At 69.1% G+C, this 57,179-nt stretch carries 51 protein-coding genes and 2 tRNA genes (2 of these 53 only partly in view); 15 read left to right on the forward strand and 38 right to left on the reverse strand.

Features of this window, described 5'->3' with window-relative positions; genetic code table 11:
* The 3 genes in view from BHQ18_RS07565 to BHQ18_RS07575 are tightly spaced (at most 40 nt apart) and all read left to right on the forward strand, a layout consistent with a single transcriptional unit that may run on beyond the window.
* A protein-coding gene (locus BHQ18_RS07565; RefSeq protein WP_069412966.1) for a cysteine hydrolase family protein crosses the window boundary here: on the forward strand, nucleotides 1-228 show its 3' end. Its footprint begins 312 nt before the window's first position; 228 of the gene's 540 nt are visible here — the last part of the coding sequence; its start codon lies beyond the left edge, outside the window; the stop codon is at nucleotides 226-228.
* Between the two features lie 40 nt (nucleotides 229-268).
* Nucleotides 269-1,105, forward strand: a complete 837-nt coding sequence (locus BHQ18_RS07570) for an NAD-dependent protein deacetylase (protein WP_069412967.1) — start codon at nucleotides 269-271, stop codon at nucleotides 1,103-1,105.
* Between the two features lie 8 nt (nucleotides 1,106-1,113).
* On the forward strand, nucleotides 1,114-1,782 hold the full coding sequence (locus BHQ18_RS07575; RefSeq protein WP_234794106.1) for a hypothetical protein: 669 nt from the start codon (nucleotides 1,114-1,116) through the stop codon (nucleotides 1,780-1,782).
* A gap of 15 nt (nucleotides 1,783-1,797) precedes the next feature.
* Here the strand turns inward: BHQ18_RS07575 and proB are convergent, their stop codons facing one another.
* From proB to BHQ18_RS07635, 12 genes are all read right to left on the reverse strand, one after another.
* The gene (proB, locus tag BHQ18_RS07580) at nucleotides 1,798-2,898 is read right to left on the reverse strand and encodes a glutamate 5-kinase (protein WP_069412968.1); all 1,101 of its coding nucleotides are present in this window, start codon (nucleotides 2,896-2,898) and stop codon (nucleotides 1,798-1,800) included.
* Nucleotides 2,895-4,361: a GTPase ObgE gene (gene obgE / locus BHQ18_RS07585; protein ID WP_069412969.1), complete on the reverse strand. Its 1,467-nt coding sequence runs from the start codon at nucleotides 4,359-4,361 to the stop codon at nucleotides 2,895-2,897. The genes proB and obgE overlap by 4 nt, the downstream gene beginning before the upstream one ends.
* Nucleotides 4,362-4,445: 84 nt before the next feature.
* The gene (rpmA, locus tag BHQ18_RS07590; RefSeq protein ID WP_069412970.1) at nucleotides 4,446-4,712 is read right to left on the reverse strand and encodes a 50S ribosomal protein L27; all 267 of its coding nucleotides are present in this window, start codon (nucleotides 4,710-4,712) and stop codon (nucleotides 4,446-4,448) included.
* Between the two features lie 12 nt (nucleotides 4,713-4,724).
* Nucleotides 4,725-5,036, reverse strand: coding sequence for a 50S ribosomal protein L21 (gene rplU, locus BHQ18_RS07595; RefSeq protein WP_069412971.1), 312 nt, complete (start codon nucleotides 5,034-5,036; stop codon nucleotides 4,725-4,727).
* A gap of 175 nt (nucleotides 5,037-5,211) precedes the next feature.
* Entirely contained in the window at nucleotides 5,212-8,166 is a 2,955-nt protein-coding gene (gene rne / locus BHQ18_RS07600; RefSeq protein WP_069412972.1) for a ribonuclease E, read from the reverse strand.
* A 307-nt stretch (nucleotides 8,167-8,473) separates the two neighbouring features.
* Nucleotides 8,474-8,893 carry a nucleoside-diphosphate kinase gene (gene ndk, locus BHQ18_RS07605; protein WP_109789218.1) on the reverse strand — a complete coding sequence of 140 codons (420 nt, stop codon included), beginning with the start codon at nucleotides 8,891-8,893 and terminating at the stop codon, nucleotides 8,474-8,476.
* Between the two features lie 27 nt (nucleotides 8,894-8,920).
* The gene (locus BHQ18_RS07610) at nucleotides 8,921-9,259 is read right to left on the reverse strand and encodes a DUF4233 domain-containing protein (protein ID WP_084293945.1); all 339 of its coding nucleotides are present in this window, start codon (nucleotides 9,257-9,259) and stop codon (nucleotides 8,921-8,923) included.
* An 86-nt stretch (nucleotides 9,260-9,345) separates the two neighbouring features.
* On the reverse strand, nucleotides 9,346-10,779 hold the full coding sequence (gene folC / locus BHQ18_RS07615; RefSeq protein WP_069412975.1) for a bifunctional tetrahydrofolate synthase/dihydrofolate synthase: 1,434 nt from the start codon (nucleotides 10,777-10,779) through the stop codon (nucleotides 9,346-9,348).
* Nucleotides 10,776-13,427, reverse strand: coding sequence for a valine--tRNA ligase (locus BHQ18_RS07620; RefSeq protein WP_069412976.1), 2,652 nt, complete (start codon nucleotides 13,425-13,427; stop codon nucleotides 10,776-10,778). The genes folC and BHQ18_RS07620 overlap by 4 nt, the downstream gene beginning before the upstream one ends.
* 46 nt (nucleotides 13,428-13,473) lie before the next feature.
* Nucleotides 13,474-14,064, reverse strand: a complete 591-nt coding sequence (locus BHQ18_RS07625) for a DUF937 domain-containing protein (protein ID WP_069412977.1) — start codon at nucleotides 14,062-14,064, stop codon at nucleotides 13,474-13,476.
* Nucleotides 14,065-14,149: 85 nt separating this feature from the next.
* Nucleotides 14,150-15,406: a saccharopine dehydrogenase family protein gene (locus tag BHQ18_RS07630; protein WP_069412978.1), complete on the reverse strand. Its 1,257-nt coding sequence runs from the start codon at nucleotides 15,404-15,406 to the stop codon at nucleotides 14,150-14,152.
* 10 nt (nucleotides 15,407-15,416) lie between these two features.
* Entirely contained in the window at nucleotides 15,417-17,429 is a 2,013-nt protein-coding gene (locus BHQ18_RS07635; protein WP_069412979.1) for a S9 family peptidase, read from the reverse strand.
* A gap of 37 nt (nucleotides 17,430-17,466) precedes the next feature.
* On the opposite strand from BHQ18_RS07635, the gene BHQ18_RS07640 reads away from it, so the two are divergent.
* Together BHQ18_RS07640 and BHQ18_RS07645 are read left to right on the forward strand one after the other, a co-directional pair.
* Nucleotides 17,467-18,633 carry an FAD-dependent oxidoreductase gene (locus BHQ18_RS07640; RefSeq protein WP_069412980.1) on the forward strand — a complete coding sequence of 389 codons (1,167 nt, stop codon included), beginning with the start codon at nucleotides 17,467-17,469 and terminating at the stop codon, nucleotides 18,631-18,633.
* On the forward strand, nucleotides 18,630-19,190 hold the full coding sequence (locus tag BHQ18_RS07645) for a VOC family protein (protein WP_069412981.1): 561 nt from the start codon (nucleotides 18,630-18,632) through the stop codon (nucleotides 19,188-19,190). The genes BHQ18_RS07640 and BHQ18_RS07645 overlap by 4 nt, the downstream gene beginning before the upstream one ends.
* Here BHQ18_RS07645 and BHQ18_RS07650 read toward each other — a convergent pair.
* From BHQ18_RS07650 to BHQ18_RS30060, 6 genes are all read right to left on the reverse strand, one after another.
* Nucleotides 19,174-19,674, reverse strand: coding sequence for a transglycosylase family protein (locus BHQ18_RS07650; protein ID WP_069412982.1), 501 nt, complete (start codon nucleotides 19,672-19,674; stop codon nucleotides 19,174-19,176). The genes BHQ18_RS07645 and BHQ18_RS07650 overlap by 17 nt on opposite strands.
* Before the next feature lie 218 nt (nucleotides 19,675-19,892).
* Nucleotides 19,893-20,219, reverse strand: coding sequence for a transglycosylase family protein (locus BHQ18_RS07655; protein WP_069413047.1), 327 nt, complete (start codon nucleotides 20,217-20,219; stop codon nucleotides 19,893-19,895).
* A gap of 1,003 nt (nucleotides 20,220-21,222) precedes the next feature.
* Nucleotides 21,223-21,813 (reverse strand): molybdenum cofactor guanylyltransferase, encoded by a 591-nt coding sequence (gene mobA, locus BHQ18_RS07660; RefSeq protein ID WP_084293928.1) that lies wholly within the window; start codon nucleotides 21,811-21,813, stop codon nucleotides 21,223-21,225.
* Between the two features lie 10 nt (nucleotides 21,814-21,823).
* Nucleotides 21,824-22,894, reverse strand: a complete 1,071-nt coding sequence (locus tag BHQ18_RS07665) for a 2-oxoacid:ferredoxin oxidoreductase subunit beta (protein ID WP_069412983.1) — start codon at nucleotides 22,892-22,894, stop codon at nucleotides 21,824-21,826.
* On the reverse strand, nucleotides 22,891-24,837 hold the full coding sequence (locus tag BHQ18_RS07670; RefSeq protein WP_069412984.1) for a 2-oxoacid:acceptor oxidoreductase subunit alpha: 1,947 nt from the start codon (nucleotides 24,835-24,837) through the stop codon (nucleotides 22,891-22,893). Before BHQ18_RS07670 ends, BHQ18_RS07665 begins: the two co-directional genes overlap by 4 nt.
* A gap of 314 nt (nucleotides 24,838-25,151) precedes the next feature.
* A complete protein-coding gene (locus BHQ18_RS30060) occupies nucleotides 25,152-25,292 on the reverse strand; it encodes a hypothetical protein (RefSeq protein WP_165614542.1) in 141 nt (46 codons plus the stop codon).
* A 106-nt stretch (nucleotides 25,293-25,398) separates the two neighbouring features.
* Here BHQ18_RS30060 and fdhD point away from each other — a divergent pair, with 106 nt between their 5' ends.
* Together fdhD and BHQ18_RS07680 are read left to right on the forward strand one after the other, a co-directional pair.
* Nucleotides 25,399-26,223, forward strand: a complete 825-nt coding sequence (gene fdhD, locus BHQ18_RS07675) for a formate dehydrogenase accessory sulfurtransferase FdhD (protein WP_069412985.1) — start codon at nucleotides 25,399-25,401, stop codon at nucleotides 26,221-26,223.
* A complete protein-coding gene (locus BHQ18_RS07680) occupies nucleotides 26,223-27,206 on the forward strand; it encodes a GlxA family transcriptional regulator (RefSeq protein WP_069412986.1) in 984 nt (327 codons plus the stop codon). Before fdhD ends, BHQ18_RS07680 begins: the two co-directional genes overlap by 1 nt.
* Before the next feature lies 1 nt (nucleotide 27,207).
* Here BHQ18_RS07680 and BHQ18_RS07685 read toward each other — a convergent pair whose 3' ends face one another.
* Complete coding sequence (locus tag BHQ18_RS07685; RefSeq protein WP_069412987.1) at nucleotides 27,208-27,858, reverse strand: HD domain-containing protein; 651 nt, start codon at nucleotides 27,856-27,858, stop codon at nucleotides 27,208-27,210.
* A gap of 175 nt (nucleotides 27,859-28,033) precedes the next feature.
* Between BHQ18_RS07685 and BHQ18_RS07690 the strand changes: the two genes are divergently transcribed.
* Nucleotides 28,034-29,338 carry a nucleotide disphospho-sugar-binding domain-containing protein gene (locus BHQ18_RS07690; protein ID WP_069412988.1) on the forward strand — a complete coding sequence of 435 codons (1,305 nt, stop codon included), beginning with the start codon at nucleotides 28,034-28,036 and terminating at the stop codon, nucleotides 29,336-29,338.
* Nucleotides 29,339-29,467: 129 nt separating this feature from the next.
* Here the strand turns inward: BHQ18_RS07690 and clpX are convergent, their stop codons facing one another.
* From clpX to BHQ18_RS07715, 5 genes are all read right to left on the reverse strand, one after another.
* Nucleotides 29,468-30,748, reverse strand: coding sequence for an ATP-dependent Clp protease ATP-binding subunit ClpX (gene clpX, locus BHQ18_RS07695; RefSeq protein ID WP_069412989.1), 1,281 nt, complete (start codon nucleotides 30,746-30,748; stop codon nucleotides 29,468-29,470).
* Nucleotides 30,749-31,161: 413 nt separating this feature from the next.
* On the reverse strand, nucleotides 31,162-31,809 hold the full coding sequence (locus BHQ18_RS07700; protein WP_069412990.1) for an ATP-dependent Clp protease proteolytic subunit: 648 nt from the start codon (nucleotides 31,807-31,809) through the stop codon (nucleotides 31,162-31,164).
* Nucleotides 31,806-32,468, reverse strand: a complete 663-nt coding sequence (locus BHQ18_RS07705) for an ATP-dependent Clp protease proteolytic subunit (RefSeq protein ID WP_264010234.1) — start codon at nucleotides 32,466-32,468, stop codon at nucleotides 31,806-31,808. Before BHQ18_RS07705 ends, BHQ18_RS07700 begins: the two co-directional genes overlap by 4 nt.
* 58 nt (nucleotides 32,469-32,526) lie before the next feature.
* Nucleotides 32,527-33,966, reverse strand: a complete 1,440-nt coding sequence (tig, locus tag BHQ18_RS07710; RefSeq protein ID WP_069413049.1) for a trigger factor — start codon at nucleotides 33,964-33,966, stop codon at nucleotides 32,527-32,529.
* A 40-nt stretch (nucleotides 33,967-34,006) separates the two neighbouring features.
* A tRNA-Pro gene (locus BHQ18_RS07715) sits at nucleotides 34,007-34,080 on the reverse strand.
* Nucleotides 34,081-34,200: 120 nt separating this feature from the next.
* On the opposite strand from BHQ18_RS07715, the gene BHQ18_RS07720 reads away from it, so the two are divergent.
* Nucleotides 34,201-34,274, forward strand: a tRNA-Gly gene (locus BHQ18_RS07720).
* A gap of 52 nt (nucleotides 34,275-34,326) precedes the next feature.
* Here BHQ18_RS07720 and BHQ18_RS07725 read toward each other — a convergent pair.
* A complete protein-coding gene (locus BHQ18_RS07725; protein ID WP_069412992.1) occupies nucleotides 34,327-36,696 on the reverse strand; it encodes a S15 peptidase family protein in 2,370 nt (789 codons plus the stop codon).
* 166 nt (nucleotides 36,697-36,862) lie between these two features.
* Here BHQ18_RS07725 and BHQ18_RS07730 point away from each other — a divergent pair, with 166 nt between their 5' ends.
* A complete protein-coding gene (locus tag BHQ18_RS07730; RefSeq protein ID WP_069412993.1) occupies nucleotides 36,863-37,621 on the forward strand; it encodes a hypothetical protein in 759 nt (252 codons plus the stop codon).
* A 94-nt stretch (nucleotides 37,622-37,715) separates the two neighbouring features.
* Here the strand turns inward: BHQ18_RS07730 and BHQ18_RS07735 are convergent, their stop codons facing one another.
* The 5 genes from BHQ18_RS07735 to BHQ18_RS30065 form a co-directional block, all read right to left on the reverse strand.
* Complete coding sequence (locus tag BHQ18_RS07735; RefSeq protein WP_069412994.1) at nucleotides 37,716-39,404, reverse strand: cation:proton antiporter; 1,689 nt, start codon at nucleotides 39,402-39,404, stop codon at nucleotides 37,716-37,718.
* A 40-nt stretch (nucleotides 39,405-39,444) separates the two neighbouring features.
* The gene (locus BHQ18_RS07740; protein ID WP_069412995.1) at nucleotides 39,445-40,239 is read right to left on the reverse strand and encodes an Fpg/Nei family DNA glycosylase; all 795 of its coding nucleotides are present in this window, start codon (nucleotides 40,237-40,239) and stop codon (nucleotides 39,445-39,447) included.
* 2 nt (nucleotides 40,240-40,241) lie between these two features.
* Nucleotides 40,242-40,715, reverse strand: coding sequence for a ribose-5-phosphate isomerase (locus BHQ18_RS07745; protein WP_069413050.1), 474 nt, complete (start codon nucleotides 40,713-40,715; stop codon nucleotides 40,242-40,244).
* Nucleotides 40,716-40,761: 46 nt separating this feature from the next.
* Nucleotides 40,762-41,400: a mycothiol-dependent nitroreductase Rv2466c family protein gene (locus tag BHQ18_RS07750; RefSeq protein ID WP_069412996.1), complete on the reverse strand. Its 639-nt coding sequence runs from the start codon at nucleotides 41,398-41,400 to the stop codon at nucleotides 40,762-40,764.
* Nucleotides 41,401-41,482: 82 nt separating this feature from the next.
* Nucleotides 41,483-44,758, reverse strand: coding sequence for a hypothetical protein (locus tag BHQ18_RS30065; RefSeq protein ID WP_069412997.1), 3,276 nt, complete (start codon nucleotides 44,756-44,758; stop codon nucleotides 41,483-41,485).
* Between the two features lie 295 nt (nucleotides 44,759-45,053).
* Between BHQ18_RS30065 and BHQ18_RS07760 the strand changes: the two genes are divergently transcribed.
* Both BHQ18_RS07760 and pepN read left to right on the forward strand, forming a co-directional pair.
* The gene (locus BHQ18_RS07760) at nucleotides 45,054-45,374 is read left to right on the forward strand and encodes a DUF732 domain-containing protein (RefSeq protein WP_069413051.1); all 321 of its coding nucleotides are present in this window, start codon (nucleotides 45,054-45,056) and stop codon (nucleotides 45,372-45,374) included.
* 25 nt (nucleotides 45,375-45,399) lie between these two features.
* Entirely contained in the window at nucleotides 45,400-47,985 is a 2,586-nt protein-coding gene (gene pepN / locus BHQ18_RS07765) for an aminopeptidase N (RefSeq protein WP_069412998.1), read from the forward strand.
* Here the strand turns inward: pepN and BHQ18_RS07770 are convergent.
* Nucleotides 47,982-48,791 (reverse strand): hypothetical protein, encoded by an 810-nt coding sequence (locus BHQ18_RS07770; RefSeq protein ID WP_069413052.1) that lies wholly within the window; start codon nucleotides 48,789-48,791, stop codon nucleotides 47,982-47,984. The two genes, pepN and BHQ18_RS07770, sit on opposite strands and share 4 nt — an antisense overlap.
* 5 nt (nucleotides 48,792-48,796) lie before the next feature.
* Nucleotides 48,797-51,130 carry a TPR repeat domain-containing protein gene (locus BHQ18_RS30275; RefSeq protein WP_069412999.1) on the reverse strand — a complete coding sequence of 778 codons (2,334 nt, stop codon included), beginning with the start codon at nucleotides 51,128-51,130 and terminating at the stop codon, nucleotides 48,797-48,799.
* A 136-nt stretch (nucleotides 51,131-51,266) separates the two neighbouring features.
* Between BHQ18_RS30275 and BHQ18_RS07780 the strand changes: the two genes are divergently transcribed.
* Nucleotides 51,267-51,638, forward strand: coding sequence for an HNH endonuclease (locus BHQ18_RS07780; RefSeq protein WP_109789220.1), 372 nt, complete (start codon nucleotides 51,267-51,269; stop codon nucleotides 51,636-51,638).
* On the opposite strand, the gene BHQ18_RS07785 is transcribed toward BHQ18_RS07780, so the two are convergent.
* The 3 genes from BHQ18_RS07785 to BHQ18_RS07795 are packed head-to-tail and all read right to left on the reverse strand — an operon-like array spanning nucleotide 51,625 to nucleotide 53,066.
* Complete coding sequence (locus tag BHQ18_RS07785; RefSeq protein WP_069413001.1) at nucleotides 51,625-52,092, reverse strand: DUF5130 domain-containing protein; 468 nt, start codon at nucleotides 52,090-52,092, stop codon at nucleotides 51,625-51,627. The two genes, BHQ18_RS07780 and BHQ18_RS07785, sit on opposite strands and share 14 nt — an antisense overlap.
* Nucleotides 52,079-52,372, reverse strand: coding sequence for an aa3-type cytochrome oxidase subunit CtaJ (ctaJ, locus tag BHQ18_RS07790; protein ID WP_372516631.1), 294 nt, complete (start codon nucleotides 52,370-52,372; stop codon nucleotides 52,079-52,081). The genes BHQ18_RS07785 and ctaJ overlap by 14 nt, the downstream gene beginning before the upstream one ends.
* 25 nt (nucleotides 52,373-52,397) lie before the next feature.
* On the reverse strand, nucleotides 52,398-53,066 hold the full coding sequence (locus tag BHQ18_RS07795; RefSeq protein ID WP_069413002.1) for an HNH endonuclease: 669 nt from the start codon (nucleotides 53,064-53,066) through the stop codon (nucleotides 52,398-52,400).
* 139 nt (nucleotides 53,067-53,205) lie between these two features.
* Here BHQ18_RS07795 and BHQ18_RS07800 point away from each other — a divergent pair, with 139 nt between their 5' ends.
* Both BHQ18_RS07800 and BHQ18_RS07805 read left to right on the forward strand, forming a co-directional pair.
* The gene (locus tag BHQ18_RS07800) at nucleotides 53,206-53,601 is read left to right on the forward strand and encodes a globin (protein WP_069413003.1); all 396 of its coding nucleotides are present in this window, start codon (nucleotides 53,206-53,208) and stop codon (nucleotides 53,599-53,601) included.
* Nucleotides 53,602-53,642: 41 nt separating this feature from the next.
* On the forward strand, nucleotides 53,643-55,217 hold the full coding sequence (locus BHQ18_RS07805; protein ID WP_069413004.1) for a glycoside hydrolase family 13 protein: 1,575 nt from the start codon (nucleotides 53,643-53,645) through the stop codon (nucleotides 55,215-55,217).
* 11 nt (nucleotides 55,218-55,228) lie between these two features.
* Here BHQ18_RS07805 and BHQ18_RS07810 read toward each other — a convergent pair whose 3' ends face one another.
* The 3 genes in view from BHQ18_RS07810 to BHQ18_RS30455 are tightly spaced (each overlapping or abutting the next) and all read right to left on the reverse strand, a layout consistent with a single transcriptional unit that may run on beyond the window.
* A complete protein-coding gene (locus BHQ18_RS07810) occupies nucleotides 55,229-55,888 on the reverse strand; it encodes a DUF8185 domain-containing protein (protein ID WP_069413005.1) in 660 nt (219 codons plus the stop codon).
* Complete coding sequence (locus BHQ18_RS07815; RefSeq protein ID WP_109789221.1) at nucleotides 55,885-56,310, reverse strand: acyl-CoA thioesterase; 426 nt, start codon at nucleotides 56,308-56,310, stop codon at nucleotides 55,885-55,887. Before BHQ18_RS07815 ends, BHQ18_RS07810 begins: the two co-directional genes overlap by 4 nt.
* Nucleotides 56,307-57,179, reverse strand: the final stretch of a protein-coding gene (locus BHQ18_RS30455) for an NAD-glutamate dehydrogenase (RefSeq protein ID WP_069413006.1). Its footprint extends 3,993 nt past the window's final position; only the last 873 of its 4,866 coding nucleotides appear in the window; its start codon lies off the right edge, out of view — the gene reads right to left on this strand; it ends in the stop codon at nucleotides 56,307-56,309. The genes BHQ18_RS07815 and BHQ18_RS30455 overlap by 4 nt, the downstream gene beginning before the upstream one ends.

The following is a 57,179-nucleotide window of genomic DNA, read 5'->3' on the forward strand; positions in this document are numbered from 1 at the left end:
GCCTACCTGCTCAGCCAGCTCAAACCCGAACGCGTGATCCTCACCGGCCAGGTCACCGAGCAGTGCATCCTCTACACCGCGCTGGACGCCTACGTGCGGCACTTCCCGGTCGTCGTGCCGCCCGATGCGGTCGCCCACATCGACCCCGAGCTCAGCGACGCGGCGCTGAGCATGATGCGCAGCAACATGAGCGCCGAGATCATCCCGGCGGCCAACTGCCTCCAATGAGTTTCGGCGGCCGGTGAACCGACCGCCTACCCTGGACACGGTGGAATCTCCGGAACTGATCGCGCTGCTGCGCGGGCGCCGCGTCGCGGTACTCACCGGCGCGGGCATGTCCACCGACTCGGGCATCCCCGACTACCGCGGCCCGGACTCCCCGCCGAGCAACCCGATGACGATCCAGCAGTTCACCTCCGATGCGGTGTTCCGGCAGCGGTACTGGGCCCGCAACCACGTCGGCTGGCGCCACATGGACGACAAGATGCCCAACGCCGGGCACCGCGCACTGGCCATGCTGGAACGTGCCGGCGTCGTCACCGGCCTGATCACCCAGAACGTCGACCTGCTGCACACCAAGGCCGGCAGCCAGGCGGTGGTGGACCTGCACGGAACGTACGCGCGGGTGATGTGTCTGCACTGCGGTCACGCGATGTCACGCGCGGCGCTGCACGACCTGCTCACCGCCGCCAATCCGGGCTTTCTGGAACGCGCCGAGGCCGTCGGCGCCATCGCGGTCGCCCCCGACGCGGACGCCAGACTCGAGGACACCTCCCAGTTCCGCGTGGTCGACTGCCCGGGCTGCGGCGGCATGCTCAAACCCGACATCGTCTACTTCGGCGACAGCGTCCCCAAAGCCCGCGTGGCGCAGGCCTATTCGATGGTCGACGACGCCGATGCGCTGCTCGTCGCGGGCTCGTCGCTGACCGTGTACTCCGGATACCGGTTCGTCAAGCACGCCGCGGCGACGGGGAAGCCGGTCGCGATCATCAACCGGGGGCCCACCCGCGGCGACGACCTGGCCACGGTCAAGGTCGACAACGGTTGCTCGCCGATGCTGGCGTTGTTGGCCGACGAACTGCCCGAAGTCGCGGCATCGGCTTGAATGGCGGCGTGACGACAACCTCAGACGACGCGTCGTGGCTGCAGGCACTGCTGGACCGCCGCAGACCCGATCCCGGCCCGGTCACCGGGCGGTGGGCGCTCGGCGTCGGCGACATGATCGCCGAGCACTCGCTGGTCCCCAACCGGTTGCGCGGCCTGGTGCGCAAGCTCAACCACTTCGGCGGGGTGGCCATCAGCGAGGAGGGCGTCGAGTTCGACGGTGACTCCGTCGAATGGGCCGACGTGGAGGAGATCCGCACCCGCAGCCTGATCGAGTACCTGTTCACCGGCGGCGTCGACAAGCAGGTCGACAAGTTGCCGCTGCCGTGGTTCCCGTTCCGCCGCAAGGTGATCGGCGCTGTCTCGCGGGCCGCGCTGACGCTGCTGCTGGCCGCGGCCAAACAGCAGCTCGACGGTGGCGCGCTGGAGATCCGGATCCCCGCCGAGGTGCGCTACGACGGGTTGTTGCGCACCCGCGAACTCTCGCCGGGCATGCTGGCCGCGGTGATCCTCGCCGACCCCGCGGTGCGCGGGTGCCTCGAGGCGACGGCGCGCGCACATGACGTGGCGCTGCGTCCGGCCGACGACGACGTGATGGACGACGCCGACGAACGCGCCGAGCAGATCAAGGCGACTCTCAACGGGATCGCCGCGCGTATCCAGTCGCTGGGTGGGTAGCCCGTCGAAACCGCCTCAGACGGCGACCAGGTCGTCGGCGTGTACTGCAGGTCGGCGCATCTCCGGCGGCAGATCCGACGTCGACCGGCCCAGCATGGTCGCCAGTTCGCCGCGGTCGTAGGCCACCACCCCGCGCGCGACCATCGTCGCGTCCTGAGCGCGCAACTCGACGACGTCGCCGCCGTAGAAGCGGCCCGACACCGCCGTGATACCGGCGGGCAGCAACGACCTACGTTGCTGGACAACAGCTTTCACCGCACCGTCGTCGAGGGTCAGCGCACCGGAGGCCTCCGCGGCGTAGCGCACCCAGAACCGCCGCGCCGACATCCGCTCGGGGCGGGGGGCGAACACCGTGCCCACCGACGCGTCGGCCAGCGCGGTGGCCGCATCCGCGGCGGCGGCCAGCAGCACCGGCACCCCGGCATCGGCGGCCAGCAGCGCCGACGACAGCTTCGAGGCCATGCCGCCGGTGCCCAGGCTGCTGCCCCGACCCGCCACCACCCCGTCGAGGTCCTCGGGTTGTGACACTTCGGGGATGAACCGCGCGTCGCCTTTCCGCGGATCCGCGTCGTAGAGCCCGTCGATGTCGGACAGCAGCACCAGCGCATCGGCGCCGACGAGATGCGCGACCAACGCCGAGAGCCGGTCGTTGTCGCCGAAGCGGATCTCGTTGGTGGCGACGGTGTCGTTCTCGTTGACGATCGCGACCGCGTGCAGCGCACGCAACCGGTCAAGGGTGCGCTGAGCGTTGGTGTGCTGCACCCGCATCGAGATGTCGTGCGCGGTGAGCAGCACCTGGCCGACGGTGCGCTGATACCGGCCGAACGCCGCGCTCCAGGCGTTCACCAGCGCCACCTGCCCGACGCTGGCGGCGGCCTGTTTGGTGGCCAGGTCGGCGGGCCGCTTGGTCAGCCCCAGCGGTTCGATACCGGCCGCGATGGCACCGGAGGACACGATCACCACGTCGGAGCCGGACTTCATCCGCCGCTCGATCGCTTCGACCAGCGTGGCGAGCCGGCCCGCGTCGAACACGCCGGTCGGGGTGGTCAGCGCGGTGGTGCCGATCTTGACGACGACGCTGCGCGCCGAGCGGATCGCTTTGCGGTGCCGGCTCACGACGCACCGCCGTCGTCGGCGCTCTCCGATCCGGGGCGCCGGCGTTCCCGTCGCGCGGCCTTGCGTTCGGCCGCGCCGACGCGGTCGGTCTGCTCGAGCCGCTGATCGGTGCCGCGACCCGACATCGGCGTGTCGACACCGGCGGGGGTCTGCGGTTCCCAGTCGAACGTCATGTCGCCGATGGTGACCGCGCAACCCGGGCGCGCGCCCTTCTTGAACAGCTCCTCTTCGACGCCGAGCCGGGCCAGCCGGTCGCCGAGATAGCCGACGGCCTCGTCGTTGTCGAAATCGGTTTGGGCCACCCACCGTTCGGGGCGCACCCCGCGCACCACGAAACCACCCTGGCCGTCGGATTCGACGGAGAACCCGCTCTCGTCGACGGGCACGGGGCGGATGACGGGTCGACGCGGCACCACCGCGGGTTGGGCCTCGCGGTACGCCGACACCATCTCCCACAGCGCGAAGGTCAACTGCCGCAACCCTTCCCGGGTCACCGTCGACACCTCGAAGACCGGCCAGCCGTACCGGCGAGCGACCTCGTCGCGGACGAACTCGGCCAGTTCGCGGGCGTCGGGCACGTCGATCTTGTTGAGCACCACCGCACGTGGGCGTTCGGCGAGATCGCCGAGCGTGGTGTCGCCCTGCAGCGTCGGGGTGTAGGCGGCCAGTTCGGCCTCCAGCGCGTCGATGTCGGAGATCGGGTCGCGTCCGGGCTCCAGCGTCGCGCAGTCCACCACGTGTGCGAGCACCGCGCAGCGTTCGATGTGGCGCAGGAAGTCCAAGCCGAGACCGCGGCCCTCCGAAGCGCCCGGGATCAGGCCCGGCACGTCGGCGACGGTGAACGTGTTGTCGCCGGCCGACACCACCCCGAGGTTGGGCGCCAGCGTGGTGAACGGGTAGTCGGCGATTTTCGGTTTGGCCGCCGAGATCACCGACACCAGCGAGGACTTGCCCGCCGACGGGAAGCCGACCAACCCGACGTCGGCAACGGTCTTGAGTTCCAGGGTGAGGTCGCGGACCTGCCCCTTCTCGCCGAGCAGCGCGAATCCGGGTGCTTTGCGGGCCCGCGACGCCAGCGCCGCGTTGCCCAGGCCGCCGCGTCCGCCGGCCGCCGCTTCGAACCGGGTGCCCGCACCGACGAGGTCGGCGAGCAGTCGGCCGTTCTCGTCGAGCACGACGGTGCCGTCGGGCACCTTGACCTCGAGGTCCGCGCCGGCCGCGCCGTCCCGGTTGCTTCCGGCGCCCTGCTTGCCGGACGGCGCGACGACGTGGGGATGGAAGTGGAAGTCGAGCAGCGTGTGCACCTGCGGGTCGACGACCAGAAAGACGCTGCCGCCGCGACCGCCGTTGCCGCCGTCGGGTCCACCGAGGGGTTTGAACTTCTCGCGGTGCACCGAGGCGCACCCGTTACCGCCGTTGCCGGCCCGCGCATGGATCACCACGCGGTCGACGAACCGGGGCATCGAACTTCCTTTCGGTGACGAGTGTGAAGCTACTGCGACTTTCTAGCCGAGAATTCGCAGTAGCTTCACATTCGCGGCAGGAAGTCAGGCCTCCTGCGGTGCCGGACGGACCACGCTCACGGTCTTGCGGCCGCGCTTGGTGCCGAACGTGACAGCGCCGGGAGCCGTCGCGAACAGGGTGTCGTCCCCGCCGCGGCCGACATTGGTGCCGGGATGAAAGTGGGTGCCGCGCTGGCGGACCAGGATCTCGCCGGCCTTGACGATCTGGCCGCCGAACCGCTTGACGCCGAGCCGCTGGGCGGCGGAGTCGCGACCGTTGCGCGAGCTGGAAGCGCCCTTCTTGTGTGCCATTGTCTCCCGCTCCTACTTGATCCCGGTGACCTTGAGCACCGTCAGCTGCTGACGGTGTCCCTGCCGCTTGTGATAGCCGGTCTTGTTCTTGAACTTGTGGATACGAATCTTGGGGCCCTTGGTGTGCTCGAGCACCTCGCCGGTCACCGCGACCTTCTCCAGGTCCTTGGCGGCCGAGGTCACCTTGGCGCCGTCCACGACGAGCGCGACGGGCAGCGACACGTTGGCGCCCGGCTCGAAGTCGAGCTTCTCGACCTTGACCACGTCGCCGACGGCGACCTTGTACTGCTTGCCGCCGGTCTTGACGATTGCGTAAGTCGCCATCGTGCTGCTACTCCTACGTTCACTGGGCGCGCGCAATTGCTGCTGCGCTTGTCTGGGTTTCCCGACTGCCACCGGCCCGCGTGTTCCAGAGCCTGGCGACAACTGCTCAAGGCTACTTGAGCGGCTGCACGAGGGTCAAATCACCGCAGGTAGGCGGGCCGCCGGAAAGTGCTGGTCAGCTTTCGGCGGCCGGCGGGCCCGCGGGCCGCGCGGCCGCGCGTCGGCGGTGCCGGCCTCGGCTCACCGGCGGCGGTGCCGGATCCTCCTCCGGGTCGTCCTCATCCGGGTCGTCCTCGTCCGAGTCGTCCTCGTCCTCGTCGTCCTCATCGTCATAGTCCTCGGAGTCCTCGGAGTCATCCGAGCCGATCACCTCGATGTCGTCGTCGATCGCGTCTTCGTCGTCATCGGTGTCGAGGTCGATCTCGTCCTCGTCGTCCTCGTCGTCCTCGTCGTCCTCGGAGTCCTCGTCGTCCTCGGAGTCCTCGTCGTCCTCAGAGTCCTCGTCGTCTTCGGAGTCCTCGTCTTCGGTGTCGTCCTCGTCGTCGGCCACCGCGTCGCGGATCACCTCGGAATCGGCCTCGGCGACCTCCTCGGCGGGCTGGACGTTCTCGGTGTCCTCGGCGTCGTCGGCGTCGCTGTCGTCATCGTCTTCGTGCTTGCCGTTGGCCGCCGCCATCGCCTTGAACATCGGGTGTTCACCCGCGGGATGCGGCGGCACCTTGGCAACCGCGACTTCCTCGGGTTTGGCGCCGCGCTTACCGCGCCTGCCGCGCCGCCCGCCGCTGTCGGACTTGCGGCCGTTGCCCGACGACGAATCCACCGGATCGCCGTGCAGCACGATCCCGCGACCGGCGCAGTGCGTGCACGTACTCGAGAACGCCTCGATCAGCCCAGTGCCGAGGCGTTTGCGGGTCAGCTGCACCAGGCCCAGCGAGGTCACCTCGGACACCTGGTGGCGGGTGCGGTCACGGGCCAGCGCCTCGGTCAGCCGGCGCAACACCAGGTCGCGGTTGGACTCGAGCACCATGTCGATGAAGTCGATGACCACGATGCCGCCGATGTCGCGCAGCCGCAGTTGGCGCACGATCTCCTCGGCCGCTTCGAGGTTGTTGCGGGTGACCGTCTGCTCGAGGTTGCCGCCGGAACCGGTGAACTTGCCGGTGTTGACGTCGATGACCGTCATCGCCTCGGTGCGGTCGATCACCAGCGTGCCGCCCGAGGGCAGCCACACCTTGCGGTCCATCGCCTTGGTCAACTGCTCGTCGATGCGGTGCACCGCGAACACGTCGGGACCGTCAGACGCAGCCGGCTCGTACTTCGTCAACCGCGGAAGCAGTTCGGGCGCAACGGCGTTCACGTAGCCGGTGATGGTTTCCCAGGCGTCGTCGCCGGACACGGTCAGCCCGGTGAAGTCCTCGTTGAACAGGTCACGGATCACCTTGACCAGCACGTCGGGCTCTTCGTAGAGCGCGACGGCCGCACCGGCCTTCTTGGCGGTGATGTCGGCGGCCTTGGCCTCGATCTCGCTCCAGCGTTTGGCCAGGCGTTCGACGTCGCTGCGGATGTCCTCTTCCTTGACGCCTTCGGAGGCGGTGCGGATGATCACCCCCGCGTCGGGCGGGACGACCTCACGCAGGATCTCCTTGAGCCGCTGGCGTTCGGTGTCGGGCAGCTTGCGGCTGATCCCGGTCGACGACGCGCCCGGCACGTAGACCAGGTAGCGGCCGGCCAGCGACACCTGCGTCGTCAACCGGGCGCCCTTGTGGCCGACGGGGTCCTTGCTGACCTGCACGACGACGTAGTCGCCGGGCTTGAGGGCCTGCTCGATCTTGCGGTTCTGCCCGCCGAGGCCGGCGGCCTCCCAGTTGACCTCGCCGGCGTAGAGCACGCCGTTGCGGCCGCGGCCGATGTCGACGAACGCGGCCTCCATCGACGGCAGCACGTTCTGGACGATGCCGAGGTAGATGTTGCCGACCAGCGATGTCTGGGCCGCCGAGGTGACGAAGTGTTCCACCACCACGCCGTCCTCGAGCACCGCGATCTGGGTGTACCGCGCGCCTTCGTGGGGCGGTTCGGTGCGGACCTTGTCGCGCACCACCATCATCCGTTCGACGGCCTCGCGGCGCGCCAGGAACTCCGCCTCGCTCAGGATCGGCGGCCGGCGGCGCCCCGCGTCCCGGCCGTCGCGGCGACGCTGGCGCTTGGCCTCCAACCGCGTCGACCCGCTGATGCCCTGGATCTCGCCGTCACCGCTCTGGCCCGCCTTGTCGGCCTTGCTGGCTTTGCGCGGTTCGCGTTCGTGCACGACCGTGTTGGGCGGGTCGTCGGGGGCGGTGCCGTTGTCCGAGTCGTCCCCGGATCCGGACTTGCGACGACGGCGACGCCGGCGGCGACGGGTCGCGCCGTCGGTCCCGCTGGACTCGTCGTCCCCGGAGTCGTCGTCGGAGTCCTGGTCGTCGTCGCGGCTGTCGTCGGAGTCCTGCTCGCCGTCCTGGCTGTCGTCGTCGGCGTCCTCGCCGTTCTGTTCACCGCGACCGCGACCCCGGCCCCGGCGTCCGCGCCGGCGGCGCCGGCCCGACGGCCGCTCCGACTGGTCGTCATCGTCGTCCTGGTCGTCCTGGCCGTCGGTGTCGTCGTCGTCATCGTCGTCGTCGGATTCGTAGTCGAAGACCACCGGCTTCGGCGCGACGAACAGGGGCAGGTAGTCGGCGGCCGGTGCGCTGTCGGCCTCGGGCCGCTCGGGCGGCGCGGCGACGGTGTCGGTGGACGGTCCGACTGCCGCGGTGAACAGCGCAGCGGTTTCCGGCTCGGCAGCGGCCTCGGGTGCCTGAACCTCAACGGGCGGCCGAACCTCGAAAGGCGACGCCTCGCGGGTCTCGACCGCCTGCGGCTCCGGCTCAGGCTCGGGGCTCTCGGCGAGCGCATCCCGGACCCGCTGGGCCTCAGTCTCCTCGACGGTCGAGTGCGCGCTGCGGGCCCGCCCGTCGAGGGCGGCCAGCGCGTCGAGCACCCGCTTGCTGGTGGTGCCCAGCGCCCTGGCCAGGGAATGCACCCTCAGCTTCTCAGGCGGGGGCTCCTGCGCGTGTCGCGAGTCTTCGGAAAGGTCTTCGGTAGGGGCATCTTCAGCCACGTAGTCTCCTCCAAGCCCCCGGGCGCGTCCTGTTTGACGCGGCCACGCGAGGGCTTCCGCTATTGGCCCGAGAAACTGCGCTCGAGCTTGTTGTGGTCTCGCCCCGGGCAGTCCACTGGTGAACCATCCCGGCGCCGGTCTGAATGATGGCTGGACGGTCGGCGCCGCATCACGCGTGGCGATGGTCGCGCACGTCTAAGTCTTCATTCGGGTTTCCGACCCCGGTTGTTGGCCGGCTACCCGTGGCAAGTATCCCACATCACGCCACCCCGCCCGACCAGGCTGGGCGAGCGGACGTGTCAGAGCACTACTTGCTGGGGAACCAGAGCTCGATTTCGCGGGCCGCGGACTCCGGGGAATCCGAGCCGTGCACGAGGTTGTCCTGGGTGATCAGGGCGAAATCACCGCGGATGGTGCCGGGGGTGGCCTTCTCCACCGGATCGGTGCCGCCGGCGATCTGACGGAACGCGGCGACGGCGCGCGGGCCCTCGACGATCGCGGCCACCACCGGGCCCGAGGTGATGAAGTCCAGCAGCGAACCGAAGAAGGGCTTGCCTTCGTGCTCGGCGTAGTGCTTGCGGGCCAGGTCGTCGCTGACGGTCACGAGCTTGAGCTCCGCGAGGGTCAGGCCTTTGCGCTCGATGCGGGCGAGTATCTCCCCGACGAGACGCCGCTTGACGCCGTCGGGCTTGATCAACACGAGGGTGCGCTCAGTCGGCTCAGTCACGGCCGACAGAATAGTCGTCGCGATCGACTACTCGGGGGGACGCTGCTGACCAGGCAGAAGTCCGCGCTTCTGGCGTCGCAGCACTTCGGCGCGCAGATAGGCGATCAGCAGCCACACGACCAGGAAGACCACGCCGACGAAGCCGATGGCGCCGTCGAGCACGGCACCGCCGATCAGCACGAACTGGAAGGCGATGTTCACCCAGATCGCCCACGGGCGGCCCTGCACCCCGGCCAGCAGCACCAACACCACCGCCAGCCCGACCAGAAAGCCGGTGCTGGTCCCGGTCAGTCCCCCACCGACCTTGGCCACCACCGGCAGCGCCAGCAGCACCACGATCGCCTCGAGGATCAGGGTGCCTGCCATGACGCCGCGGAAGCTCTTCCACGGGTCCGGAGCCGCGGCGCCGGCGACGCTCGGATCGGTCTGCGGCGGGTCGGTGGGGTCGGTGGTCACTGGGGGTCCTTCCCGAACAACGTGCGCGCCGCTCCGGCGGTCACCACCGAACCGGTGATCACCATTCCGGCGCCGCCGAACAGCTCGCCTTCGGCGCTGGACTCCTCGACGATGGCGGTGGCCGTCTCGATCGCATCCGGCAGGGTGGCCGCGGTGACCACCCGGTCCGGGCCGAACCGCTGCTCGGCCAGCAGCGCCAGCTCCGTCACGTCCATCGCGCGCGGGGACCCGTTGTGGGTCACCACGATCTGGTCGAACACCGTTTCCAGCGCGGTCAGGATTCCGTCGACGTCCTTGTCGGCCATCACCGACACCACCCCGACGAGGTAGCGGAAGTCGAATTCCTCCTGCAACGCGGTGGCCAGTGCCGCGGCCCCCGCCGGGTTGTGTGCGGCGTCGATGAATACCGTTGGCGCACTGCGCATCCGTTCCAGCCGCCCGGGGCTGGTCACGGAGGCGAAGCCGGCCCGCACGGCGTCGATGTCGAGTTGCCGCTGCGCTCCGGCGCCGAAGAAGGCCTCCACCGCGGCCAGCGCGACCGCGGCGTTGTGCGCCTGATGTTCGCCGTGCAGCGGCAGGAAGATCTCGGAGTACAGCCCGCCGAGGCCCTGGAGTTCGAGCAGCTGTCCGCCCACGGCGACCTGCCTGCCCAGCACGGCGAATTCGGAGTCCTCGCGCGCCACCGCGGCGTCGGCGCGCACGGTCGCCGCGAGCAGCACCTCCATCGCCTCGGGCGCCTGGCGGCCGATCACCGCGACGGTGTCGGTGGGAACCAGGTCGTCCTCCTGCTTGGTGATGATCCCGGCCTTTTCGGCGGCGACGTCGGCGATCGTGTCGCCGAGATATTCGGCGTGGTCGAGCCCGATCGGCGTGACCACCGCCACCGGCGCGTTGACGACGTTGGTTGCGTCCCAACGGCCGCCGAGCCCGACCTCGACGACCGCGACGTCGACGGGTGCGTCGGCGAACGCGGCGAACGCCATCGCGGTGACGACTTCGAACTTGCTCATCGCCGGTCCCCCGGCGGCCTCGGACTGCTGGTCGACCAGCTGCACGAACGGCTCGATCTCGCGGTAGGTGTCGACGTAGGCCGCGGGGCTGATCGGCTTACCGTCGATGGCGATGCGCTCGACGGCCGACTGCAGGTGCGGGCTGGTGGTGCGGCCCGTGCGCCGGTGCAGCGCGGTGAGCAGCGCGTCGACCATCCGCGCGACCGATGTCTTGCCGTTGGTGCCCGCGATGTGGATCGACGGGTAACCGCGCTGCGGTGAGCCGAGCAGCTCGAGCAGTGCCGCGATGCGGGTGGTGCTGGGCTCGAGTTTGGTTTCGGGCCAACGCTGGTCGAGCAGGTGTTCGACCTGCAGCAGCGCCGCGATCTCGTCGGGCGTCGGAACGTCCGACGGGCGCGGTAGGTCCGCGGGGTCGGTCATTTCAGCGACTCGAGCCTCGCGGTGATGCGCTCGACTTCTTCCTGCGCCAGCTGCTGGCGGCCCCGGATCTTGTCGACGACGTCGGCGGGCGCCTTGGCCAGGAACGCCTCGTTGCCGAGTTTGCCTGTCGTGGCGGTCAGTTCCTTCTGCGCGGCGGCGAGATCCTTTTCCAGCCGACGCCGTTCGGCGGCCACGTCGACCGTGCCGGAGGTGTCGACCTCGACGGTGACGGTGCCTCGCGACAGCCGCACCTCGATCGCCGCGGTGGGGGCGAAACCGTCGCCGTCGGCGGTCAGCCACGCCAGCGACCGCACCGCGGGCACCTGCGCCTGCAGATCCGCCCCGGCGATGTCCGACAGCCGGGCCGGCACCCTCTGCCGGTCGTTGAGGCCCTGGTCGCTGCGGAACCGGCGCACCTCGGTGATCAGCTTCTGCATGTCGGCGACCCGTTGCCCCGCGACGGGGTCGACCGCGAAACCCGACGGCGTCGGCCAGTCCGCGATCACCAACGACTCTCCACCGGTCAGCGTCTTCCACAGCACCTCGGTGACGAACGGCATCACCGGGTGCAGCAGTTTGAGCAGCGTGTCGAGCACCGAGGCCAGCACCGCCGTGGTATGCGAAATCCCCTCGCCCAGTTGCACCTTGGCGAGTTCGACGTACCAGTCGCAGAACTCGTCCCACGCGAAGTGGTACAGCGATTCGCAGGCGCGGCTGAACTCGTAGCTGTCGAACGCCAAATCCACCTCGGCGCGAACCTGTTCCATCCGGCCCAGGATCCACCGGTCGGCGTCGGTCAGCTCCGCGGCGTCGGGCAGCGGTGCGGGGCTGGCGCCGTTCATCAACGCGAACCGGGTGGCGTTGAACAGCTTGGTGGCGAAGTTGCGCGAGGCGCGGGCGTGGTCCTCGCCGATCGCCAGGTCGCCGCCCGGGCTGGCGCCGCGGGCCAGGGTGAACCGCAGCGCGTCGGCGCCGAATTTCTCCACCCAGTCCAGCGGGTCGATCCCGTTGCCGCGCGACTTGCTCATCTTGCGGCCGAACTCGTCTCGGATCAGCCCGTGCAGGAACACGTTCTCGAACGGCACCTGCGGCCCGCGGGCGCCGTCCATGGTGATCGCCGGATCGTCGCCGACGAAGGTGCCGAACATCATCATCCGGGCCACCCAGAAGAACAGGATGTCGTAGCCGGTGACGAGCACCGTGGTCGGATAGAACTTCGCCAGTTCGGCGGTGTGCTCGGGCCAGCCCATGGTGGAGAACGGCCACAGCGCCGAGGAGAACCAGGTGTCGAGCACGTCGGGGTCCTGTTCCCAGCCCTCCGGCGGCGTCTCGTCGGGTCCCACGCATACGGTCTGCCCGTCGGGGCCGTGCCAGATCGGGATCCGGTGCCCCCACCACAGCTGCCGCGAGATGCACCAGTCGTGCATGTTGTCGACCCACGCGAACCACCGCGGTTCCAGGCTGGGCGGGTGAATGACGGTGTCGCCGTTGCGAACCGCGTCGCCGGCGGCCTTGGCCAGCGACTCCACCTTCACCCACCACTGCAGCGAAAGCCGCGGCTCGATCGGCTCACCGCTGCGCTCGGAGTGCCCGACGCTGTGCACGTACGGGCGCTTCTCGGCGACGACGCGGCCCTGCTCGGCCAGCGCCTCGCGCACCTTGACCCGCGCCTCGAACCGGTCCTGACCGTCGAATTCGGTTCCGGTCCCGGTGATCCGGCCCTTGGTGTCCATGATCGAGGGCATCGGCAGCTGATGGCGCAGGCCGATCTCGAAGTCGTTGGGGTCGTGGGCCGGGGTGACCTTGACCGCGCCGGTGCCGAACTCCGGGTCGACGTGGGTGTCGGCGACGATCACGATGTCGCGGTCCAGGAACGGGTGCGGCAGCGTGGTGCCGACCAGGTGGCGGTAGCGCTCGTCGTCGGGGTGCACGGCGATCGCGGTGTCACCGAGCATCGTCTCGACGCGGGTGGTGGCGACCACGATGTGCGGTTCGTCGTCGGAAAGCGAGCCGTACCGGAAGGACACCAGCTCGCCTTCGATGTCCTCGTATTTGACCTCGAGGTCCGAGATCGCGGTCTCCAGCACCGGCGACCAGTTCACCAGCCGCTCGGCCTGATAGATCAGGCCCGCGTCGAACAGCCGCTTGAAGATCGTGCGCACCGCGCGGGACAGCCCGTCGTCCATGGTGAAGCGGTCGCGGCTCCAGTCCACCCCGTCACCGAGGCGGCGCATCTGCGCGCCGATGGTGCCGCCGGACTCGCGTTTCCAGTCCCAGACCTTGTCGATGAACAGTTCGCGGCCGAAGTCCTCTTTGGTCTTACCGTCGGCGGCGAGCTGCTTTTCGACCACTGTCTGGGTGGCGATGCCGGCGTGATCCATGCCCGGCAGCCACAGCACCTCGTAGCCCTGCATCCGCTTGCGCCGGGTCAGCGCGTCCATCAGCGTGTGGTCCAGCGCGTGGCCCATGTGCAGGCTGCCGGTCACGTTCGGCGGCGGCAGCACGATCGAGTACGGCGGCTTGGCGCTCGACGGGTCGGCGGTGAAGTAGCCGGCGTTGACCCACCCCTCGTAGAGGTCGCTCTCTACCGCGCTCGGGTCCCAGGACTTGGGCAGGGCATCGGCGGAGGATTCGGGGGTGGCGGTCACCCCGCAATTCTAGGAACGACGCACGAACCGCCCCCACCGGGGACGTTTACTTCCTGCCGCCGAGCAGTCCGCCGAGGATATCGCCGAGGCCACCGCCCTTGTCTCCCCCGAGCACGCTGCCGAGGATGCTGCCCAGCGGATTGTCGCCGCCCCCGGCGGCAGCTCCGCCGCCACCGAGGATGCCGCCGAGCACTTCGCCGAGCCCGCCGCCGGACTGCTGATCCGCGCCGGAGCCCTTGGTCAGCTGCTTGCCGATGTACGCGAGCACGATCGGTGTGAGGATCGGCAGCAGTTTCTGGATGAGGTCGCTGTTGCCGGCACCACCACCGGAGAGCGCCGAGGCGACCTGAGCGGTGTCGTTACCGCCGAAGATCTTGGCGACAGCTTTGGCTCCGTCGCCCTCGTCGACCTGGTCGACGCTGACGCCGCCGTCCAGCAGGCCGCTGGCGGCGTGGTTGCCGGCCGCCGACTCGATCCCCGAGGCCGCCGCCGGATCGTTGGCGTTCTGGTGCAGACCGCCGACGAGCACCGGTACCAGAGTCCGGACCGCATTGTTCACCTCGGTCTCGTCGACGCCGAGCCGACCGGCAATCTGCTGAGTAGGGATCTGGTTGAACAGCTCGTCGAGATCCGCCATGACAATCCACCTCCGTCGTCTGGATGCCGTACCGGTCTGACAGTAGTCCGGGCGATCTTGACGTACGGCCGTTCGACCGTTCGGCTCAGGCGAGCCGGGTGGTGTCCAGCGTGACCCCGGCCGCGGGGAACCGGGTGAGCAGGGCGTCGCCCATCGCGGCGGCCGGGGTGAGCACGCCCCGCAGATCGGACAGCTTCTCGCGGTCCTTCGCCAGCGCCAGGCCGCACTCACCGAGGAGCACCGCCGTGGCCTTGTACCCGGGGTCGCCCTTCTGCGACATCACGGCGCGGTAGCGCGCGCCGGTCGTGGTCGAGGTGTATGTCTCGACGGTGTAGTGGCCGCTTTCGCGGACCTTCTCGCTGGGCCCGGTGCCCGGTTTCGGCAGCACCTTCTCGACCAGTTTGTTGGGCACCCGGTGGAAGAAGCGGCTGCCCAACGCCATCGTTCCGGCGTTGCCCGCGGCAGCCAACGCCGACGCCACCGGTGCGAGCGCCGAGCGGCCCATGCTCATCTGTTCGCCGTACTCCAGCCGGCGACCGTAGGCGTAGTCGAGCAGCGCGTTGCTTCGCCGCACGATGCGGGTGTTCACCGCGGCCATCACGAACGGCGCCACCCAGTAGCCGTCGAGCTCGGGCGCGATCTCCGCGCCGCGGCGCCACCGCAGATCCGGCTGCCCGCCCAGTTCGGGTTCGGCGGCGCGGTCCGGGGTCAGCGTGTAGGGGTCGTTCATCACCCGTCGCGCCTCGGGATCCGACGACGCCGCCCGCATGACCTCGATCATCGACGCGGCCGTGCCGCCGGAGACCCCGCCTTTGAACGTGCGCACCACCAGGTTGGTGTCGGTGAGCTCACCGGCACCGTCCTGCTGGGCGTGCCGGTACAGCGCAAATACGGTGAGATCCGATGGGACGGAATCGAATCCGCACGAGTGCACGATGCGCGCGCCGGTGTCGGCGGCTTGTTTGTGGTACTGGTCGATGCTGTCGCGGATGAACAACGACTCACCGGTCAGATCGGCGTAGTCGGTGCCCGCCGCCGCACACGCCGCGACCAGCGGCAGCCCGTACTTCGCGTACGGCCCGACCGTGGTCACCACCACCTGCGTCCGCGCGGCCATCTCGTTGAGCGTGGACGGTTGGGAGGCGTCGGCGGTGATCAGCGGCCAGGACTGCGCCTTGTCGCCGAGGCTGTCGCGGACGGCGAGCAGCTTGTCCGCGGATCGGCCCGCCAATGCGATGCGCGCGTCGCCACCCGCCTTTTCCAGGTACTCGGCGGTCAGCTTCCCGACGAAACCGGTGGCCCCGTACAGGACGATGTCGAATTCGCGCTGTGATCCGGTCATGATCGCGACGCTACCCGAGCGTCTCGGGCACCTCGATGTCCTCGTCGAGCACGTGCCGGGCCAGGAACGCGGTGACCACCTGGTACCAGAGCTTGGCGTGCTGCGGGGTGAGCACCCAGTGGTTCTCCGACGGGAAGTACAGGAACCGGTGCGGGCTCTCACCGTCGTTGTCGGCGGGCAGCCCCGAATGGGTCAGCAGTTCGTACCAGAGCCGCAGCGCCTCCCCGATCGGCACCCGGTAGTCCTTGTCGCCGTGGATCACCAGCATCGGTGTGCGGATCTCGTGCACGTGGTTGTGCGGTGAATTCTCCTGCGCCATCTCGCGGGTCATCTCGCGCAGCCAGTAGTACGACGAGTCGGTGGTGGCGCCGAACTGGTCGAGGGCCCACAGGCTGGCGTGGGTGACGATCGCGTCGAACCGGTCGGTGTGGCCGGCCACCCAGTTGGCCATGTAGCCGCCGAACGATCCGCCCATCGCCGCGGTCCGGTCTTGGTCGACGCGCGGATGCCGGCACGCCGCGTCGGTGGCCGCCATCAGGTCGGTGTACGGCGCGCCGCCCCAGGCGCCCCAGCCCCGTTGGACGAACTGCTGTCCGTACCCGGTGGACAGGCCCGGATCGGGCAGCAGCACCGCGTATCCGCGCGCCGCGAGCAGCCACGGGTTCCACCGCCACGACCACACGTTCCAACTGCTCAGCGGCCCACCGTGGATCCACAGCAGCAGCGGCGCCTGCCGGTCACCGTCGGGCAGCACGAGCCATGACCGCACCCGGGTGCCGTCGTCGGCGGTGGCGTCGAGTTCGGTCAGCGTCCCGGGCAGCGACGGCAGCGGTGCGCACGGCAGTTCGGTGACCGCACCGTCGGCGTCGATCCGCACCGGGTGCGGGGGTGCCGCATACGAACTGCGCAGCGCGAACAGTGTCCCGTCCGGCGCGGCGACCACGTCGGTGTAACTGTGGTCGTCGAACGTCAGTTGGGTGACCGCCCCGCCGTCGAGGTCCACCCGGAACACCGGTCGCCGACCGTCCTGATCGGCGGTGACGATCACCGCCGAACCGTCGTGCAGCCACGTCACCGAGGCCGGCCAGCGGTCCCACTGTTCGGCGAGCACCACCGGAGGCTCACCGAACCGCAAGTAGCCCAACGTCATTCGCGGCGCGACCTGCGGTGTGGAGAACGTCTCGCGGATGTAGACGACGCCGGAGCCGTCGGGGGCGATCGCCGGACCCCACGTGTCGGCGTCGGGTTCCTCGACGATCACCTCGCGCTCACCGCTGTCGAGGTCGACGCGCATCAGCACCGAATGCCGCGACGCGCCGGGTGCGGGGCGCTGCCACGTGGTGACCACAAACCGCCCGTCGCCGCTGACGTCGAAGTCCGACTCGCGCAGCGCCCCGCCCGGGGCGGCGGTGAGATCGCGGGCCGCGTCGGCTTCGCCGGTCGGGTCGACGGCGAGCAGGTGTGGTTCGGCCGGGCCCAGGTCGGAGTCCCAGTACCGGATCGGATACCCGGTGTGCAGGATCGCGGTGATCTTGTTGTCCTTGCGCAGGTCGCGCAGCCTGCGGTCGTCGGCGATGTCGCGCGCCGACGGCAGCAGCGATGACCGCACCACGGCCACGTCGGCCTCGCGCGCCGTCCGCACCGCCTCGACGGCCCCGCCGAGGGCCAGCACGGTGGCCGCCTCCCCGCCCGCGGCCGGCAGCCGCCACAGCGCAGCGGGCGGTTTCTCGTCGTCGGCGGTCGGCCGCACGGCGACGAACAACAGGTCGCCGTCGGCGGTGAAGGCCGGTGTCGACTCCCCTTTCGCCCCGCGCGTCAACCGGCGCGCGGGTGCTTCACCGGCGGTGTCGATCTCCCACAGCGCGCTGACGTATTCGGTTCGCTTGTCGTTGAGTTCGGCGATCGAGGTGACCAGCCGCGTGCCGTCCGGTGACAGCGCCAGCCCCGCCACGCGCGGAAGCGCCAGGTACTCGTCGAGATCGTGGAACGGCGAGGCGTTGGCGAAGTGGCCGGTCGCGGTCATGCCCCGTTGGTAACACACCGCGCGCTAGTTTCAACGGATGCCGAAGCGGATCGTGGTGATCGGGGCGGGCATCGCCGGACTGGCGAGCTCCGTCGCGCTGCAGCGGCGCGGATACGAGGTGACTCTGCTCGAGGAGCGCACCGACACGTCGTCGGGCGCCGGAATCAGCATCTGGCCCAACGCCTTGGCGGCCCTCGACGACATCGGTCTGGGGGATCCGGTGCGCGACGCCGGTGGCCGGGTGACCGCCGGGGCGGCGCGCTGGCACGACGGCAGCTGGCTGCGCCGCCCGGCGCCGGAGCGCATCGTCAAGGCGCTCGGCGAGCCGCTGGTGATCATCCGGCGTTCGGCGCTGACGTCGATCCTGGCGGGTGCCCTGCCCGACGGCACCCTGCGCAGCGGCGTGCGGGCCGATGCGGTGGCGCTGACCGCGGACGGGGTCCGGGTGACACTTGCGGACTCGACCGTGCTGGAGGCCGACGCCGTCGTCGGCGCCGACGGCACGCATTCGACGGTGGCCCGCCACCTCAACGGGCCGCTGCGCAACCGCTACGTCGGCTACACGGCGTGGCGCGGGGTGGCCCGGTGCACGGTCGACGCGCAGGTCGCCGGTGAGGTGTTCGGGCCGTCCGTCGAGTTCGGTCTGGTGCCGCTGGGCGCGGACCACACGTACTGGTTCGCCACCGAGCGCGTGCCCGAGGGGTCGAGCAGCCCGCAGGGCGAGTTGAGCCACCTGCGGTCCCGCTTCGCGTCGTGGGCGGAGCCGATCCCCGAGATCCTGGCCACGACCGACCCCGACGAGGTGCTGCGTAACGACCTCTACGACCGCGATCCTGCGCGCCAGTGGTCGAGAGGTCCGGTCGTGCTGGTCGGCGACGCCGCGCACCCGATGCGCCCGCATCTCGGCCAGGGCGGATGTCAGGGTCTGGAGGACGCGGCGATCCTCGCGCGGTTCGTCGCCGACGCCCAGGATCTGGGGTCGGCGTTCGCGCGGTTCGCCGCCTTCCGCAGGCGTCGCGTCGAGGGCATCGTCGGCGAGTCCCGGCTGATCGGTCGCGTGGTCAACCTGCCGCCGCTGCTGAGCGCGCTGGCCAGTCGCGCAACGGTGCTGGCGCCCGAGGCGCTGCTGACCCGGCACCTGGCCTCCGTGGCGGCCCGCTCGGCGTACCGGCCGCCCACCGATCGTGAGGTGCGTGGAGAGTGAGCGTGCGGTTGGGGCCGCTCGTCGTGGATGCAGCCGACCCCGAGGCGCTGGCCGCGTTCTGGGACGCAGTCCTCGGCTCGGATGCGCGACGCCGGCTTCTCACGTTCCGGCCGCAGCAGCGACCGAAGATCACCAAGAACCGGGTGCATCCGGATCTCTACGTCGGCGACGTCACCCGGCTCCTGGATCTGGGGGCGCGGGTGATCCGCGAGCACGACGACTGGACGACGCTGGCCGACATCGAGGGCAACGAGTTCTGCGCGTTTGCGCGACCGGACGCCGGGCAGGCCGCCCGGGTCTTCGCGGTGTGCACCGACAGCGACCGTCCGGAGGAGTTGGCCGCCTGGTGGGCGGCCGTGGTCGGGGCCGAAGTCAGGCCGGGACCCGACGGCACACCGCGCTGGCTGCATCAGTCGGCGGGCTGGGGGGACCTGGTCTGGAAGTTCGTCCGGGTCGACGACGATCGGGTGGTGCCCAACCGGTGGCAGTGGAGCCTGGATGCGGACATCGGCGTCACGGTCGACCCGCAGGGCAACGCGTTCAGCGTGCGCCCGTGAGCGTGCCGATCGGGTTGAGCAGCGCCGAGCACATCTGACGCGGATTGACGAAGCCGAACAGTCCCCTCGACGGCATCGCGGCGCAACCGGTCGCGGCGGCGGGGGTCTTGGCCGTCGGGGCCGACGGCGTGGTCCACACCGCCGGGGTGGCGCCGCGAGGTCCGCACTTCGGCCAGGCCTTGAGCCCCTGGGTGCGCAGCACGTTCTCGGCGACCCGGATCTGTTCGGCGCGCGACGCGGTGGCCGGGTTGCCGACCCCGCCGTTGGCCGACCACGTGGCCGGCTTGAACTGCAGCCCGCCGTAGTGGCCGTTTCCGGTGTTGATCGACCAGTTGCCGCCCGACTCGCACTGGGCGATCGCGTCCCAGTTCACCGAGTCGGCATTGGCGGTGGCCAGCGAGCCCAGGACCATCGGCACGAGCGCCAGCACTCCGGCGATCAGACCTGCCCACAGACCCTTGGTAAGCGCGTTACGAATGTTCATCACTGCGGTCCTTCCCCGACCGTTTGACACAAGGCCCGCATCGAAGAACTGGCTGTTCTTCCGTCGCGGTTATCCGGAGTGTCGGGTGATGAAGCTCACGTGTTACGCAAGGGTCAAAAGTTTTAGTCGTTACTTATCTGGTGTAAGAGCCCTCTGAGAAAGAAGTGGCGGTGCCGGAGTGTCCCGGCACCGCCACTCGACAAGTCGAGAAGGCTGCGTCAGCCGCGTCCGCCGCAGGACGGCCACGCGCCGATGCCCTGGGTCTGCAGCACGTTCTCGGCGACCCGGATCTGCTCTTCGCGGCTCGCGTTGTGCGGGGACCCGCTGCCACCGTTGGAACGCCAGGTGCCCATGGTGAACTGCAGACCGCCGTAGTAGCCGTTGCCGGTGTTGATCGACCAGTTGCCACCCGACTCGCAGGCCGCGACGGCATCCCAGTTCACACCGCTGTCCGCATTCGCGGTTCCGGTGGCCATAGCAACGGGTGCGATCGCGAGCGCACCGGCAAAGGTCGCCAAACCGAACGTCTTGCGGATGTTCTTCAACTGCTTTCCTTTCGCCACGCGCGCACCAACCAGCACCCGTGCAGGAGCACGGGAGAATCGCCGTCGGCAAGAAGGGTCGGGCCGCACCGTCTCGGTCAGGTACGACAGCGGAAGGCAGAGCGCCTCGCCGGCACCGGGGCCGGCGGCCGCGCGAGGTTCGAACACCTCCACGGCTCCACTCACACGCAGGTTCGTGGTTTGAAATTATTTGCTCCGGTTAGAAGCTCTTTCGGAACCTACAAACCGTGTCGGCGAAAGTCATATCGCCGCGCTGCCGTGTCGCGCCAAGATCACGAACAGATCACGGACCCGAGACCTTCTCGTTATCGCAGGTCATCTGTGGGTTTGACGCGGCCGGAGATAGAGGTGCGCCGGCGTGTCTTCGTGAGCCATCTCACCGCGATTTTGTGACCCGGACCACGTTTGAACGCACTCCATACCTCGGTGAATGCGTTGAAAGTGCCAGTGCGGTAGCGATATCGACGAATCTGGCGCCATCTGCGACGTGTGGTTCGCTGCCCGGGCCGCCGACAGCGCCGACAGTGAATCGCGTTGGCCGACAGGCAGTCAGGCCGATTCAGGCCGGTGTAGCGCGGCCCCCCGGCCGCAACTCAGGCGAGCTGTATTTGACGCTAAACCGTTGTGTGTCAACAGTTCTCGCGCAGACACCGGTGATCCTCGAGACGCGAACCACGGGAGTCGGGCGTCCTGGGCAGGCATATCGACACTGGTCCAGGCCATCGGGCGGGTGCGGATTCCGAGCTGGTAGGCACCGGAAAAGCACCCCTTCGCGGTCGAATTAGCGAACATTCCGCCTCAGCTCCGACCGGATGCGTTGCCTGCCAGTCATTTTCGATCGGGCCCCGTAGTAACGGCCTGCACATTCGGTTCGCTGAAAAGCGCGCATCCCCGTCGTTTATCACGGCAGGAACTGCAGAAATTCAGTGGCAGTAATTCCGGAAAATGCGCAGACAATTCGCGGACGAATTGCGAACCGAATTTGCTAGGCCATTTGCGGCCGGGGCAGAGACTCCAGATCGGCCGCCGTGTTGACGTTGGTCAGCGCGACCTGCTCGGGCATCACGATCCGCTGGGTGTCCACGCGGTCGACGAGCGCCCGCATGCTTCGTTCCCCGGCGTCGACCAACGCGGTGACCCGCGCGGCCAGCGAGGTCCGGTAGATGCCCGCCAGGTAGTGGTCGCGGCCGTCCCACGGCAGCACGACCGACGCGCCGAGCCGCACCGCCGGGCCGGCGAGTTCGTCGATCAGATCCGCGGAGAACAGCGGCATGTCCACCGCCGCCACGAACGCCAGCTCGGCTCCGGCTTCGGCGGCGGCGCGCAGACCGCGGCCGGTGGCCAGCAGCGGCCCCACGCCGCCCACCTCGTCGCGCAGGATCTCGGCGTCCAGGGCCGGCAGCGCCTGACCGGGCGCGGCGATCACGAAGACCGGCGCGCACCGGCTCTTGAGGGCGTCGACCATCCGCTCGACGAGCGTCGTGCCGCCGTAGGGCAAGGTGGCCTTGTCGCGGCCCATGCGGCGGGATGCCCCGCCCGCCAGAATGATCCCGGCCAGCGGAACGGTGGTCGTCATGACCGTGAGGTTAGTCGACCGTCCAGGTGTCTTTACCCCGAAGCAGCGACTGAAGTGCCGCCGTGTCGTGCGCCCTGGCTTCGCGGGCCGCGGTGATCTGGTCGCGGGCCGCGTCGTCGTAGGTGGGCTTGTTCACCTGACGGAAGATGCCCATCACCATGTGCTCGAGGTTCTGCTCGGACAGCCGCGACAGCGCGAACGCGTAGGCCGGGTCGTCGAGGTTCGCGTCGTGGACGACGATCTCGTCGGCCGATACGTCGGCGGTCTTGGCGATCTCCAGGCCGTACCCGGACTTGACGACGCAGTATTCGGCGTCGGCGCCGAAGGTGATCGGCTCACCGTGCGCGAGGTTGATCAGCCGCTCCTCGGCGCCTTCCTTGCGCAGCGCGTCGAATGAGCCGTCGTTGAAGATCGGGCAGTCCTGCAGGATCTCCACCAGCGCGGCGCCGCGGTGCGCGGCGGCGGCCTTGAGCACCTCGGTCAGACCCTTGCGGTCCGAGTCGAGCGCGCGGCCGACGAACGTCGCGTCGGCGCCCAGCGCCAGCGACACCGGGTTGAACGGGTAGTCCAGTGAGCCCATCGGCGTCGACTTGGTGACCTTGCCGACCTCGGAGGTCGGCGAATACTGGCCCTTGGTCAACCCGTAGATCCGGTTGTTGAACAGCAGGATCGTGATGTTGACGTTGCGGCGCAACGCGTGGATCAGGTGGTTGCCGCCGATCGACAGCGAGTCGCCGTCGCCGGTGACGACCCACACCGACAGGTCCTCGCGCGCCAGGGCCAGCCCGGTGGCGATGGTCGGCGCGCGACCGTGGATCGAGTGGAAACCGTAGGTCTCCAGGTAGTACGGGAACCGGCTCGAGCAGCCGATACCGCTGACGAACGCGATGTTCTCGCGCCGCAGCCCGAGTTCGGGCAGGAAGTTGCGGATGGTGTTGAGGATGACGTAGTCACCGCAGCCGGGGCACCACCGGACCTCCTGGTCGCTGGTGAAGTCCTTGGACTTCTGCGGCTGGTCGGTCGCCGGCACCTTGCTCGTGCCGGGCGTCAACCCGAGATCTACTCCGATCACGTCTGTCATGCCTTGACTCCCACACCTGTCACACCGGCCTCGACGGTAGCCGCCGCGAGCCGTGCGAACTTGGCCTTGTCGTTTTCCTTCTCTCCCAGCGTCCCATCGAGCGCGGCGTCGATGATGCCTTCGACCTCATCGGCCAGGAACGCCATACCTTCCACCTTGGTCACCGACTGCACGTCGACCAGGTACTTGCCGCGCAGCAGCAGCGCCAACTGCCCGAGGTTCATCTCCGGGCAGACCACCTTGGGGTAGCGCCGCAGCACCTCACCCAGGTTCGCCGGGAACGGGTTGAGGTGGCGCAGATGCGCCTGGGCGACCTTGATCCCCTTGCGACGCGCGCGACGGCACGCCTCACCGATGGGCCCGTAGCTGCTGCCCCAGCCCAACATCAGCAACTCGGCGTCGCCGGTGGGATCGTCGACCTCGAGATCGGACACCGCGATGCCGTCGATCTTGGCCTGCCGCAACCGGACCATCAGGTCGTGGTTCTTGGGCTCGTAGGAGATGTTGCCCGAGCCGTTGGCCGACTCCAGCCCGCCGATGCGGTGCTCGAGACCGGGGGTGCCGGGGATGGCGAACTGGCGCGCGAGCGTCTCGGGGTCGCGCGCGTACGGCTGGAACGGCTCACCTTCCTTGGCGAAGGTGTGCTCGATCGCCGGGTACGAGCTGATGTCCGGAATGCGCCAGGGCTCAGAGCCGTTCGCGATCGCGCCGTCGGACAGGATGACCACCGGGGTGTGATAGGTGATCGCGATCCGCGCCGCTTCCACCGCGATGTCGAAGCAGTCCGACGGAGACCGCGGTGCGAGCACGGCGACCGGGGATTCACCGTTGCGGCCGTAGAGCACCTGCAGCAGGTCGGCCTGCTCGGTCTTGGTGGGCAGGCCCGTCGAGGGACCGCCGCGCTGGACGTCGATGACGAGCAGCGGCAGTTCGGTCATCACGGCCAGCCCGATCGCCTCGGACTTCAGCGAGATACCGGGGCCGGAGGTGCTGGTGACGCCGAGCGCTCCGCCGTAGGACGCGCCGATCGCCGCGCCGATGCCGGCGATCTCGTCCTCGGCCTGGAACGTCAGCACGTTGAAGTTCTTGTGCTTGGACAGTTCGTGCAGGATGTCCGACGCCGGGGTGATCGGGTAGGTGCCGAGAACCACCTGCAGATCGGCCAGCTGACCGGCCGCGACGATGCCGTAGGCCAGCGCCGTGTTGCCGGAGATCTGGCGGTACTCACCGGTCTTGAGCTTGGCCGGGGCCACCTCGTAGGTGCTGGCGAACGCCTCCGTGGTCTCGCCGTAGTTCCAGCCCGCCTTGAGCGCGAGCACGTTGGCCTCGGCGACGTCGGGTTTGCGGGCGAACTTCTCCCGGATGAACGCCTCGCTGTGCTCGAGTTCGCGGCCGTACATCCACGACAGCAGCCCGAGGGCGAACATGTTCTTGGCGCGCTGGCCGTCCTTCTTGGACGCGCCGATCGACTCGACGGCGCCCAGCGTCAGCGTCGTCATGGGCACGGCCTGCACGACGTAGTCGGAGAGCTCCTCGGTCTCCAGCGGGTTGGCCTCGTAGCCGACCTTGGCCAGGTTGCGCTTGGTGAACTCGTCGGAGTTGGCGATGATCAGCCCGCCGCGCGGCAGATCGGAGACGTTGGCCTTCAGCGCCGCGGGGTTCATCGCCACCAGCACGTCGGGGCGGTCACCGGCGGTCAGGATGTCGTAGTCGGCGATCTGGATCTGGAACGACGACACACCGGGCAGCGTGCCCTGGGGCGCGCGGATCTCGGCGGGGTAGTTGGGCTGGGTGGCCAGGTCGTTGCCGAACAGCGCAGCCTCTGAGGTGAACCGGTCACCGGTGAGCTGCATACCGTCGCCGGAGTCACCGGCAAAGCGAATGACGACCTTCTCGAGCTTCTGCCGAGTGCCTGGACTGGCACCGTTGCCGTTCGCCGCCACGCGCCTGCCTCCTCGTCGATGCGGGTGATCCGGCGGGGGTCGTCCCCGTCGCGGCCGAAGCGGCGCGCCGGCGGAAAACACCCACCAAAGTTTTTATGTCACTGCCAGTACCGATTATTGCACTTCTCTTAGGTAGCCCTTCACCGGACCACTCTCGGCGCGCCGTCGCCGCGTAGACGTCCGCGCAGTTCAGCTAATGTGCTGGTCACCGCGATGAGACAATACTGTGTGATTCGTCACGCCGACGAGACAAAAATTCTAAGGAAATGGTTACCGCTCGGTAGCAGCTCGCCAGCAGTGCCGACGCCGACGCGCTATCGGCGCGCGGCGCCGTCGGTGCGCCGCGCATGCCACCTCAGCCGCAGCAGCAGCAGGTGCTGGTGCGCACGGAAACCCGCCGACAGCGGGTCACGCCAGACCGGCATGCGCCCCTTGGGGTGGAGTTCGTGATGCACGACGTCCATTGTGCCGACGGCAACGCCCCTTCGCCCTGTGACGCCGCCCTCGTGCGGATGAACAGTGACAGAACCGTTAGCGACCTTTGCCTTCTAGGCTGGACGCATGGGCAGGGTCACGGCACGACGACGGGTCCAGCACGTGACCGCCGAAAGCGCGGTCGCGCGGCCCGAAACGCTGGTCGTCGAGGAGCCGCTGGAGATCCGCGTCAACGGCACCGCGATCACCGTGACGATGCGCACCCCCGGCGCCGACGTCGAGTTGGCGCAGGGCTTCCTGCTCACCGAAGGGGTGATCGGCGGCCGCGACGACGTGCTCGCCGCCCGGTACTGCAAGGGCGTGGGGCCCGACGACCTGAACACCTACAACGTGCTCGACGTGACGCTGGCGCCCGGCGTTCCGATGCCCACAGTCGACGTCACCCGCAACTTCTACACCACCTCGTCGTGCGGGGTCTGCGGTAAGGCGTCGCTGGAGGCGGTGCGCCTGATCAGCAGGCACGCCCCGGGCGACGACCCGTCCACGGTCACCGCCGACACCCTCTCCGAGCTTCCCGCGCGGCTGCGCGCCGCGCAGAAGGTGTTCGCCAGCACCGGAGGCCTGCACGGCGCCGCACTGTTCGACACCGACGGCAACACGCTGGTCGTGCGCGAAGACGTCGGCAGGCACAACGCCGTCGACAAGGTCATCGGCTGGGCGCTCGAGCAGCAGCGGATCCCGCTGACCGGCACTGTGCTGCTGGTCAGCGGTCGCGCCTCGTTCGAACTCACCCAGAAGGCCGTGATGGCCGGCATCCCGGTGCTGGCCGCGGTGTCGGCGCCGTCGTCACTGGCGGCGGATCTGGCCAGCGAGTCGGGGCTGACCCTGGTGGCGTTCCTGCGGGGCGAGTCGATGAACGTCTACACCCGGCCCGACCGCGTCACCCGCTGATGCCGCCGCCGCCGCCGTCGACGCAGGGCCACCGGCGCGTGGTGTTCGTCGTGTTCGACGGTGTGAAGCTGCTCGACGCCGCGGGCGCGGCGGAGGTGTTCGCCGAGGCGAACCGGTTCGGAGCCGCATACGACATCGCAATGGCCTCGGTGGACGGCGCCGACGTGACAACCTCAGTCGGCACCAAATTATCGGTCTCCGAACGGGTTTCGGAGATCGAGGCGGCGGACACCGTGATCGTGGCCGGCGGTGACAACCTCGTCGGACAGGCGATCGATCCCGCGCTCGTCGACGCGGTCCGGGACGTGTCCGCGCGGACCCGGCGGCTGGCGTCGATCTGCACCGGTGCGTTCATCCTCGCCCGGGCGGGGCTGCTCGACGGACGACGCGCGACCACGCACTGGCGCCATGCCCGGTTGCTGGCCCGCGCGTATCCCGGCATCCGGGTCGAACCCGACGCGATCTTCGTCCGCGACGGCGACGTGTTCACCTCGGCGGGGGTGTCCTCGGGAATCGACCTGGCGCTGGCCCTGGTCGAACTGGACCACGGAACCGACCTGGTGCGCGAGGTCGCGCGGTCGCTGGTGGTCTACCTCAAACGCGCCGGCGGACAGTCGCAGTTCTCGGCGCTCGTCGAGGCCCAGCCGCCGCCGCGGTCGGCGCTGCGTGCGGCCACCGACGCGATCGCGGCCGACCCGGCAGCCGACCACAGCGTGAGATCACTTGCGGCGCGGGCGTCGTTGAGCACCCGCCAGCTGACGCGGTTGTTCCACTCGGAGCTGGGCACCACTCCGGCGAGGTATGTCGAGATGATCCGGCTGGACGCCGCACGCGCCGCGCTGGACGCCGGCCGCTCGGTCGGCGAATCCGCCCGTGTGGCCGGATTTGGGAGCGCCGAGACCCTGCGTCGGGTCTTCGTCGAGAATCTCGGCGTCTCCCCGAAGGCCTACCGCGAGCGGTTCCGAACCGCTTCTCGCGGCTGACCTACTCGGGCCAGTCGTTGCCGAGGATGGTGTCGACGAAGTTCGTGCGCACGAACGATTCGTCGAAGCGCTCGAGCACGTCGGCGTTGACCGTGCCGAAGGTGCTGTCGGGCCGGTGCCTCATCCCGTCGGCGAAGGCTCGCAGGATCCGCTGCTTGAACTGGGGCCGCGGATGCGCCGCGGTGACCGCCGCCAGTACCTCGGCCGACAGGTTGTCGCGGCCGAAACCGAGCACATCGGTCTCGACTCCTGCTGTCACCAAGGCGATTTCGGGGTCGAGGAACTCCGGCACGCCGGGGGTGGTGTGCAACGCGATGCCCAGCCACACCTTGCGCGCGTCGTCGACGCCGACACCGCGCGCGAGCAGGAAGTCGCGGGCCGCGTTGGCGCCGTCGACCTCGAAACGCAATTCGGAGTCGCGGTAGCGCTCGGTCAGGCCGATGTCGTGGAACATCGCCCCGGTGTAGAGCAGTTCCAGGTCGGGCACCAATCCGCGTCGCTGACCTTGCAGCGCGCCGAACAGGAAGACGCGCCGCGAGTGGTTGAACAGCAGGTCGTCTTCGGTGTCGCGGATGAATTCGGTGACTTCCCGCACCAGCGGGGTGTTCGGGATCTCGATCCCGGCGATCGTGTCGAGTACGTGACCGGTCATCGTCTGGCTCCTTCGTGAGTGTGATGATCCCAGTCTGTCCGCGCGCGCCGGCGCCGACGTGGGGCGCAAGCGACACGTATCCCACAAGAAGCGACGTCGCTCCTCCCGGCGATCTCCACCGGATCTCCACACAACCTCCAAGCTTCGCCGGCACCGGCCGACGACCATCGCATCCATGCCAGAGATCCTCATCGCCTCGCTCTCCCCGATCGGCCACATCGGGCCGCTGTTGCACGTCGCGGAAGGGCTTGTCGCGCGTGGTGATCGCGTCACCGTCCTGACATCCGCCGACCACGCCGACCGGGTTCGCGCCACCGGCGCCACCGCGGTCGCGGTCCCGGCGCAGGCCGATTTCGACATGACCCGGCTGGACCTCGATCTTCCTGGGCGCGTGGACACTTCGGGGATCAAGCGGGTGAACTTCGACATCGTGCGGCTGTTCTTGCAGCCGATGCCGCACCAGACCCGCGCGCTGGCCGCGTTGTTCTCGCAGACCAAGTACGACGCGGTACTCGCCGACGCCGGGTTCTTCGGCACCCTGCCGTTTCTGCTCGGCGACCGCCGCGCGCGGCCGCCGATCCTGATGTATTCGACCACCCCGCTGATGATCAGCAGCCGCGACACCGCCCCGTTCGGGCTGGGCGCGGGGCCGTCGTGCTCGCGGGCGGGGCGGCTGCGCAACCGCCTGCTGACCGCGTTCTCGCAGAAGGTTCTGATGCGCGAATCGCAGAAGGTCGCCAACCTGCTGCTCGACGAACTCAACAGCCGACCGCTGCCGACCTTTCTGTTCGACGCGGCGCTTCTTGCCGACCGGCTCATCGCCCCGACGGTGCCCCAATTCGATTACCCGCGAAGTGATCTGCCCGCCAACGTGCGCTACGTCGGCGCGGTACACCTGAGTGCGTCGACCGGTTTCCGGGCGCCGTTGTGGTGGCCGCGGCTCGACGACGACCGCCCCGTCGTCCATGTCACGCAGGGCACGATCGACAACGCCGACCCGAGCCGACTGCTGGAGCCGACGATCGCGGCGCTCGACGAGGAGGACGTCACCGTGGTGGCCACCACCGGCGGACGGCCGACGTCGCAGCTGGGATGCCGAATCCCCACGAATACGTATGTCGCGGAATATGTTCCGCACGACATGCTGCTGCCGAAAGTCGACGTCATGGTGACCAACGGCGGCTTCGGGGCGGTGCAGCGGGCGTTGGCCGCGGGGGTACCGCTGGTCGTCGCGGGCAACACCGAGGACAAGCCGGAGGTGGCCGCCCGGGTCGCGTGGGCCGGGGCCGGCGTCGACCTGAAGACCGGAACACCCACCGCGGGTGCGGTGCGCGCCGCGGTGCGCGAGGTGATCAACAACGAGCGGTATCGGCGCGGTGCACGGGCCCTGGAGACCGCGTTCGCGCAGCGCGACGGCGTCGCGGAGATCGCCGCCCTGATCGACGAAGTGATCTACGAGGACCGGGCGGTGGCGCGGTGAGCGGCTGCGCCGATCCGTTCGGCCGCCCACCCGTCCCGGTCGAACCCAGCGGGACCACCCGCGGATGCCGCGCCGAGATCGCCGCCACCGCGAGCTCGCAGGTGTGGCGCAGGTTTCGTCGCGGAAAGCCTAAGCGCTCTTGTCGCGGCGCTCGGGACGCGACGGCTTGCGCGGCACGATGGTCGGCAGCACGTTGTCCTCGACGGTCTCCTTGGTGACGACCACCTTGGCGACGTCGTCGCGGCTCGGGATGTCGTACATCACCGGCAGCAGGACTTCCTCCATGATGGCGCGCAGGCCGCGGGCACCCGTGCCGCGGTGGATCGCCTGGTCGGCGATGGCCTCGAGCGCATCGCCGGTGAACTCGAGCTCCACCCCGTCCATCTCGAAGAGCCGGGTGTACTGCTTGACCAAGGCGTTCTTCGGCTTGGACAGGATCTGCACCAGCGAATCCTTGTCCAGGTTGGTCACCGAGGCGACGACCGGCAGGCGGCCGATGAACTCGGGGATCAGACCGAACTTGATCAGGTCCTCGGGCATCACCTCGGCGAAGTGGTCCTGGGTGTCGATCTCGGCCTTGGAGTGCACCTCGGCGCCGAAACCCAGCCCGCGCTTGCCGACGCGGTCGGAGACGATCTTCTCCAGCCCGGCGAACGCGCCCGCCACGATGAACAGCACGTTGGTGGTGTCGATCTGGATGAACTCCTGGTGCGGATGCTTGCGGCCGCCCTGCGGAGGAACCGAGGCCTGCGTGCCCTCGAGGATCTTCAGCAGCGCCTGCTGCACGCCCTCACCGGACACGTCGCGGGTGATCGACGGGTTCTCGCTCTTGCGGGCGATCTTGTCGACCTCGTCGATGTAGATGATCCCGGTCTCGGCGCGCTTGACGTCGTAGTCGGCGGCCTGGATCAGCTTGAGCAGGATGTTCTCGACGTCTTCACCGACGTAACCGGCTTCGGTCAGCGCGGTGGCGTCGGCGATCGCGAACGGCACGTTGAGCATCTTGGCCAGCGTCTGCGCGAGGTAGGTCTTACCGCACCCGGTCGGGCCGAGCATCAGGATGTTGGACTTGGCCAGCTCGACGGGCTCGGAGCGCGAGTCGCGGCTCTTCTCCCCCGCCTGGATGCGCTTGTAGTGGTTGTAGACGGCGACGGCCAGCGTGCGCTTGGCGGTGTCCTGACCGATGACGTAGCCCTCGAGGAAATCGCGGATCTCAGCCGGCTTGGGCAACTCGTCGAGCTTGACGTCGTCGGCGTCGGCGAGTTCCTCTTCGATGATCTCGTTGCACAGGTCGATGCACTCGTCGCAGATGTACACGCCGGGGCCGGCAATGAGCTTCTTGACCTGCTTCTGACTCTTCCCGCAGAACGAGCACTTCAGCAGGTCACCGCCGTCTCCAATGCGCGCCATGGTGGTGAGGTCCCTACTTCCTGTCGAAGTCGTCCTTGCTCAAGCTTGTGGGGATCAAGCTTGCGGGCCGTTTCGGGCTTGAAACCGACGCTACCCGTTGGCTCCGGCGCGAGGCGACCGATAGAGCCGAATCGCGTCGGTGGTATTCAGATTGTTCGCGCAAACATATCGTCTGGCCACCCCGGTTCCCTTCGCCACGCACCGGCGTGTCGTCGCCGTTACCCAACCGAGAGAGCGGCCCGAACCGGACCGGGTGGCCGCGTCGCATGTTCGCTGACCCCACGATACCGGGCGCGCAGCGTGCCTTCGCGATTCGTTCGCTGCGCGCTGAGCGGTGACCGATGCTCGCCGGTCGGACAGGAAATCCTTGCTGCGCACCGAGATTTCTGGCTCTTCGGTGGCCGGAGGACCGGTCAGGCCGTCTGCGCGGACAGCTTCCGGTACTCGAGCACCGTGTCGATCACGCCGTACTCCTTGGCCTCCTCGGCCGTCAGGATCTTGTCGCGGTCGGTGTCCTTGCGGATCTGCTCCTGCGTCTTGCCGGTGTGACGCGCCAGCGTGTCTTCCATCAGCGTGCGCATCCGCTCGATCTCCCTGGCCTGGATCTCCAGATCGGAGAACTGGCCCTGGATGACGCCGGACAGCGCGGGCTGGTGGATCAGCACACGGGCGTTCGGCAGGGCCATCCGCTTGCCGGGGGTGCCGGCGGCCAGCAGGACCGCCGCGGCCGACGCGGCCTGACCGAGGCACACCGTCTGGATGTCGGCGCGCACGTACTGCATGGTGTCGTAGATCGCCATCAGGCTGGTGAACGAGCCGCCCGGCGAGTTGATGTACATGGTGATGTCGCGGTCGGGATCCAGCGACTCCAGCACCAGCAACTGGGCCATCACGTCGTTGGCCGACGCGTCGTCGACCTGCACGCCGAGGAAGATGATGCGTTCCTCGAACAGCTTGTTGTACGGGTTGGACTCTTTGACACCGAAGCTCGAGTGCTCGATGAACGACGGCAGGATGTAGCGGGCCTGCGGCTGCAGACGAGGGTCCGTGTGATCGGTCATTTGTCTAGTCCTGCTCCTGGTCCTGAACCGTTGATGCTGGCGCTGGTGATGATGTGGTCGACGAAGCCGTACTCGAGGGCCTCCTGCGCGGTGAACCAGCGGTCGCGGTCGGAGTCGGCTTCGATCCGCTCGATGGGCTGCCCGGTGAACTCGGCGTTCAGCCGGAACATCTCCTTCTTGATGACCGCGAACTGCTCGGCCTGGATCGCGATGTCGGCCGCGCCACCGGTGATGCCGCCGAGCGGCTGGTGCATCAGGATGCGGGCGTGCGGCAGCGCGTAGCGCTTGCCCTTGGTGCCGGCCGCGAGCAGGAACTCACCCATCGAGGCGGCCATGCCCATGGCGTAGGTGGCGACGTCGCACGGGGCGAGCACCATCGTGTCGTAGATAGCCATGCCCGCGCTGATCGATCCGCCCGGCGAGTTGATGTAAAGGTGGATGTCCTTGGTGGGATCCTCGGCCGACAGCAGCAGAATCTGCGCGCAGAGCCGGTTGGCGATGTCGTCATCGACCTGTGAGCCCAGGAAGATGATCCGCTCCGCCAGCAACCGCTCGTAGACCGAGTCGACCAGGTTGAGGCCTTGCGAGGCGCCACGCATGTGGGTCACGACTGGATACCTGCTTTCTTCAAGAGCTTGATACTCACCGACACTAACCAACGAGCCGCGCCGAGCACTCCCCAGACGGGGCGCGTTCGCTCACAGCTTCACTTGACGGTTACTTGGCGTCGGCTGATTCCTGGGCGTCCTCGGCGGGCGCCTCGTCGGTGTCCCCGCCCTCGGCGGCGTCGTCGGCGGCGTCGTCAGCGCTGTCTTCGGTCGGCTCGGTCTGCTCGCCGCCCCGGCCGAAGAACTCGGAGGTGTCGACGACGTTGCCTTCGGAGTCGGTGACCGTGGCGCCCTCGACGACGACGGCGACCGCCAGGCCGCGCCGCACGTCGGCGAACAGGGCGGGCAGCTGGTTGTTCTGCTGCAGCGCCTGCAGCAGCTGCTGGGGCTGCATGCCGTACTGCTGCGACATCAGCACCAGGCGCTCGGTCAGGTCGTTCTGGCCGACCTGGACGTCGAGCTTGTCGGCGATCGCGTCGACGAGCAGCTGGGTCTTGATCGCCTTCTCGGCGTTGGTGCGGTTGTCGGTGTCGAACTGCTCGCGGCTGCTGCCCTGGGCCTCGAGCACCTCGGCGAAGCGGGCCTCGTCGTGGTCGAGGCTGTGGATCGCGTTGTGCAGCGTGTCGTCGATCTGGGCCTGCACCACCTTCTCGGGCAGCGGCACGTCGACCTGCTCGAGCAGCGTCTCGAGGGCCTTGTCGCGGATCTGCTCGGCCTGCTGCACCCGCTTGGTCCGGCGGACCTGCTCGGCGAGGGACTCCTTGAGTTCGTCGATGGTGTCGAATTCGCTTGCCAGCTGGGCGAAGTCGTCGTCGGGCTCGGGCAGCTCGCGTTCCTTGACCGACTTGACGGTCACCGTCACCTCGGCCTCCTGGCCGGCCTGCTCGCCGGCGGCCAGCTTGGTGGTGAACACCTTGGTCTCGCCCTCTTTGAGGCCGACGATCGCGTCGTCGAGGCCCTCGACGAGCTGACCGGAACCGACCTCGTGGGACAGGCCCTCGGTGGCGGCCTCGGGCAGATCCTTGCCGTCGACGGTGGCCGACAGGTCGATGGAGACGAAGTCACCGTTCTGCGCGGCGCGGTCGACGCCCTTGAGGGTGCCGAAGCGGGCGCGCAGCGTCTGCAGTTCGGCGTCGACCTCCTCGTCGGTCACCTCGATCGCGTCGACGGTGATCTTGAGCTCGGACAGCTCGGGCAGCTCGATCTCGGGGCGGATGTCGACCTCGGCGGTGAAGGTCAGATCCTCGCCGTACTCCTTCTTGGTGATCTCGATCTCGGGCTGGCCCAGCGGCTGGACCTCCGAGGTCGTGACGGCCTCGCTGTAGCGGCCGGGCACGGCCTCGCTGACCACCTGGTCGAGCATCGCCTCGCGGCCGAAGCGGGCCTCGAGCAGCTTGCGGGGCGCCTTGCCCGGGCGGAAGCCGGGCAGCCGGACCTGCTTGGCCAGCGCCTTGAAGGCGCGGTCGAAGTCGGGTTCGAGCTCAGTGAAGGGCACCTCCACGTTGATGCGAACCCTCGTCGGGCTCAACTTCTCGACGGTGCTCTTCACGATCTTGCTCCTCAGGTTCATCGGTGGGTCGGCAGTGCAGTCGGGGTGACAGGATTTGAACCTGCGGCCTTCCGCTCCCAAAGCGGATGCGCTACCAAGCTGCGCTACACCCCGTCTCTGTGGCCGCTCCGGAAAACACGGAACGACCACGCGAGATACTACGGGCTGGACACGCGAAGCTTTTAATTGGATTTACTTCCGGTCCCGCCGGTACCATCTGCTGTTGCTGCACACGCGGGCGTAGCTCAATGGTAGAGCCCTAGTCTTCCAAACTAGCTACGCGGGTTCGATTCCCGTCGCCCGCTCCACACGACGCGTCGCGCCCGGCCGATTTCCCGGCCGGGCGCCTCGTTTTCGGTGTCAGGCGGCGGTCGTGATCTGCACCGTCGTCCCCGGCGCCGACACCACCGCGGCGTCGGCCGTCGGCACCGAAACCTCGATCCCCTCGATGTTGAGCACACCCACCGACGGCAGGATCCGCTCGTAGGTCCCCGCGCTCGACACCAGCTGCAGCGTGATGGACTCCCCCGGCCGCAGCGTGTGCGCCACCGGTTCCAACGACACGGTGACCGAATGACTCTTTCCGTCGAGCGTGACCGGGATCGGGGTGATCAGGCTGCCCAGCACCAACCCGGTCGTGTTGTCGACCAGCTGCGCGTAGACGTGGCGGCTGGTCCCGACGCCCGAATAGGTCAGCGTGACTTCGGGCGCGCCCACCACGTACGTCGTCTCCGTGGCCTTCGGCAGCGCGACGTTGACCGCGTTGAACGCCTTCAGCGCGAACGGCACGAACGGAAACCCGGAACCGCCGACGTACGGGATCAGCGGCAGCGTGGCCGCCCCGCGCGTCGCCACGATCGGTGTCCCCTTCCTGACCGGGTACTCGTCGGAGGAGAACCACTGCCCGCGCTGATCCACCCACTCGAACTGCGGACCCGTCGGCGCGCCCGGGACGCCCTTGACGTAGCGGTCGAGCCACTGCAGCGTCCGCTGCTCGATCACCTGCCCGTCCCGCATGTCGAAGAAGTTGTTCGCGCACACCCCGTGCCCGCCGCAGAACCACACCACCTTGGTCGGCACCCCGTTGTCCATCAGGATCTGCGCGATGGCGTCGGTCTCCTGCGCGGAGAAGATGGTGTCGACGGTGCCCTGGATCAACAGCGTCGGCACCGTGATGTCGCCGATCACCGGGTTGCGTGAGGTCAGCAGATCCTCGTCGGCGGGCAGCATCATCCCGGTCAGCCCGCCGTAGATCGCCGCGGGCAGAATCCGCGGGTTCGTGCGGGCCAACGTCAGCGCCAGCACACCGGTCAGCAGGGTGGCCCAGCTGGTCTTGAACGCCTTCGCCTTGTACAGCGAGGTGTTGAAGCTGTGGTAGGCGATCGTCGGCACGATCGCGTCGACCCGGGTGTCGTTGGCCGCGGTGACCAATTGAATGCCGCCGCCGTAGGACACGCCGGTCATCCCGAGCCGCGGATCACCGGGCGCGTCGAGCAGCACCTCGGGTTGGGTGGCGACCCAGTTGATGATCGCGGTCATGTCGCGGCCCTCGAACTCGGCGGCGTTGAGTTCGAGTCGGCCCCCCGAGTTCCACTCACCGCGCGGGTCCCAGGTGACGACGTTGTAGCCGGCATGGCGCAGCGTCCCGACGCTGATCATCCCGAAGGTGTCGACCAGGATGTCGTCGAGGACCGTGCCGTCGATGTTGGTCGCGCCGGGCAGCCCGAGGCCGGGCCCGTTGAGGACCGTCGGCGCCGTCTCGCCCGGCGCAAGCCCGCGCGCCGGCATGAAGTGGACGTAGATCGCTGTGCCGTCGGCCGAGATGACCTTGACGTCGCGCGGCGCGGGCGAGCCCGGCCGCAGCGGGTAGCCGATGAACGGGTGCAGCGCGTCCCCGAGGACCGGTATCTGGTGGATCGCGGCGACCAGCGGCGTGACGAACACCGGGCCGATCACCGGGATGTGTTGCAGAAACTCCAGCGGCGGCGTCTGCGGGATCGCGATCACCGGTGCGGCCGTGGCTTCGATCTGCGCGGTGTTCTGCGCCGCGGGTTGGTCGGATTCCGGTGCGGGGTCGGCCAGTTCGCGTCGCGCCGCGGCGGCCATCGTCCACGCCGCCGCCGACTCCATCGGCGAGGGCGTGTCCCCTTCCGTGGAGCCGAACAGCGTGTTCACCGCGTGGGCCACGGCGACCGTCGCACTCTCCACCGGGTCCGGGGCCTGCTGCTCGGACGCTTCGGGCTGCGGGTCGACGGCGGCGATCGTCACGACGGGCGCGTCCTGGGCGGGTGGAGTGGACACCTGCGTGAGGTCGCGGGGCGGGTCGGCGAGCGCCGCTTCGGGTTCCGGGTCGTCGCGTTCGACGCGGGTGGCATTCACGGTCGCGGTGGCGCGCGGCGACGGGTCACGTTCGGAGATGCGCGTTTTGTTGGGCCGCTTCTTCTTCGGCGCTTCGGCCTCGTCGGTCACCGATTTGTCCGAATCGTCTGTGTCGGTGGCTTTTTCGGTCTCTGCCGAATCGGTTTCGTCGTCCTTCGGCTCCGGCTCACGGGATTTCGGCTCCGACGAGGTGTCCGGCGACGAGTCGCTCGACGTGTCGGCGTCGGCTGCGGTCGACGTGCCCGTGTCGGTGCCCGCGTCGACGGGGTCCGCCGATGCGACGCCGTAGCCGGACACGACCGCCGAGCCGATGCCCAGAGCGACCGCCAATCCCCCGATCCGATAGGACATCAGACGCCTTTCTGTTCGGCCGCGAACAGGCTCACTGTATGAGCGCGGCGCGGCCGCGACGGCTGGTTTCGCCGAACCCGCGACACCTCCGCGCGGTCCGCTGTGGGCGTAATAGGCGCCCTGCCTGTCCCCTGGTCTGAGCTTTTTCTGTCGGTAGGCTGTGCGCATGAACGGCGTCCTGCTCGTCCTTGTCGTCTTGGTCATCGTCGCGCTCGGCGTCGTCATGTACGCGGCGCTGCGGGCCTCGGACCGCCGCAAGGCGGCCTCGCTGGAGGACGCCAAGGCCGACGCCCGCCGGGTCATCGAGCGCCTCGGCGGCCAGGTGATCAACCTCAGCGGTACCGACGAGGCCTCCAAGCAGGCGCTGGCCGACGCGTCCGAGCGCTACACCGCCGCCGGGTCGCAGATCGAGCAGGCCAACACCGCCAAGCAGGCGCTGCTGGCCAAGGAGAGCGCGCTGGAAGGGCTGTACTACGTGCGCGCCGCCCGCGTCGCGATGGGCATGGACCCCGGTCCCGAACTGGAGACGCTGGCCGGTCAACGCTCGGCGGGCACAGTCACCGAGGACCGCAAGGTCGAGTTCGAGGGCCGCGAGATCGAGGCATCGCCTGCGCCCTCGGAGCGCACCCCGAACTACTACCCCGGCGGGCAGGTGGCCGGTCGCCCGGTGCCGGCCGGCTGGTACTCCGAGCCGTGGTGGAAGCCCGCCCTGGTCGCCGGCGCGTGGGGCCTGGGTTCGGTGCTGCTGTTCGACGCGCTGTTCTCCGGCATGCACGGCAGCGGCTACGAGCAGGGCTTCGCGCAAGGCTATGACCAGGGCTTCGACCAGGGCCAGGGCGGCGACTTCGGTGGCGACGCCGGCGGCTGGGACGGCGGCGGAAGCGACTGGGGCGGCGGCGACTTCGGCGACTTCGGCGGCTTCTGAGCGCCCACTTTTCCACCGCGAGCAGACGCAAAGTGCCCTATTTTCACGGGTTTTGGGGGCAATTTGCGTCTGCTCGCCAGGATTAGAGCCGGGCTCAGAGCCGGCTTTCCAGGCGCGCGGACACCCCCGCCTCCTGCAGGTCGAGTCGCTCGAGCATGGCGCGCACCGCTTCGTCCTCGATGCGGCCGGCGTCGCGTTCGGCGATCAACGCGGCGCGCTGACTGGCCAGCACGTCGCGGTACAGCGCCGAGAACACCTCCGAACGCTTGGTGTGCGCCTCGGGATCGGGCATCTCGCCGGCGTCGTGTGAGTGCCGCGCGATGATCGCCTCGATCTCGGCGACCACCAGCGGGTTGAGGTTCTCCGGCGGGTCGGCGCGGAACTGTGCGAGCACCTGGTCCGCCGCGTCGTGCACCACCCGCTCGGCCTTGAGCTCCTCGGCGCGGTCGGCGGCGTGGTCGTCGGAGAACCGCGAAAGATGCAGTCGCCGAATGAGAACCGGCAGGGTCCAGCCCTGGATCAGCAGGGTGCCGACGCTGACCACGAACGCGATCGCCTGGATGGTGGCGCGTTCGGGGAACGGCTCGCCGGTGACCGTCGTCGCCGGGATCGCGGCGGCCGCCGCCAGCGTCACCACCCCCCGCATCCCCGTCCACGACACCACCACGTTCTCCCGCCACGACAACGACCGCCGGTCGATGCGCGAACTCCACTTGCCCGGTGCCCTGTTTCGCCGCTTGGTGCCCAGCGCGCCGCGGCCGCTCTCGGGGACCGGCACGCTCAACTTGTTCTCCACCGCCGCAGACAACTTGTTGCGCCCGAAGATCGCGAACACCGACAGCGGCCGGATCACCAGCACGATCAACAACACCACCAGAGAGGCGATCGCGACCTCGCCGAGCGACTCGTGCGCCTCGCGCAGATCCTCGAGCACGAAACGCAGATGCAGCCCGATGTAGGCGAATACGAACGCTTCGAGCAGCACGTCCACCGAGTTCCACACATACCGTTCCTGCAGCCGGGTCTGGTATCCGGCGCCGAGCGTGCCGTTGCCGACCACGAAACCCGCCACCACCACGGCCAACACCCCGGAGGCGTGCAGTTCCTCGGCGGTGATGAACGCCGCGAACGGCACCACCAGACCCTGCACGGTCTCCAACCCGGGATTGGCCAGGCGCCGGCGGATCCACAGCGTGCTGTAGCCGAGCGCGGCCCCGACGATCGGCCCGACCAGGGCGCTGTAACCGAACAGCAGGAACGGGTTCTCGATGAACGTGTGCCCACCGGCGACATGGACCACCGCGATCGAGAACAGCGTCAGCGCCGCCGCGTCGTTGATCAGGCTCTCGCCGGTCAGGATCGCCATCACCCGCTTGGGCAGCCCCAGTTTGCGCCCGACCGCCACCGCGGTCACCGCGTCGGGCGGGGCGACGATCGCGCCGAGCACCAGCGCCGTCGCGAACGTCAACGGCACGATCACCAACCACGCCGACACCGCGGCCACCGCGAACGCGGTCACCACCACCAGACCCACGCCGAGGCCGAGGATCGGGCGGATGTTGCGCAGGAACGTCGGGAACGAGAAGTTCAGCGCAGCCGAGTACAGCAGCGGCGGCAGCACGACCGTGAGCAGGATGTGCGAGTCCAGTTCCGGCGGTTCGAAATCCGGCAGGAACGACACCAGGCCGCCGATGACGACGATGATCAGCGCGGGTTCGAGGCCGCGCCGGTGCGCGACGGCCGTGACCAGGATCGCGCCCACGACGACGAGAATCAGTTCCATCCGCCGATTGTCACCGGTGACGGCGGAATGTTCATGTCGACTAGGTCTGTTCGGCCGGACACCAGAACAGGTTGCGCCCCTCCATCACCTCGGTGCGGATCTCGGTGCCGCACACCCGGCAGGGCTCACCGGCGCGGCGGTACACGTAGGTGCGGGGACGGCCCGGCGCGTACGACGGCGGGCCGTGGTCGTCTTCGCGGCGGATCGTGTGGATCTTGCCGCGCCGCAACCCGATTGCCATCAGCGCGACGAGGTCGGTCCACATCGCGTCGAACTCATCCTCCTCGACACGCACTCCGGGCCGGTGCGGGTCGATGTGGTGGCGGTACAGCAGCTCGCTGCGGTAGACGTTGCCGACCCCGGCGATCACCGACTGATCCATCAGCAGGGCGCCGATCGGCCTGCGGGACTTGCGGATTCGTGCCCACGCCAGCGACGGGTCGGCGTCGCGCCGCAGCGGGTCGGGGCCGAGCCTGCCGATCACGTCGCCGATCTCGGGTTCGGCAAGCACCTCGCAGACCGTCGGGCCGCGCAGATCGGTGCCGTACTCGGTGCCGATCATCCGCATCCGAACCTGCCCGACCGGCAGCGGCATCGGCAGCGGCAGTTCGGTGAACGTGCCGTAGAGCCCGAGATGGACGTGCACCACGCGACCACCCTCGTAGTGGTGGAACAGGTGCTTACCCCACGCGGTGGCCTTCTTGAACACCCGGCCGTTGACCGCGGCGGCGCCGTCGACGAAGCGGCCCTGCGGGCTGGACACCATCACCGGGGCGCGCGCGAACCGCCGCTGGTGCAGCCGCGCCAACCGGTGCAGCGTATGGCCCTCGGGCATGGCTAGGCGCCAGGTACGGGGGGCGCGACGTGGGTGCGTTCGTACTCGGCGAGGATGTCGATGCGGCGCTGGTGCCGGTCGGCCTGCGACCACGGGGTGGCCAGGAACGCGTCGACGATCGCGATCGCCTCCTCGACGCTGTGCATGCGCCCGCCGATTCCGATCAGCTGCGCGTTGTTGTGTTCGCGGGCCAGCTTCGCGGTCTCCACGCTCCACGCCAGCGCGCACCGCGCGCCCGGCACCTTGTTGGCCGCGATCTGCTCGCCGTTGCCCGAACCGCCCAGCACGATGCCCAGGCTGCCCGGGTCGGCGACCGTCTTCTCGGCCGCGGCGATGCAGAACGCCGGGTAGTCGTCGTCGGGGTCGTTGACGAAGGCCCCGCAGTCGACGGGTTCGTGGCCGGCACCGCGCAGGTGCTCGATGAGGGCCTGTTTGAGGTCGAAGCCGGCGTGGTCGGCTCCCAGGTAGACGCGCATGGCGGTCATTGTGGCAGACGCCGCCGCGCGCCCCCGTCGGCTTGAGTCAGTCGAACTGTGGCGACTCGGTGCGGCTGCGCTTGAGTTCCCAGAAGTGCGGGTACGACGCGAACGTCACCGACGCGTCCCACAGCTTGCCGGCCTCTTCGCCGCGCGGGATCTTCGACAGCACCGGGCCGAAGAACGCGACCCCGTTGACGTGGATTGTCGGGGTGCCGACGTCCTCACCGACGGCGTCCATACCCTCGTGGTGGCTGGCGCGCAGCGCGTCGTCGTACTTGTCGGTGCCCGCTGCTTCGGCGAGTTCGGCGGGAAGACCCACCTCGGCCAGCGACTCCTTGATCACCTGGTCGAAGTCTTCGATGCCCTGGTTGTGGATGCGGGTGCCCATGGCGGTGTAGAGCGGTTCGAGGACCTCGCGGCCCTTGGCCTGTTCGGCGGCGATCGCCACGCGCACGGGGCCCCACGCCTTCTTCATCGCCTCCCGGTACTCCTCGGGCAGCTCGCGGCCCTCGTTGAGCACCGCCAGGCTCATCACCCGGAAGTTGACCTCGATGTCGCGGACCTTCTGCACCTCGAGGATCCAGCGGGAGGTGATCCAGCACCAGGGGCAGAGCGGGTCGAACCAGAAACCGGCGACCGAAGCCGGGCCGCCGGCGACATCAGATTCAGACTTCTCGGGCATTGCGGATCCTTCCGGGCGCGGGTGGACAGACGTCCATTGTTCCAACCGGATCTGGCGCTCGGCTGTTCCCGCGGCCTCAGACTCAGGTGGCGACCGGCTCCGGTGCGACGGCGCCGCCGGCCGGCACCGCGACCACCGTGACAACGGTGCGCAGGTCGCCTTCGGTCGGGTCGACGGTGCCGGTGGTGACGTAGCCGGTGCCCGCCGAGTCGAACACCACCGGGCTCTGCGGGTAGCCGTCCAGGTCGACCCGCATGAACGTGAGGCTGCCCGGGTGCGAGACGATCACGCCCGCGGAGACGCCGTCGGCGCTCTCCACGACCTGGTACACCGCCCCGTCGGGGCCGGTCACCATGGTCTCGTACGGCGTCCCCTCGATCGGGGTGGTGGTCCACATGGCGCCGTCGGCGGACGCCACGGTCATCGCGTAGGCGCGCCCCGTCGTTCCGCCGACCGCGTCGAAATCGGTGTTGGTGACGATGTAGGAGGTGCCGTCCGCGCCGACGACGTAGTCGGTGAAGTAGCCGTCGATGCGCACGGTGGCCGCGTTCGCCGCGGCCAGATCGACGAACGTCACCGCGGTCTGCACCCCCGCCGCCGCGTCCACCGTCGGGGCGAAGTACGCGAAGGTGTTGTCGGACAGGAACTTCAGGAACCCGTTGTCGCCCCCGGCGACAGGCAGGTGCGTCGCGGTGCCCGCGGCCGCGTCGATGACGGCCACGCAGAGGCTGTCGTAGTCGCCGAAGAAGGGATTGAATCCCGTGGCCTCGCGGATACCGGCGAACAGGTACGGCGTGCCGTCGGGCGCGAACTGCACACCCTGCATCACCGAGTAGGCGGTGCTGGTGTCGGCGCCGGTGAACAGCGCACCGTCGGCATCGATCGCCGCGGCGGTGCCGTCGGAGCGCAGCAGTTCGACGACGCTGCGCGCCGAGCCGCTGTGGTGGGTGTAGACGGTGCCGTCGGGTCCGACGACGGAGGCGGTGTGCGCGGCCACGACGTCGATGACCGCCGCGGCGTCGACGTCGATCAGCACCACGTCGCCGCCGCGCACACCCTGGCGCGCGGTGCCGTCGACGCCGACCTCGATCCCGCCGCGGGGCCGCGCGGGAAGGGCGATCTGGGTGACGTGTCCCGCCGGGTCCACGACGACGACCTCACCGGGGGTCTCATGCGGAGCGGCGGTTCGCACGGTCAGCGCGGCAGCACCGGTCGGCGTGAAACCGATCGCGCCGACCACCGCACCCGACAGCGGAATCGCTTGTGGCTCAGCGTGGTTTACGATCCGGGTCAGCGTGTAGGCGTAGCCGTGCACCCCGGCGGTTCTGGTGGTCTGCACGACGGCGCCGTCGGGTGCCGGGGCGAATTCCAGCGCGGCGCCGGGTATCTGCGCGACGACCGTCGCCGAGCCGGCGGCCGGGTCGATCACCGCGACCGTCGTCTTGTTGTCGGCGTCGTCGGGGCCGAACGGCCGCAGTTCGGTCACCTGGTACACCGCGCCGTCGGCGCCGAAGCCGAACCCGGCGGGGTGCCCGTCGACCGGCACCTCGACGCGGCGTGCGTCGGCGTCCACGACTGTGACCGTGGTGACGTAGGTGTCGGTGGCCGCGTCGTGCCGGTAGGACGTCTGGTAGGCGCGCCCGTCCGGGCCGAACACCACATCGCCCACCGGCACGCCGACGATCGGCATCGTGGCGCTCTCCCCCGACGGTCTGATGATCGTCATCGCGTACACATCCTGGCCCGCGTGTGCGACGACCGTGGTGCTGTAGGCGGTGTGGTCGGGAGCGAACACGAACCGGCTGAGCGCCCCGGCGACCGGCGCCGTGACCGTGGCCGTCGGACTGGCGGGGTCGATGATCGCGACCGCGGTCTCATACGTCGCCGCGACCGGGTCGGGCCGGACCAGCACCTGGAAGCCGATGTCGTTGGATGCCAACCGAACTCCGCGCACCGGCACCCCGTTGAGCGCCGGGTAGGCGGCGGTTTCGGCGCCGTGCACGGGAGCCGGCACGACGATCGGGCCCGCCGCCGCCCAGCCGAGGCTCGCGATGACCGCGAAGGTGACCTCGGCGGCGCCGGAGATCGCGAAGGCCTGCACCCGCGACGCCGGTGTCGGCGTGAAGGTCCAGTTCCCGGTCAGTGGGTCGACCGAGGCCGCCCCCGACGTCGGCGCGGCGGACATCGCGTACAGCGGCGGCTCGCCGCCCGGTGCCGCCACGTTGACCGAGCCGGTCACCGCTCCGGAGCGGCGGTCGACGCCGTCGAGCGTGTAGGGCCGGTCGGGATCGATCAGCAGCCCGCCCTGGACCAGCCGGGTGAACAGCGCCACCAGATCCTCGAGGAACGTGCGGGTCGCCCCGGCCGCGGTCGAGGTGCCGCTCGCGCTCAGCGGTGCTTCGTCGAGTGTGAGCTTGACCCGCCCGAGACGCGGGTCGGCGTCGGGCGCGGTGTAGGTGACCGGGATCGCCTGGTCGGCGAAGTGGCGTCGCACCCACGCCAGCAGCGCCCACAGGACCGGCGAGTCGACCGGGAGGTCGGGGCTCGGCACCACGAACGGGCTCAGCGCGGCGGTCAGCACTCCGGAGGCGGCGTTGATCAGCGCGCCGGGCAGCGCCCTGATCCCGACCGCGGCCGGCGCGGTGGGCACCGCGAACACGTCCGCGTCGGGCGGCACACCGGGCGACGGCCTGAGCACCACCGTGGGTGCGACGTCGCTGTACCGCGGCGTGAGGATCACGGTGAACCGGCCCCGATCGGTCCCCATGTCCTCGAGGCTGAGCGGACTGGTCGCCGACGCGTCGACCGTCGGCGCCGACTCCGCGTGGTCGAAGACGAAGTCGCTGCCGTCGGGGTCACCGGTGGATTGCGGCGCCTTGTCCAGACGGGCGCCGAGCGACCTGGTCACCGCCGTGGGTTTCGGCGCGGCCTCGACGGACGCCGCCACCGGAGCCGGGGGTGCGATGGCGCTCGGCGTCACCGCCGAGGGGGCCGCCTCCGTCGTCGGCGCGGTGTCCTTGGCGGTGCCCGACGTGATCGCCCCGCCGGACGATCCGTAGGTGACCGGGGGTGAATCGCCGACGGACACGGTCACCTGGTCGCCGCCGGTGTCGGGTGCTTCGGCGGGGCCGAACTCGGGTCCATCCGGGTCGGACTCGGTGGCGGCGGAACCGGCCGGCGAGGAGGGCTCCTGGGGCGACTCGACGCCGGGAACGTCAGGAGACGACGGCGCGGGCCCCGGTGTGGGGTCGGCCGCCGCCGGGTGCAGGGAATTGACCGTGGCCGCGCTCAGGCCGAGGACGACCGCCAGCGCACCGATGCGGCTGACGCGTCGCGCATACCTCGGCGCGCGGTCCATAGGTCTCCGTCCCATTAAGCGAACTGCCTATGACGGTAGGGAGAAATCGACCGCGAGGAATCAGGGGTTTCCCCATAATCGCGCCGCAATTCTGGGGCGTGAATTTCCCCCCGCAATTTTTTCGAAGGCCGGTCTTTAGCGCCGGTCGGGGAGTCGCGTCGAATGAGAAACGCCTAAATGTGCGAACAGTGATCGAACCGTGTTCTGGATGTGACCGGAGTGAAGAATCGTTACCGAAGTGAATACACCTGTTAATCGCTTCCTGGGCGCCGCCGTGTGCGCCGCCGGTCTCGCGATGCTCGCCCCCGCCGCCCCTGCCCAGGCCGATCCGATCGACGACTCGTTCCTGGCCGCCCTGACCAACGCCGGGGTGAGATTCAAGAATCCGGTGGACATGGTCCGCCTCGGCGAATCGGTCTGCCCGATGCTCGTCGAACCCGGCAAGAACCTCGCGAAGGTCTACTCGCGGGTGACCGACAACGGTATTCCGCCGGACATGGCGGCGTTCTTCACCGGGATCGCGATCTCGATGTACTGCCCGCAGATGGTGTCCTCGGTCGGCAACGGCACCCTGCTGGACTGGCTTCCCGCCGCGAGGGTCATCCCGGGCCTGTAGCCCGCCGGACCTATAGGTTGGTCGGGTGGCACTTCCCAACCTGACCCGCGACCAGGCCGCCGAGCGCGCCGCCCTGGTCACCGTCGACAGCTACCGCATCGTCCTCGACCTCACCGACGAGGCGGGCCAGCCCGGTGAGGGCACGTTCCGGTCCACGACGACCGTAAAATTCGACGCGCTGCCCGGGGCCGACACCTACCTCGACATCGCCGCCGACACGATCCGCAGCGCCACCCTCAACGGGCGCGAGATCGATGTGTCCGCCTACGACGAGTCCACCGGAATCACGCTGCGCGGCCTCGCCGAGCGCAACGTCGTGGTCGTCGACGCGGACTGCCGCTACTCGAACACCGGTGAGGGCCTGCACCGGTTCGTCGATCCGGTCGACAACGAGGTCTACCTGTATTCACAGTTCGAGACCGCCGACGCCAAACGGATGTTCGCGTGTTTCGATCAGCCCGACCTGAAGGCCACGTTCGACGTCACGGTGACGGCGCCGTCGCACTGGGAGGTGGTCTCCAATGGCGCCACCGCCGGCGTCGAGGACGCCGGAGCGGCCAAGCGGCACACCTTCGCGGTGACGCCGCGGATGAGCACCTACCTGGTGGCGCTGATCGCCGGCCCGTACGCCCGCTGGGACGACGTCTACACCGACGACCACGGCGACATCCCGCTCGGGTTGTTCTGCCGCAGGTCGCTGGCCGAGTACATGGACGCCGAGCGGCTGTTCACCGAGACCAAACAGGGATTCGGCTTCTACCACAACAACTTCGGAATTCCGTACGCGTTCGGTAAGTATGACCAGTTGTTCGTGCCCGAGTTCAACGCCGGTGCGATGGAGAACGCGGGCGCGGTGACGTTCCTGGAGGACTACGTCTTCCGCAGCAAGGTGACGCGGGCGTCCTATGAGCGGCGCGCGGAGACCGTGCTGCACGAGATGGCGCACATGTGGTTCGGCGACCTGGTCACCATGCAGTGGTGGGATGACCTGTGGCTCAACGAGTCCTTCGCGACCTTCGCCTCGGTGCTGTGTCAGGCCGAAGCCACCGAGTACACCGAGGCGTGGACGACGTTCGCGAACGTCGAGAAGTCGTGGGCCTACCGGCAGGACCAGTTGCCGTCAACCCACCCGGTGGCCGCCGACATCCCGGACCTGGCCGCCGTCGAGGTGAACTTCGACGGGATCACCTACGCCAAGGGCGCTTCGGTGCTCAAGCAGCTGGTGGCCTACGTCGGCGAGGAGGAGTTCCTCTCCGGCCTGCGCGACTACTTCCGCGACCACGCGTTCGCCAACGCCACCTTCGGTGATCTGCTGGGCGCACTGGAGAAGGCCTCGGGCCGCGACCTGTCCGGCTGGGGCCGGCAGTGGCTCAAGACGACCGGCTTGAACACCCTGCGGCCGTCGTTCGACGTCGACGCCGAGGGCCGGTTCACCCGGTTCGCCGTCGAGCAGAGCGGCGCGGCGCCCGGTGCCGGCGAGACGCGGGTGCACCGGCTGGCGGTCGGGATCTACGACGAGGACACCTCGGGCAGGCTGGTGCGGGTCCACCGGGAGGAACTCGACGTCGAAGGCCCCAGCACCGATGTCCCCGCCTTGCAAGGCGTTTCGCGTGGCAAGCTGATCCTGGTCAACGACGACGACCTCACCTACTGTTCGTTGCGGCTGGATCCGGGATCGCTGCAGACGTTGCTGTCGCGGATCGGCGACATCAGCGAACCGCTCCCCCGCACACTGGCCTGGTCGGCGGCGTGGGAGATGACCCGCGACGCCGAGCTCAAGGCCCGCGACTTCGTCGCGCTGGTGATCAGCGGCCTGCACGCCGAAACCGAAGTCGGTGTGCTGCAACGACTTCTGCTGCAGGCGCAGACCGCGCTGAATTCCTACGCCGATCCGGAGTGGGCGTCCAGCAATGGTTGGCCCGCGTTCGGCGACGCCCTGCTGGACCTGGCGTGCGAGTCGGCGCCCGGCTCGGATCACCAGTTGGCCTACGTCAACGCGCTGTGCACCTCGGTGCTGTCGCCGAACCACATCGCGGTGCTCACCACGTTGCTCGACAACGAGCCCGCCGCGGTGAACCTGCAGGGGTTGGTGGTCGACACCGACCTGCGCTGGCGTGTCGTGACGGCGCTGGCGCGGGCCGGGGTGATCGACGCCGACGGTCCCGAGACCCCGCGGATCGACGCCGAGGCGGACAACGACCCGACGGCTGCGGGCCGGCGAGCGGCCGCGGCCGCGGCGGCGGCGCGTCCGCAGGCGGCGGTCAAGGAAGCGGCGTGGGAGCAGGTCATCGAGGACGACACGCTGGCCAACATCACCGCGCGCTCGATCATCGGCGGGTTCGTCCAGCCCGGTCAGCAGGAGCTGCTGAAACCGTTCCGCGCCAAGTACTTCGCGTCGATCTCCGGGGTGTGGCAGCGCCGGTCCAGCGAGGTCGCCCAGACCGTGGTGATCGGGCTGTACCCGGCGTGGGACATCAGCGAGTCCGGGCTGGCCGCCGCCGACGCGTTCCTGGCCGACGGTGACGTGCCGCCGCCGCTGCGCCGTCTGGTACTCGAGGGCCGCGCCGGTGTCGAGCGGGCCCTCAAAGCCAGGGCTTTCGACGCCGGCTAGGGCGCCGGCGCCGCGTCGGGCCAGCCCGGGGCCGCCGGAAGCGTGGGGAACCGGGACTGCGGATACTGCTCGCCCGGCGGGAAGGTGCGGTCCTGCGGCGGGGAGTCGTCTCGGGCCGCGCATTCGGCTTTGACGCCGGTGGCGTCGGGCCAGTTCGCCTCGAGCAGGTAGCCGCCCTGGTGTGCGGTCACCTGCCATCCGTCGAAGACGTCGAGTGCGGGAGCGCGCGCCGGCCCCTGCTGCGGCGGCAGGTCGCCCGGTTCGCCGTCCGGCGCCCGCAGCCCGATCCGGAACGCCGAGATCCCCGCGTCCGGGCCGAATCCCGCTCCGGTGTTCGGCCGGACGCCGCCTTCCTCACCGAGGTGCCCCACACCGTAGGAGTAGAGACAGCCGATCACGCTGAGGTCGGGGCCGGAGCCCTCCACCCGCAGAAGATGGTGCCGCGCGGTGCCCACCCAGACCGTCGGCGCCGGCGGGTCCGGCCACAGCGCCTTCGCCTCCGCGGAACCGGCGTCGTTCTCGGCGACCGCGCGCCGGAATCCGGGGTACAGATATTTGTCGTCGTCGGTCAGGTAGGCCAGGTAGTACGACTCCAGATAGGCCCGCACGGGCACCGCGACGCCGCCGGTCAGCTCGATTCCCGGTTCGGCCGTCCATGTCACGGAGAAATCGGCGAGCGTGTCGGGCCAGCCGGCCGGCAGTGAGTCGACCGGCTCCGCCGGTGGTGGCGCCGCTTCTTCGGTGGTGCAGCCGGTCAACAATCCCAACCCGACCAGGCACGAGGTCAGCACGGCCCGCATCCGCATCACGGTCACCCGCCCTGGTTCGGCGGAGGCGGCATGTCGGGATCCTGGGTCACGTTGTTGTAGCGGTTCGTGTAGTCCTCGAGCGGGCCGATCCCGTCGGTCACCGGGGCGATGTGGTTGCCCACTTCATCTTTGAGCGCTTCGTAATAGATCCGGTCGGCGACGTTGGGGGGATGGACCACCTTGCCGTCGGGATAGGCCGGGTCGTCGTAGGTGATGAATCCCGGCGGCAGGTTCACCGGTTGCCCGGCGGCGAGCATGGCGTTGAGCACATATTCGGCCGATCGGGTCGTCGTCATGTCGGGCAGCCCGTGGGTCACCGGCGGCGATGGGCTTTCACCGATGATCTGGCCCGCCATCCCGGCGGCGATCTTGTCGATCATGATGCCGGAGACGGGCCCGACCCCCGGTACCAGAACACTGCCGGCGGTCTTGAGTGTGTTGACGCCCGCGTCGTATCCCATCTTCTTCCACTCGTATTCGGTCTTGTCCATGGTGTACCCGTTCGCGTCCTTGGCCTGGAACATCTCGTGGGCGCCCACGTCGACGAGCCCGCGCATCGTGGCGGCCGCGTGCAGGTGGCTGCCCGCATCCGGGTCACCCGGATTCATCGCGAAAGCCGTTTCGTGTTTGAGCGCCTCCTGGTACGCCGCGGAGTTGATCGTCGTCGCCGCCAGCTCGTCGGAGTTCAGCACCGCGAACACGCCTTTCGCCGTCGGCATCAGGCCGCTGTCCCGCTCGGTGGGGCTGTCGATCTCACCGAAGAACGGTGAGTCGCCCATTCCGCCCATCTCGTCGACATAGGGCACCAGACCGTGTGACATCGCCTGCACCAGTGCGGGATTGATGTCCCCCAGCGTGTGGGTGCCGTACACGCCGACCCCGGTGTCGCTGTCGATGCTCAGAAGATCCGGGCGGTGGTCGCCGATGTAGGTGGCGTACGCGTTGGCCGTCTCCGCGGCGATCTTGGCTTCCGGCGAATCCGGCGCCACGTTGGTCCAGTCGAACAGCGCGCCGGCTGCGGCCCCACCGTCGTCCCAGGCCTCGTGGGTGATGTTGTACATCAGGTTCTGGCTGTTGACCTTGAACTGTTCCCGGAACTCGTTGCCGGGCTCGACGTTTCCGGTCAGTGCATCGTGTAGCACCTGGTGGTCGCCGTCGACGGCGTTGAACACCGACATCGCCACCCGCTCGAGCTCGGCGTGCGGCGGCCGCGGCGCGTCCTCCCAGGGCCACTGCCCGGGCACGTCGATCGGCGGGTCGTCGGAACGCCACTCCGGGGACTCCATCATGTCCGCGACCTTGTGCATCAGGCCGCGGTCGAGGTCGGTGTCCGTCTGGAAGTGCTCGTTACCGCCGTTGACGATGTCGGCGATCTGCTGCAGTTCGCCGGTCCGCTCGATACCGGGCGACTGGATCGTCGACTGCACGCTGTCGGGCAGCCGGTCGAACCCGCCCTTGATCACTTCGTCGGACTGCAGCGCACCGTCGACGGACTCGGTCTTCGGGAACTCCAGCTTGGGGTTGCTCATCAACTGCCAGGAGTCGGCCATGATGCCCTTGGCGCCCTTGTTGGCCGCCTCGGTCAACTGCTCGACGCTTCGCAGCTTCTGCTGGGCCTGCATCTGGCTCAGGTAGGCCGCCTGTTCGGGGTTGAGCTTCGGCTGCCCACCCAGTTGGCCCTTGTTGACTGTGTTCAGGACCGCCTGCACCCGGCTGATCGCGCCCTTGTCCCCGTCGAGCGCGGCCTTGACGTCCGCCTGCGCCCGCTTCTTGAGCTCTTCGTCTTCCTTGGCGCCTGCGGTCGGGTCGGGGTCCTGGCCGTCGGGGCCGCCCGCCTTCTTCACGTCGCCGGCCAGCGCCTGGTACTCACCGACCAGACGGCTCATGCGCTGGGCGATCGCATTGGAGTCGCCGTTGGTGCGCTGCAGGATGTCCGCGATATCGGCGGCCCCCCGGCTCACGATCGGGTACAGCATGCGGTCGCGGTGCTGGCCGGGCGGAACAGCCGCCGCGGCGTCCTTGACCCACTGCCGCACCGCGTCCAGATTCTGCCGGCCCGCGGCGACGTTCTGCGCGGACCGGTCGACTTCGGCGCGCAGCTTCTGGTCGAGCTCGGCCATCTGCCCGAGCACGCGGGCCTGTCTCTCGTTGAGCGGACCGTAGGCGTCGGCTGCGGGTCCGGTCCACGCATTGTCGGGTTTGGCCGACTTCACGGTGTCCTGCAGTTCCCGCAGGGGTCCGCTGTCGTCGAACTGATCACCGCCCTGCGGCGCGCCCTGCCCGAACGTCGACCGCGCGTTCGACCATGTCGCGTCGAAACCTTCGAGCACACCCACCCACGACACCTCCTGCGCACACGGGACACATAGAGCCTAAAGGGGGATCGCCCCCTTCCTGCGCGGCAATTTTCGGATGAGCGCGACACGCCGCTGCTTGCAGGGATTGGGCCGCGCCGCACGGCAAGCTGAGCCGGTGGCGGTCAGCAGAACACGCCGGGCCAGGGCTGCCCGCAGACGTCAACGCCGGCTCGCCGCCGTCGACCACGATCTGACGGCGGCGCAGTGGGAATCGCTCAAAGCGGCCTGGCAGGGCTGCGCCTACTGCGGTGCCACCGATCGACCGCTGCAGCGCGACTGCGTCATGGCGATCAGCCGCGGCGGTCGCTACACCATCGACAACGTCGTACCGGCCTGCGCGTCCTGCAACACCAGCAAGTGCAACGACGAGGTCACCGGATGGCTGCGCCGCAAACGGCTCGACGAGCGACGGTTCCTGCAGCGCTACGTCGAGATCCGCCGGGCGCTGGCGGCAGCCGACGCACCCCGACCGCTCAGCCCGGGGTGACTCCCGCGCTCATCACCCGCACCGCACTGATCAGGCCGTCCATCAGGTTGCCGTCCTTGAACGACGCGGCAGCCGCCGAGACGCCCAGCGGGGCGGCCTCCTCGATACCGCGGCCCTTGACGTCGACGCCGTAGACCACCTCGATCGCGCGCTGGTCCGGCGACACCGCCAACAGCACCGCGTTGTTGGGGGTCGGCACCTGGGCCAGGATCTCGCGCGCAGTCGCCGCGGTGTCGGCACCGAGGTCGCCGATGTAGACCGCGAAACGGGCCTTGGCCGCGCGCGAGCCGTACTTGAGCGCGTCGTCGAGGAAGACGAGGTCCTTCACCGGGAACGGGTAGCGGACCGAGAGCTCACCGGGCTCGGTGACGCCGGACACCCGACCGCTCGAGGTGACGGCCCAGCCGAGGGGCAGATTGGCCGGGTCGACGGTCGTGATCTCACCACTTGCCACTTGCGCCGCCTCCGATCGTCGCGTGCGAACTCTGCTCGCCGGCGTCGTCGCTGTGCACAGCGGTGTCGGCGACCAGACTCCGGCCGGTGTTGTGGGCGTGCGCGGTCGGCTCGTCGGAGGCCCACAGGATCGGCCCGTGCGTCCACGGCTCGGACAGCTTGTAGGTTTCCGGGTGCGGACCCTTGCGGTTCCTGCCGACGCCCCAGATCAGCACGATCAGCACGAACGTGAGGGCCAGCGGAACGCCCACGATGAGGGCATGACTCAATGTGCTGCTCACGTGGGAAACCGTATACCAGCCGCGATTACGCCGCGCCTTCGCCTAGATATCTGACCCACGACGGGTCGAGTTCCTTGATGCTCGACAGCAGCCGCCAGTGCTGGCCTTTCGGTGGCGTCGGCAGGGTGCGCAGCGTCCAGCCCAGCTCGCCGAGCAGCCGGTCGGCTTTGCGGTGGTTGCAGGTCGAGCACGCCGCCACGCAGTTCTCCCAGGAGTGGTCGCCGCCGCGGCTGCGTGGCACAACGTGGTCGACGGTGTCGGCCTTGGAGCCGCAGTAGGCGCAGCGGAAGCGGTCGCGGTGCATGAGCGCGGCGCGGGTCATCGGGATCCGGGCCCGGTAGGGCACCCGGACGTAGACGCGCAGCCGGATCACCGAGGGCACCACGATCGAGCGGGTCGCCGAGTGGATGACCGGGCCGTTCGGATCGTCGTGCACGACGTCGGCTTTTCCGCACATCAACATGATGACCGCCCGCCGCATGGGCAGAGCGGTCAACGGTTCGTAGGTGGAGTTGAGCAGAAGGACCCGGCGGCGGCCCCAGATCGAGGCCTCGGTGGTACTGGGTGGATGGATGTCGACGCTGTGCAGCACACGGGCCTGCGCGCCCGGTACCGTCGCCCCGGCCAGGGCAGTCGCGGCACCGTGACTCCGCTGGCCGGTCCTTCTGGACGGGCCTCTGTTGCGATGCGCCATACGTCCTCCGTCGGACAGTTCACCACGGATTCCTGTGAATCGCACGACAATTCTCGACGTGTTCGCAGGTCAATACGGTGAACATCGGGTGGCGCGACCGGCTGACCTGCCCAATCCAGCAACAGGGAACAATGGGGGCGTGACACAGCCACAGAGATCGTTCTACGACGAAGTCGGTGGCCACGAGACGTTCCGTGCGATCGTGGCGCGGTTCTACGAGTTGGTCCGCGAGGACGAGATCCTGCGTCCGCTCTACCCCGAGGAGGACCTCGGGCCGGCCGAGGTGCGGCTGCGGATGTTCCTCGAGCAGTACTGGGGCGGGCCGCGCACGTACTCCGATCAGCGCGGCCATCCACGCCTGCGGATGCGTCACGCGCCGTTTCGGATCGGCTTCCTCGAGCGCGACGCCTGGCTGCGGTGCATGCACACCGCGGTCGCCTCAATCGACGACCAGACCCTTGACGAGGAGCACCGCAAGGAGCTGCTGGCCTACCTCGAGATGGCGGCCCAGTCCATGGTCAACTCGTCGTTCTAGTCGTCGCCGGGTAGTTGAGGGCTAGCGATCGAAGGAGACGGGTGACTGATCCGAGCAGACCCTGGTGGGCGGACGCGGTCTTCTATCAGGTGTATCCGCGGTCTTTCCAGGACAGCAACGGCGACGGTGTCGGTGACCTCGACGGGGTGAGCGCCCGGCTCGGTTACCTCAAGGCGCTCGGTGTCGACGCGCTCTGGCTCAACCCGGTGATGGTCTCGCCGATGGCCGACAACGGGTACGACGTGGCCGATCCGCGCGACATCGACCCGTTGTTCGGCGACCTGGCCGCGATGGACCGGCTGACGGCCGCCGCCCATGACCTGGGCATGAAGGTGACGATGGACCTGGTGCCCAACCACACCAGTTCCGCGCACCCGTGGTTTCAGGCGGCGCTGGCGGCCGGGCCGGGCAGCACGCAGCGGCGGCGCTACATCTTCCGCGACGGTGCCGGCGCCGACGGCGCAGAGCCGCCGAACAACTGGCTGTCGATCTTCGGCGGACCGGCCTGGACGCGGGTGACCGAAGCCGACGGGCGCCCGGGCCAGTGGTACCTGCACCTGTTCGACGTCGAGCAGCCGGACCTGAACTGGGAGAACCCCGAGGTGTTCGACGACCTCGAGCGCACATTGCGGTTCTGGCTGGACCGCGGCGTCGACGGGTTCCGCATCGACGTCGCACACGGCATGGCCAAACCGCGCGACCTGCCCGACATGCCGATCGTCAAGCCGGAGATGCTGCTGGCCGAGATGGACGACGACCCCCGCTTCAACGACGACGGTGTGCACGAGATTCACCGCAGGATCCGCCGGGTGTTCGACGACTACCCCGACGCCGTCGCGATCGGTGAGGTGTGGGTCTACGACAACGAACAGTTCGCCCGTTACGTGCGCCCGGACGAACTGCACCTGGGCTTCAACTTCCGGCTGGTGCGGGCCGGCTTCGATGCGGCCGACATCCGCGACGCGATCGAGAACTCGATGGCCGCAGTGGAACTCGTCGGCGCGACGCCCACCTGGACGCTGGCCAACCACGACGTCGAGCGCGAACCCACCCGATACGGCGGCGGCCCGGTCGGGTTGGCGCGCGCCAAGGCGATGGCGTTGGTCATGCTCGCGCTGCCCGGCGCGGTGTTCGTCTACAACGGCGAGGAACTCGGGCTGCCCAACGCCGACCTGCCCGACGAGGCGTTGCGCGATCCGGTGTGGGAACGCAGCGGGCACACCCGCCGCGGCCGCGACGGCAGCCGGGTACCGATGCCGTGGCAGGGCGACGCGCCGCCGTTCGGGTTCTCCGACACCGCGGACACCTGGCTTCCGATACCGCCCGAGTGGTCGGCGCTGACCGTCGAGAAGCAGCTCGCCGACCCGTCGTCGACGCTGACGTTCTTCCGCCGCGCGATCGAGTTTCGCTGTCAGCGAAGCGAATTTGACGGTCCGACGGTCGAGATGCTGGACTCCCCCGCCGGCAGCGTGGTGTTCCACGCCAGCGGCGGGCTGGTGTGCGTGCTCAACGCCGGCGACGGGGCAATCCCGCTGCCCGAGGGCGAGGTGCTGTTGGCCAGCGGCGACGTGGTCGACGGCGCGCTACCACCCGACACCGCCGCCTGGCTGGTGTAGTTTCCCGTGCGCTACCGCAGCACCAATGCCGGGTCGCCGCGCCGGCGGTACACCGAACCGAAGCGCGCGTCGATCCGCAACCAGGTCGGCAGCGCGCGCACGCGAACCATCTCGTCGGCGGCGACATCCGATCCGGTCTGCGGCAGGAAACCCATTGCGGTCAGGGCGAACACACAGCGCATCGGAATGCCGACGCTGTCGGCGGCGGAGCTGACCGCCATCACCTCCTGGTCCAGCAGCGACACCGGCGGACCGTGCCCGCCGGAATGCTCCTTGGCCAGCGCGCCGCCCCGCTGCGCCAGGTCGAGCACGACGCGGGCCGGCACATCGTCGAGGTGCACGAAGCCGGTCTCCGGTGGCAGCGCGCCGCGCCACGCGGAATCCATCGCGAAACCCGGGTCGACGTGTCCGGCGTCGTCCATCGCGCGCAGGCCGACTGCGAGGCTGTCGGCGCCCGCCGACAGGTCCGGCGGGTTGACCCGGCCCTCGACGACACGGCTTGCGAGTACGTCGAACCCGGTGGCCACCCAGGCCACCACCGATCCGCCTGGACGCTGACGCAACCGGATGACCGCGGCGTCGTCGAGTCGCAACGCCCGCTCGGCGAACACCGACAGGTCGTCGCGGTGGGCGCCGTCGGCCAACCACACACCGCGATCGGGGCCGTTCATCGCAGGTAACGCTGCAGATACTCCCGCTGCTGCTCGGAAAGCCGTTGCAGCCGTTGCTCTCTGATGTGCACGGCCGCCAACTGCGTCTCGGCGATCACCGCCGGCTTCGAGTCCGCCGCGGCGGCGACCGAGCGGACTTCGTATCCGATGGTGAAGTCGACCGCGCGCACCCGCTTGGAGTACATCGTCACCTGCAGCGGCGAATCCACCAGCCGCAGTTGGGCCTTGTACGAGATGTTCACGTCGGCGATCAGCAGCCCGATCGTCTCGATCTCGGGGCCGAACGGCTCCCGCAGGAACGGGATTCGCGCCTCCTCGAGCAGCGTCACCATCGTCGCGTGGTTGATGTGCTGGTACATGTCGATGTCCGACCACCGGACATGCACCGGCGCGATGAAACCTGTCGGCGCATTAGCCGTCAACGCGAACTCCCCGTTCCACTTGTGCGTGTCATGCTGCGGATCTGGCGCGCGGCCACCGACAGCGTCGCCAGATCGTGCTGGCCACTCTCGTGAATCTCGCTGAGGGTGCGGCGTGCCCGGTCCACCCGCGAACCGTTCGTCGTCTCCCACTCGGCGATCTTCTCCTCACCGGTCTCCTCGGGCTCGCCGACGGCCAGCACGTCGAAGCACAGTGACCGCAACGAACCGTAGATGTCGTCACGGATCGCCAACCGCGCCAGCGAATGCCACCGGTCGTCGCGTTCGAGCCGTGACACCGCGGTGAGCAGGGTGTCGGTGTTGAGGTAGTCCATCAACGCGAAGTAGGTGTCGGCGACCTCGTCGGGTTCGCGGTCGACGATGTCGCTGATGTCGATGATGTCGAGCAGGCTGAACTGGTACAGGCCGGTCGCCACCGTGTACGCCAGGTCCCTGGGCACCCCACGTTCGGCGAACTCGTCGGCTTCTTTGGTCACGATCGCCTCGTCATCGCCGCGCAGCCACTCCGACATCCGCGGGGTCAGCGAGGCCACCTTCGCGCCGAACCGGTTGATCTCGGCGCCCACCGCCAACGGTTGGGGCCGGTAGTTGAGCAGCCAGCGGCCGGACCGGTCGACGAGGCGCCGCAGATCCAGCGTCATCCGGTCGGTGACCGCGACCGAGACACCGCTGTCGCCGGCGGCCCGGATGCCGCGCCACACGTCGCTGATCCGGAAGATGGCGTTGGCCGCGGCGTAACTGCGGACCGCGTCGACCGGGCCGACCCCGACGTCCTCGCTGACCCGGTAGGCGTAGGTGATCCCGCTGGTGTCGACGAGGTCGTTGACCAGCATCGTGGTGACGATCTCGCG

This window comes from Mycolicibacterium flavescens, from assembly GCF_001722335.1.
GTDB lineage: Bacteria > Actinomycetota > Actinomycetes > Mycobacteriales > Mycobacteriaceae > Mycobacterium > Mycobacterium flavescens.

Bases quoted from the DNA above. Each gene is read 5' to 3' on its own strand.
- clpX (WP_069412989.1), bottom strand. From the start codon at position 30,748: ATGGCGCGCATTGGAGACGGCGGTGACCTGCTGAAGTGCTCGTTCTGC.
- mobA (WP_084293928.1), bottom strand. From the start codon at position 21,813: ATGACGACCACCGTTCCGCTGGCCGGGATCATTCTGGCGGGCGGGGCA.
- rplU (WP_069412971.1), bottom strand. From the start codon at position 5,036: ATGGCGACTTACGCAATCGTCAAGACCGGCGGCAAGCAGTACAAGGTC.
- BHQ18_RS07700 (WP_069412990.1), bottom strand. From the start codon at position 31,809: ATGACCGATCACACGGACCCTCGTCTGCAGCCGCAGGCCCGCTACATC.
- BHQ18_RS07680 (WP_069412986.1), top strand. From the start codon at position 26,223: ATGCCGCCGCCGCCGCCGTCGACGCAGGGCCACCGGCGCGTGGTGTTC.
- BHQ18_RS07630 (WP_069412978.1), bottom strand. From the start codon at position 15,406: ATGACCGGATCACAGCGCGAATTCGACATCGTCCTGTACGGGGCCACC.
- BHQ18_RS07810 (WP_069413005.1), bottom strand. From the start codon at position 55,888: ATGAACGGCCCCGATCGCGGTGTGTGGTTGGCCGACGGCGCCCACCGC.
- BHQ18_RS07665 (WP_069412983.1), bottom strand. From the start codon at position 22,894: ATGACAGACGTGATCGGAGTAGATCTCGGGTTGACGCCCGGCACGAGC.
- BHQ18_RS30065 (WP_069412997.1), bottom strand. From the start codon at position 44,758: ATGGACCGCGCGCCGAGGTATGCGCGACGCGTCAGCCGCATCGGTGCG.
- BHQ18_RS07685 (WP_069412987.1), bottom strand. From the start codon at position 27,858: ATGACCGGTCACGTACTCGACACGATCGCCGGGATCGAGATCCCGAAC.
- BHQ18_RS07745 (WP_069413050.1), bottom strand. From the start codon at position 40,715: ATGCGCGTCTACCTGGGAGCCGACCACGCCGGCTTCGACCTCAAACAG.
- BHQ18_RS07625 (WP_069412977.1), bottom strand. From the start codon at position 14,064: ATGGCGGATCTCGACGAGCTGTTCAACCAGATCCCTACTCAGCAGATT.
- obgE (WP_069412969.1), bottom strand. From the start codon at position 4,361: ATGCCCCGGTTCGTCGACCGCGTGGTGATCCATGCGCGGGCCGGCAAC.
- folC (WP_069412975.1), bottom strand. From the start codon at position 10,779: ATGACCGACCCCGCGGACCTACCGCGCCCGTCGGACGTTCCGACGCCC.
- BHQ18_RS07730 (WP_069412993.1), top strand. From the start codon at position 36,863: ATGAACGGCGTCCTGCTCGTCCTTGTCGTCTTGGTCATCGTCGCGCTC.
- BHQ18_RS07725 (WP_069412992.1), bottom strand. From the start codon at position 36,696: ATGTCCTATCGGATCGGGGGATTGGCGGTCGCTCTGGGCATCGGCTCG.
- fdhD (WP_069412985.1), top strand. From the start codon at position 25,399: ATGGGCAGGGTCACGGCACGACGACGGGTCCAGCACGTGACCGCCGAA.
- BHQ18_RS07640 (WP_069412980.1), top strand. From the start codon at position 17,467: ATGCCGAAGCGGATCGTGGTGATCGGGGCGGGCATCGCCGGACTGGCG.
- BHQ18_RS07650 (WP_069412982.1), bottom strand. From the start codon at position 19,674: ATGAACATTCGTAACGCGCTTACCAAGGGTCTGTGGGCAGGTCTGATC.
- BHQ18_RS07750 (WP_069412996.1), bottom strand. From the start codon at position 41,400: ATGCCCGAGAAGTCTGAATCTGATGTCGCCGGCGGCCCGGCTTCGGTC.
- BHQ18_RS07740 (WP_069412995.1), bottom strand. From the start codon at position 40,239: ATGCCCGAGGGCCATACGCTGCACCGGTTGGCGCGGCTGCACCAGCGG.
- BHQ18_RS07735 (WP_069412994.1), bottom strand. From the start codon at position 39,404: ATGGAACTGATTCTCGTCGTCGTGGGCGCGATCCTGGTCACGGCCGTC.
- BHQ18_RS07635 (WP_069412979.1), bottom strand. From the start codon at position 17,429: ATGACCGCGACCGGCCACTTCGCCAACGCCTCGCCGTTCCACGATCTC.
- BHQ18_RS07690 (WP_069412988.1), top strand. From the start codon at position 28,034: ATGCCAGAGATCCTCATCGCCTCGCTCTCCCCGATCGGCCACATCGGG.
- BHQ18_RS07795 (WP_069413002.1), bottom strand. From the start codon at position 53,066: ATGGCGCATCGCAACAGAGGCCCGTCCAGAAGGACCGGCCAGCGGAGT.
- rpmA (WP_069412970.1), bottom strand. From the start codon at position 4,712: ATGGCACACAAGAAGGGCGCTTCCAGCTCGCGCAACGGTCGCGACTCC.
- BHQ18_RS07770 (WP_069413052.1), bottom strand. From the start codon at position 48,791: ATGCGGATGCGGGCCGTGCTGACCTCGTGCCTGGTCGGGTTGGGATTG.
- BHQ18_RS07760 (WP_069413051.1), top strand. From the start codon at position 45,054: ATGCTCGCCCCCGCCGCCCCTGCCCAGGCCGATCCGATCGACGACTCG.
- BHQ18_RS07610 (WP_084293945.1), bottom strand. From the start codon at position 9,259: ATGGCAGGCACCCTGATCCTCGAGGCGATCGTGGTGCTGCTGGCGCTG.